The following is a 57,135-nucleotide window of genomic DNA, read 5'->3' as shown; positions in this document are numbered from 1 at the left end:
ATGTCGGCAGGATGGTGGGAACGCTTGAGATCTCCAGCCCGAACATCAGGCACGCCAGGCAGGCGGCAGACAGAACGACGATGCCTCGACGGGTCAGGGCAGTAGGCATGATTCAACCTTTCGATCTGTGGACGGCACCGGCAGGCCCGCAAGGGCGGCTCGCTGGAGCTGATGACCAGGGTAGGCGAGGCTTGATCATTTTGGAATTGCATGGTTGGCTATTTCAGAAACAACAAAACGAGATAGCTGACATGACGCTGGACGTAGATGCGGTAAAAGCTTTCGTCGCCGTCGCCGAGCTGCGCAGTTTTACCCGCGCGGCCGAGGCGCTTGGCAGCACCCAAGGTGCAATCAGCGTCAAGTTGAAGCGACTTGAGGATCGGGTGGGGCAGAAGCTGATCGAGCGGACGCCGCGATTGGTGCGCCTTTCAGGGCGTGGTGCGGTGTTCCTCGAACCGGCGCGCGAGCTGCTCGCCGCGCACGACCGTGCCGTCGCCAGTCTCGCCGCCGTTCGCCGCCGCTTTCGGCTGGGCATTGCCACCCATGTCGGCGGTGCCGAAGTGCCGACCTTGCTGGCGCGCCTCAATGCGCATGATCCGGCCTTGACCATCGAGGTGCGGCTCGACGATACGCGCGAGTTGATCGCTGCGTTCGATCGTGGCGACCTCGATGCCGCGATCGTCCGGCGCGAGGACGACCGCCGCGACGGGGAGGTGCTGGCGCCCGAACATTTCGGCTGGTACGCCACGCCGGATTTCGTCTACCGCGCCGGCGAGCCACTGCGGCTGGCGGCCTCCGCGCCTTCCTGCAGCATCCGCGACGTCATCACCGGCACTCTCGATGCGGTTGGAATACCGTGGACGCAGGTTTTCCTCGGCTGCGGCTCCTTCGCCGTTGCCGAGGCCGTTTTCCGCCGGCCTCGCAGCCGGGGCCTTCTCGTCTCGCCTGGTTCCACCCGGCACCATCGAGGTCAGCCGTAAATTCGGCCTGCCGCCGCTGCCGGCGTCGGAGATCATGCTCTTGTCCACGCTCTCGGACGCTCAATCGCGCGATGCATTGCGCACCCTTGCCATGGCCTTTCGCGAGCATCGTCCGTCGCCGGCGGCCAACGGCGCGAAGCCCCGGTTCCGCAATTCGCGGATGGTCGACAGTCTCGTCTGAGGCTGTCGACCCGGGTTTGCGCGATGACGCCGAATGTCTCAGCGATAGTTTTCGACGGCTGAGCCCAGTTGCGGCGCGGCATCCTCCTCGATCGGCCGCGAAGGATTGCGCGCGCGGCCGATGGCGGCGCCAAGGCCGAGCGATGCGATCGCCACCAGCGGAATGCCGGCGATCCAGGGCAGGCGCGGCGCCAGCGCGTAGAGCGCCGTGCCGATCGAAGGCCCAAGCGAGTCCTTGAGGTCGACCGCCACCGACGAAGCCGCCATGTAGGAGGCGCGTCGAGCGGGCGGCGCCAGCGCATTGACGGCGGTCGGCACCAGTGGCCCTGCCAGCATCTGCGCGATCGAGCACAGGCTGACGGCTCCGATGAGCGCCAGCATCGCCGGCGAGGCGGCAAGCAGCGCAAAGGCGAGGATCGTCGCAAGGCCGGCACCGACTGTCAGCCACAGCGCCGATCGTGCCTCGACCATGCGGCTGACCAGCATCTGCAGGCCGACCGTCAGCGCGGCGGCATAGGCGAACAGCGCGCCGACGCCGGTTGGCGTCAGCGTCCCGGCATCTTGCGCGTAAAGCGGGATCACCGCCTCGATCCAGTTGCCGGCGACCTCGAACAGCACGACCCAGAGCAGGAGCTTGGCCAGCCGGCCGTCGCGGAACGCCGGGAGCAGCGCGGACAGGCCTTCCTCTTCGTCTTCATCGTCGTGGGGATCGTCGCCCGTGGCGCGGCCGGTGCCGATCGTCTCGGTGAGGGCGAAGAACATCACGATGCCGCCCAGCACAAGCATCGTGCCGCCAGCGAGGAAAACGCTGCGCAGCGACATGAGCGCAAGCAGGGCGCCACAAGCCGGTCCCAGGATCTGCCCGGCGCTTGAACTCACGCGCGCCAGGCTGAACCAGCGCGGATGGGCGGATGGCGCGGTCACGTCGGCGATCGCGGTCAGGATCGTCGGATGAAGCACCGACTCGCACATGCCGGTCAGAGGCAGAACGAGCGTGGTAACGGCGACGCCGTGCACGAAGAAGAGGGCCAGGAAGCCGGCGCCGACGCCGAGCGACGAGGCAATCAGCACTGGCCGCCGGCCGACCCGGTCGGCGATGCCGCCGATCAGCGGCGCCGCCAGAAGTTCGCCGCCGGCATAGCAGCCGAACAGCAGGCCGATCGCGCCAACGGGAATGCCCGCCTCGCTGCTCGCCCAGAGCGGAAAGAAAGGCACGAGCGCGCCATCGGCGAAACCGGCGCAGAAGAACAGCAGAAGCCCCAACAGGGCTGGGCGCGGGGCTGCGCGCCAGGAGGAAAGAAGCGTGTTGATCATGACGTCACCTGCGCATGCTGGCCTCGACTGTCGTTGTCGAAGGCCCGGGGTTTGCGCGTTGATTGACGTAAACGCCTACGGCCGCCTGGAGCGACATGGAGATTTGAGCCGCGTGGTTGAATCCCCTGCGGCGATGGAAGCGTTCAGCCGAGCCGCACGGACAATTCGACGTCCTCGCCGAACGGCGTGGACATGTAGCCCGACGCCGGCGAACGCACCCGTTCGAGATATTCGGGCGAGAAATCGGCATTGTCGGCGATGACCAGCGCACCCGGCCTGAGCCGGCTCTCGACCAGGCTTAGGATCTCCGGATAGATCGCCTTGGCGCCGTCGAGCAGCAAAAGGTCGATCGTCTCAGGCAGGTCGGCGCTCAGCGTTTCAAGCGCGTCTCCCTCGCGGATCTCGACCAGGTCGATGAGGCCGCCCTCGGTCAGATTGGCCTTTGCGCGCATCACCTTGGACGGTTCGAATTCGGTGGTGATCAGGCGGCCGCCGCCATTGTCGCGCAGCGCTGCCGCAAGATAGAGCGTCGAGATGCCGAACGAGGTGCCGAACTCCATGATGATGCGCGCGCCGCTGCTGCGCGCCAGCATGTAGAGCAGCGTGCCGGTCTCCGGCGAGATCGCCAGCCAGAGGTCCTTCAGCCGTCCGTAGAAATCGACATATTCGGTCTTGCTGTTGAGCAGGCGGGAGCGCTCTTCGTGCGAGAGTGCCGCCGCCGCAGGACTGGTCGCGGCATTGGCTTCCTCGTACAGACGGGCGAGCAGGGGGGCCAGCGGGGCATTGGTCAGCGTCGTCATGGAAGTCTCCGGTCGAAATGGCTGCGTCTTGTGTTGTGCCGAAAAATACGAATAATCCTTCAGGTTTCCAATTCGCATTGCCGGGCCGAGACATGACCGGACGCTCAAGTCCTTTGATTTCCTCACGAAAACAGCCCAAACAGGCTCGTGCCACGGACCTTGTCGCGGCGATTTTGCACGCGGCTGTTCAGGTTTTGGAGAAGGAAGGAGCGCAGCGTTTCACCACCACGCGCGTTGCGGAAAAGGCCGGGGTCAGCGTCGGCTCGCTCTATCAATATTTCCCCAACAAGGCCGCACTTCTGTTCCGGCTGCAGAGCGACGAATGGCAGCAAACCACCGACCTGCTGTGCCGAATTCTCCAGGAGGTCGAGAAGCCGCCGCTCGAACGGCTGCGTCTCCTGGTGCATGCCTTTCTCCGCTCGGAATGTGAAGAAGCGGCGGTGCGCGGCGCGCTCGACGATGCCGCGCCGCTTTATCGGGACGCACCAGAGGCTCAAGAGGCGAGGGCTTCGGCGGAGCGCACGGTCGAGATATTCATGCGGGAAACACTGCCCGAGGCCCCGGATGCCACCCGGGCCTTGGCTGGCGAACTGATCATGACGATGCTCAGCGCGGCGGGACGGGATTTTTCGGCAAGCCCGCGAATGCCGGCGGAGATCGAGACCTATTCCGACGCGATAGCCGATATGTTCTGCGCCTACCTCAGGAGTCTGGGGCACGGGGCCTGAGATCGCCAGTCGTGGCCGGCCGGTCCGTTGGCGTCACTCCGCCGCCGATGCCAGCGGCCTGACCCTGGCCATCATCGAGCGCAGCACCGCCGGTTTCAGCGGCTTGTTGATCACCGCAATCTCGAGCCCGGCCGCCGCCGCCCGCACCTCGTTGGACCGGTCGGCGGTGACCAGCACGGCGGCCACGTCGTTACCATGGGTCGCCCGCAGCCGGGCGATGATGTCCAGGCCGGTTTCGCCGTCGAGATGGTAGTCGGCAAGCACGATATCCGGGCGGTGTATTGCAGCGTTCTCCAGATCGCGTGAGCCGGACACCGTGTCGACCTTGCATCCCCAGCCTTCGAGCAACAGCCGCATGCCCTCGAGGATGCGGGCGTCATTGTCGATACAGAGCACATGCAGGCCGGCGAGCGAAGCCGCGGCACGGGCTGGAGCCTTGGTTTCGACCTCGCGTCGCGGCTCCTGCACCGCCGCGACGGGCAGGATGACGGAAAAGCGCGTGCCCTTGCCCGGATTGGAGAAGATGCGGATTTCCAGCCGAAGCACCCGGGCGATACGGTCGACGATGGAGAGGCCAAGGCCGAGCCCTTCGGCTTCGCGCGCGCCTTCATCGAGCCGGGTGAACTCATGGAAGACCGTGTTCAGCTTCTCGCCGGCAATGCCGATGCCGGTATCGATCACCTGGATTTCCGCCAGTTCGCCGCGCCGCCGCACGCCGACCAGGATGCGGCCCTGGCGGGTATATTTGATCGCGTTGGAGACGAGGTTCTGGATCAGCCGGCGCAGCAGATTGCGGTCGGTCACCACCGTCAGCGACGATGGCATGATCGTCAGGCCGAGCTTTTTCTCGGCGGCCATTGGCCGAAAATCATTGCCGATCTGGCGCAGCAATCCGTCGAGGTTGAAGGCGGTATCGTCCGGCTTCATCGCGCCGGCATCGAGGCGCGAGATGTCGAGCACGGCGCCCAAAATGGTCTCGACCGATTCCAGCGAGGATTCGATGTTGATGGCCGCCTTGCCGGCCGGTCCCTTGCCGGCCTTCTCGATCAGCGAGGAGCAATAGAGCCGGGCGGCGTTTAAGGGTTGGAGGATGTCGTGGCCGGCGGCGGCGAGGAAGCGCGTCTTGCCGAGATTGGCCTCCTCGGCCAGCATCTGCGCCTGCGCCAGTTCCTCGTTGACCCGGGTCAACTCCTCGTTGACCCTGGTCAGCTCGATGGTGCGGGTTTTCACGCGCTGCTCCAGCGATTCGTTGGCGCGCTTCAGCGCCAGATCCTGTTCGACGCGCCCCGAAATGTCGGCATAGGTGGCGACGATGCCGCCATCCGGCATCGGATTGGAGCGCAGCTCCAGGATGCGGCCGCTGGTCTTCAGTTCCATCTGCCAGGGGCTGACGAAGCTGGTCAGCCGGTTGAGCATCGTCACGCGCTGGTCGGCGGGGATGTCGCCGCGCGCGGCGAGATGGCGCAGGATCTGGTCGAGCGAGACGCCGACCTGACCCATCTCGTCGGGCAGGTCGAACAGCGTCCGGTATTGGCGGTTCCAGCAGATCAGGCGGAAATCCCGGTCGAAGACGGTGATGCCTTGCTCCATCTGGTCAAGCGCGATCTGCAGGAGGTCGCGATTGTGCTGCAGCGCCTCGGTGGCGTCATCGAGCAGGCGGAAGGCATCGCGGGATTCGCGGTCATGGCGCCGGAAGAGCAGCGACAGGATCAGCCGCGCCGAGGAGGAGCCGACGGCGCTGGCCAAAAGCTGCTCGGAGAAGCGGATGACGTCCATGCTCGCCTGTTCCTTGCCGTGCAGCGAGGTGCCGTTGGTCTTCTCGAACGACTGGAAGGAACGCTCGGTGCGCTCGACGCCGAGGTAGCGCGCGATCGCGTCCTTGAGGTCGTTGACGGTGATGGCGGTGCGGAAGCGGCGCAGGCTCGGCATCGGACCGGCATCCCTCGGCACGAAGATCGACGCCTGGATGCGCTCCAGCGGCACCGACGCGCGCGACAGCGAACCAAGGACGAAGAACAGCGTGTTGATCGACAGGCTCCACAACACGCCGTGGTTCAGCGGTTCGGCCACCGTGCCGAACAGGGCTTGCGGGCGCAGCGCCTCGAAGCCGAAGAGCCCGTGCACGACGATGTCGGTGTCGGGCGCGACAAGCGAGGGCAGGAGCAGCGTGTAGCCCCAGACGATGATGCCGGCGACCATGCCGAGCGCGGCACCCCTGCCATTGGCGCCGCGCCAGATCAGCCCGCCGATCAGCGCCGGCGCGAACTGCGCGATGGCCGCGAAGGACATCAGCCCGATCGACGACAGCCGCGCGCTGTTGGTGCTTTGGCGGTAGTAGAGGAAGGCGATGAACAACAGGATGAAGATAGCCCCGCGCCGCACATTGAGGATGAGCGTCGACCAGTCCTCGTTCTCGGAGGTCGAGGTCTTGAGCAGGCGGCGCACGAACAGCGGAATGACGAGGTCGTTGGAGATCATGATCGAGAGCGCCACGCTTTCGACGATCACCATGGCCGTTGCCGCCGACAGGCCGCCGATGAAGGCCGCCATTGCGAGCACGTCGTGGCCGCTGAACAGGGGCAGCGACAGCACGTAGAGATCGCTGCTGGTGCCGGTGCCGACCAGCGACAGGCCGGCAAAGGCGATCGGCAGCACGAACAGGTTGATCGCCACGAGGTAGAGTGGAAACACCCAGGTCGCGGTGCGCAGCTCGGCTTCGCCGCGGTTCTCGACAATGGTGACGTAGAACTGCCGCGGCAGCATGACGATGGCAAAGCCGCTCAAGGTGGTCAGCACCAGCCAGGTGGCGAGCGAGGTGTTGTAGCCCATCGCCTGGCGCACCTGTCCATTCTGCGCCAGCTTGGCGAACATGTCGCCCGGGCCGCCGAAGATCAGGAAGGTGACCATCAGGCCGATCGCCAGGAAGGCGGCGAGCTTGACCACGGTTTCGACCGCCACCGCCAGCACCAGCCCGTCCTGATGCTCGGTGGCGTCGGCGTGGCGGGTGCCGAACAAGACGGCAAACAAGGCCAGCAGCATGGCGACGACCAGCGATATGTCGCTGACGAACGGATCGAAGGAAGGGGGCGATCCCGTATAGTGCTCGACCATCAGGCTGACCGAGCCGGAAATCGCCTTCAGCTGCAGCGCGATATAGGGAACCGCCCCGATGGTGGCGATCAGCGTGGCGATCGCCGCGACGGTGAAGCTTTTGCCGTAGCGCGCGCCGAGGAAGTCGGCGATCGAGGTGATCTTCTCGGTCTTGGCCAGCCGCACGATGCGGTTGAGCAGCGGAAAGCCGAACACGAACACCAGCACCGGGCCGGTATAGATGCCGAGGAATTCGAGGCCGCGTTCGGAGGAGAGGCCGACCGAGCCGAAGAAGGTCCACGAGGTGCAATAGATGGCCAGGCTGAGTGCATAGATGAAGGGTCGCGCACGACCAGGCCCGGAGATGGCCGAGCGGCGGTCGCCCAGGCTGGCGATGGCGAACAGCAACGTCACATAGGCGATCGCGATGAAGACGATGAACAAGCCTTGCACGCCTGGAATTTCCTCCTCTGCCGTCTTTCCATCCGGCTTACTCGAACGCAATCACAGCTTGGGCCTGGAGTCCATTGCGGCTTTGGCAGCATGAGCGGGTGCAAGATTCAGGAGGAAGTTCGTATTGCCGTCACGGAAGGAGAAAGCGGTTGCTTTCTCCTTTTTGCCCATGTTGCAACTTCAGGTTTTTGTTATGTTGTCGCCGGGTCGATGCCGCAAGGACGGAACGGCAGCGCGGCTGGTCATGACAAGGAGGGTCGAATGCTGAAAGAATTCCAGGAATTCATTTCCAAGGGTAATGTGATGGACTTGGCCGTCGGCGTCATCATCGGCGCTGCGTTCGGCAAGATCGTCACTTCGCTGGTCGACGATGTCATCATGCCTTTCATCGGCGCGCTCGGAGGGGTCGATTTCAACAACTACTTCATTGGCCTGTCGCACAATGTGACGGCCACCAATCTGGAAGATGCGCGCAAGCAAGGTGCGGTCTTCGCCTATGGCAGCTTCATCACGGTGGCGTTGAATTTCCTGATCATCGCCTTTGTCATTTTCCTGATGGTCAAGGGGGTGAACAATCTGCGCCGGCGGCTCGAGCGCGAGAAGCCGGCTGCCCCGGCCGCACCGCCCCCCGCCGATGTCGCGCTGCTCACCGAAATCCGCGATCTGCTCGCCAAGCGATAGTTCAGCCAGCCATTGCTGGACCAAAACCCCGGTCGTTCGCGGCTGGGGTTTTCTGTTTTCGTATCTGGTAAAGAGCGGCAAGCCTAGAGCAATTCCAGGAAACGTATGAAACGGTTTTCCGTCCGGAGTTGCGTTAAAACAAAGAGTTGGAGCGGTTTGCGTTTCCGCGAAACGGTAAACTGCTCTAAGGGAAAACGGATCTGTACATGAGCCTGATCGATAGCTTTCGCGCCGAAGCCCGCGCCGCACCGGAAAGCGGCATTGTCGCCGTCGTCAACTACGGCCGCCTGCGCGAGGGGCTGATCCCGCTCTGGGCCGGCGAGGGCGACCTGCCGACACCCGCCTTCATCACCGATGCCGCGTCGAAGGCGCTGGCGGGCGGCGAGACGTTCTACACCTGGCAGAGGGGTATCCCCGATCTCAGGCAGGCGCTGGCACGCTACTATGCCAGGCATTTCGGCAAGACGTTCCCGGAGGAGCAATTCATCGTCACCGGATCCGGCATGCATGCCATCCAGATGTCCCTTACCGCCCTCGCCGGCGCTGGCGATGAGGTGATCTATCTCTCGCCCGCCTGGCCGAATTTCGACGCTGCTGCCGCCCTGTCAGGCGCCGTTCCGGTGCCGGTCACTCTCGATCATTCCGGCAATGGCTGGTCTTGCGACGTCGAGAAGATCGCCGCGGCGATCACGCCGCGCACCAGGGCGTTGTTCATCAACACGCCGTCGAACCCGACCGGCTGGACCGCCGATCACGAGACCTTGCAGGCGATCCTCGACCTGGCGCGCGCCAAGAACGTCTGGATCATCGCCGACGAGATCTATTCGCTGTTCCACTATGGTCATGGCCGTGCGCCATCCTTCCTCGACATCGCCACGGAGGAAGACCGCATCCTGTTCGTCAACTCCTTTTCCAAGAACTGGGCGATGACCGGTTGGCGTGTCGGCTGGATCAAGACGCATCCGAGCCTGCAGCAGGTGTTCGAGAACCTGATCCAATATTCGAATTCCGGCGTAGCCCAGTTCATGCAGCGCGGCGCGGTCGCTGCCCTTGACGAGGGCGATGGCTTCGTCGCCGAACAGGTGGAGCGGGCGAGGAAGGCGCGTGACCTGGTTTGCGGCATTCTCGGCGCCACCGGCCGCGCTCGGTTTACCGTGCCGCAGGGCGCGTTCTATCTGTTCTTCACCGTCGACGGCATCACCGATTCCCGCACCGCGGCCTTCGACATCGTCGACAAGGCCAATGTCGGCCTGGCGCCGGGCACCGCTTTCGGTCCCGGCGGCGAAGCCTTCCTGCGGCTGTGCTTCCACCGCCGCCTCGATCAACTCGAGGAAGCCGCGCACCGCCTGGCGAAATGGATGAAGACTGTCTAGTCGACATACGTCGGCCGACAGTCGAACAGAGTTTCAAACAGGCTTCAGCCGCCTGACTTGGGCACCAGCAGCGGAATGACCCGGTCGCTCTTGGCGACGGCGGGGCGTCCTGCCGAGCCGTAGGGAATGCCGAGCGCATCCCATGTCTCGACCAGCGCATCCTGCAGTTCGGCGATCAGTCGATCGGAATGGAACGGTGTCGGCGTGATGCGCAGCCGCTCGGTGCCGCGCGGCACGGTCGGGTAGTTGATCGGCTGGATGTAGATGCCGTGCACGCCAAGCAGGCGGTCGCTGGCCATCTTGCAGAGTTCCGGATCGCCGACCAGCAGCGGCACGATATGGGTTGGCGACTCCATCACCGGCAGGCCGGCCGCCGACAGGATCTGCTTGGTTCGGCTCGCCTGCTGCTGCTGGGCGTCACGCTCGGCCTGCGAGTGCTTGAGATGGCGGATCGAGGTGGTGGCCGCGGCCGCGATCGCCGGCGGCAGCGCCGTGGTGAAGATGAAGCCCGGCGCATAGGAGCGCACCGCGTCGATGACGGCACTGGTGCCGGTGATGTAGCCGCCCAACGTGCCGAACGCCTTGGCGAGCGTGCCTTCGATGATGTCGATGCGGTCGGCCAGGCCCTCGCGCTCGGTGATGCCGCCGCCGCGCGGTCCGTACATGCCCACCGCATGCACCTCGTCGATATAGGTCATGGCGTTGTAGTGCTCGGCGAGCTCGACGATCTCCCGGATCGGCGCGATGTCGCCGTCCATCGAATAGACGCTCTCGAAGACGATCAGCTTGGCGCGTTCGCGCCCCGCCGCCTGCAGCAGGTTCTCCAGATGCGCGACGTCATTGTGCCGGAAAATCTTCTTCTCTGCGCCGGAGCGCCTAACGCCTTCGATCATCGAGGCGTGGTTCAGTTCGTCCGAGATGATCAGGCAATTGGGCAGAAGCCGGGCAATGGTCGAGATCGAGGCTTCGTTGGAGACGAAGCCGGAGGTGAAGACCAGGGCCGCGTCCTTGCCGTGCAGGTCGGCAAGCTCATGCTCGAGCTCGACCAGCGGGTTGGAGGTGCCGGAAATGTTGCGGGTGCCGCCGGCGCCCGACCCCATCTTGCCGGCCGCGTCCTGGAACGCGGCGATGACGTCTGGATGCTGGCCCATGCCGAGATAGTCGTTGGAGCACCAGACGGTGATTTCCTCGGCGCGGCCGCCTGCGCGCCAGATGGCGCGCGGAAACTTGCCCGCGATACGCTCGAGGTCGGCGAAGACACGATAGCGACGCTCCGCGTGGAGCTGGTCGATCGCTTCTTCGAAGAACCGCTGGTAGTTCATGTCGGCTTCCCAATTTTGCGCGGGATCATAATCATTGGCCTATTGGTCGTCCACCGGGCCGTTTTGGTCAAAATGCCACGCCCCGCACCTGTTCCTAACGATCGCGGATCGTGGCCTATTCCCACCCCACGACACGCTTTGTGGATCACTTTTGTTTCAGCACGATGCCACATTTGGTGAACGCCGGTTACCGAGGGTTCTAATGGCCATATGGCAGGCTTTCCAGTAAGGCGGTGGTTGAGACAGTTTCCGATAAATCTTGAGATGCGAGGATGCGGATGACGGTTTTGGTGACAGGCGGCGCTGGCTATATCGGCAGCCACATGGTCTGGGAATTGCTGGATGCGGGCGAAAGCGTGGTCGTGCTCGACCGCCTTTCCACCGGCTTCGAATGGGCGGTGGCGCCGGAGGCAAAGCTGGTCGTCGGCGATGTCGCCGACAAGGAATTGGTCGGATCGATCATCCGGGAGAACAAGGTCGATGCCATCATCCATTTCGCCGGTTCCATCGTGGTCCCCGAATCGGTCGCCGACCCGCTCGCCTACTACGAGAACAACACCTCAAAGACGCGCACGCTGATTGAAACCGCGGTGCGCGAGGGCGTGCCGCATTTCATCTTTTCCTCGACCGCCGCCGTTTATGGCGGCGCCGGGCTGGAGCCGGTGCGCGAGGATGCCCGCCTGGCGCCGGAATCGCCCTATGGGCTGTCCAAGCTGATGAGCGAGTGGATGTTGCGCGATGCCGGCCTCGCGCACGACATCCGTTACACGGCGCTGCGCTATTTCAACGTCGCCGGCGCCGATCCCAGGGGTCGCACCGGCCAGTCGACGCCGGGCGCCACGCATCTCATCAAGGTTGCCTGCGAGACTGCGCTCGGCAAGCGCCCGTTCATGCAGGTGTTCGGCACCGATTACCCGACGCCGGACGGCACCTGCATGCGCGACTATATCCATGTCAGCGACCTGGCAGCCGCGCATCGCCTGGCGCTGCAGCGACTGCGCGCCGGGGGACAGAGCCTCGTCGCCAATTGCGGCTATAGCCATGGCTATTCGGTGCTTGAGGTCATCGACAGCGTTCGGCGCGCCTTTGGCCGCGATTTCGAGGTGAAGATGGGCGACCGGCGTCCCGGAGATGCCGCTGCGGTGGTCGCCAATTCGGACCTTGCCCGGGCGGAACTCGGCTGGACGCCGCAGCGCGACGATCTCGACCAGATCGTTGCCGACGCACTCGCCTGGGAGCGCATCCTGACCAGCAAGAACTCCGCGCGCGGCTGAGCCACCCCACAGGGCTCGCAAGGCGCGCGGCGACGCGCTATGGAAGGCATGCGCGGCAAGCATGGAGGCACCGCGCCGCCGAGAGCTTTTGGGGGATGGCATGAAGATAACGGTGCTCGGCGCCGGCGTTGTCGGTACGGCAGCGGCCTATTACCTGGCCGCCGACGGCCACGAGGTCACGGTGATCGAGCGCCATGCGGCGCCCGCGCGGGGCACCAGCCAATCCAATGCCGGCTTGGTTTCTCCGGGCGACGCCACCGCCTGGGCCTCGCCGGCCGCCTTGAAGACGTTCCTGCGCGGGCTCTACAATCATGATCTCGGCATCAAGGTGCGGCTGCGCTTCGATCCCTATTTCCTCGCCTGGAGCCTGCGTTTCCTGCGCCAATGCACGGTGGCCCGCCTGCGCGCCAACAGCCAGGTCAAGCTGCGCCTGGCGCTCTATTCGCGCGACTGCATCAACGCCATCTCGGCCGACACCGGCATCCACTATGACGAGCGTAAGAAGGGCATCCTGTATTTCTTCCGCTCGCAGCACAGTCTCGACACCGGCACCGACAATTACCGCTATCTGGCCGAGCATGGCCTGCCGATCGAGATCGTCGGCCGCGACCGGTTGGTCGAGCTCGAGCCGGGCCTTGCAGGGGTGAAGGAAAAGATCGCCGGCGGCGTCTATTCGCCGATCGACCAGACCGGCGATTCCCGGCAGTTCGTGGAAAAGCTTGCCGCCCATGCCGCCGAAAAGCTTGGCGTGAAATTCCTCTACGGCACGACCGTCGAGGGTCTCGATATCGAGGGCGACCGGGTGCGCGCGGTGATGACCTCGGCCGGACCGGTGACGGGCGACGCCGTCGTCATCTCCATGGGGCCGGAAAGCGGCCTGCTCGGCCGCCGCTACGGCATCGACCTGCCGGTCTATCCGGTGAAGGGCTATACGGCGACGATCCCGCTGGAAGATGAGAGCAAGGGTCCGACCATGGGTGGCGCCGACGAAGACCAGCTGATGGCCTATTCGCGGCTCGGCAACCGGCTGCGGCTGGCTTCGACCGCAGAATTCACCGGCTTCGACCGCACCTACAAACCCGGTGACTTTGCCACCATGTTCCGGACCGCCAGGGATCTCTTTCCCGGCGCCTTCGACGAGAAGAAGGCGGAGCTGTGGGCAGGGCTGCGGCCAATGATGCCGGGCTCCGTGCCGGTCATTGGGCAGGCACGCTACAAGAACCTCTATCTCGACACCGGCCACGGCCATGTCGGCTGGACCATGGCCTGCGGCTCGGGAAAATTCCTGGCCGACCTCGTTGCCGGCCGCAAGCCCGAGATCGATACGCAGGGACTGGTCTACGGAGGCTAGGCATGTCGGGACCGCAAGTCGCCATCGACCTTGGCCGTATCGAGCGCAACGCCCGCACCATTGTCGACCGCTGCGCTTTGTCGGGTATCAAGGTGTTCGGCGTCACCAAGGGCACGTGCGGCATGCCGCAAGTGGCGCGCGCCATGCTGCGCGGCGGCGTTGCCGGCATTGCCGAATCGCGTTTCGAAAACATCCGCCGGCTGCGCGACAGCGGCATCAATGCGCCGATCATGCTGCTGCGCAGCCCGCCGATGGCGCGCATCGAGGAGGTGGTGCGCACCGTCGACATCAGCCTGCAGTCGGAGCTCGCCACCATCCGCGAGATATCGCGCATCGCCGAGCGCATGGGCCGCGTCCACGACATCATGCTGATGATCGACCTCGGCGATCTCCGCGAGGGCATCTGGCCGAGCGACCTGATCCCCACCGTCGAGCGGATCCTCGAGTTCAAGGGCGTCCGCGTCGCCGGCATCGGCACCAATCTCGGCTGTTTCGGCGCCATCATGCCGACACCGGAGAATCTCGGCCAGCTCGTCGCCCACGCCTACAAGACCGAGCGCCTGTCGGGCAAAAGCCTCGACTTCATTTCTGGCGGCGCCTCGTCGTCGCTGACGCTGCTGCTCGAAGGCAGGCTCCCGGCCGGCATCAACAATCTCAGGGTCGGCGAGGCGATCCTGCAAGGCGGCGTCGAAACCTTCCGCGATGTCCCATGGGCCGAACTCGAGCCCGATGCCTGCCGCCTGACCAGCGACATCATCGAGGTCAAGCTGAAGCCGTCGCGGCCGATCGGCGAGTCCGGCTACGACGCCTTCGGCAACCAGCCGGTCTTTGCCGACGAAGGCGACAGGCTGCGCGCCATCGCCAATATCGGCCGCGAGGATGTGCTGGTCGAAGGACTGACGCCGATCGCCAAGGGGATCAGGGTGCTCGGCGCGTCCAGCGACCACCTGCTGCTCGACGTGCAGGACGCCGACCCGCGCCCCGCCGTGGGAGATCGCGTCGCCTTCCGTATGAGTTACGGCGCCATGCTGCTGGCGATGACATCGGAATATGTCGAAAAGGCCCCGATGCATGACGTCGCCGACTTTTCGGGCCGCAAGATGGTGTCGATCTCGGCCGAACAGGAAGCCGCCGGCATTCTTGCCCGCGAGGGAGCCGGCGCGCGGCTGGAGGCGATGAATTTCGACGTCGTCGAACTCGCCGATGTCGAGCGGCCGCCCTCGGGCTTGATCCGGTTGAGTGCCGGTGCCGACCGCCGCATCGCCCACAAGGCGCTGACCGCGACGGCGCGCGCGACGCACTCCTTCGGCCTGATCTGGATCGATTCCATCGCCGCCTTGATGCCTGAAGACGAGGAGGGCATAGACCTGCCGGAGGCCTCGGTGCTTGCCCGCACCCTCGGTCTCGACCACAAGGCCGGCGCGCTGCAGCCGCAACTGTCGCCGGAGAATGTCGTCATTGTTGGCCTGCGCCATGCCGATCCGGCCGAAGCGCGGGTGCTGAAGGATTCGCGGGTGTCGGCCTTCACCATGACCGATATCGACGCCATGGGCATGCGCGACCTGATGCATGAGGCGATCCGCATAGCCACTTCGGGCACGCAAGGCTTTCATGTCAGCTATTCGCCGACGGCGACCGAATTCGCCGGCTGGGCGGCCGGTTCCGGCGGGCTGACGGTGCGCGAGACGCATCAGGCGATGGAAGCGATCGCGCTTTCCGGCAGCCTGCTGTCGATGGACGTTTCGGGCTTGACCGGGGGTATGGAGCCCAGGATCGGCATCGACACGGTGAACTTCGTCATGTCGGCCTTCGGAAAGCGGATTCTGTGATCAGCCCCGCGCTTCGACCGCCGCGCGCCACGCGCTGGTATAGTCGGCCCAGGCCGGGTCGGTCGGCGGCTCTGTTCTTTCCCCCTTGCCACGGGCCGTGACCTGATCGGACGCCAGCAGTGCCGCACCGATGCTGGTGCCGGTGGCGGCCTCGGATGCGACGACACCGCGTGCGGTCGCTGCGGCCAGCATGCCGACAAACAGCTGGTTGCGGGCAAAGGGGCCTTCGACCGTGGTTGGGCCATCAGCCCCGATCAGCTCAAGGCAGGTCGCCGTCATTAGCGCCAGATAGAACGAGATGGCGGCAAAGCGCTGGCCATTGTTCATACTGTCGGCATCAAGCCATATCGCGGCCGCATGCGGGAACGGCCCTGATCCCTGCTGCGTCGACGGCAGCAGCAAAGTCTTTCGCGCGAGCACGGCCCGGACATCATCGTTGCTCCAAGTCTCCGGCCGGCTTTCCGTCAGCACGGAAAACTCGCGCCCGCCCATGAAACGGGCCGAGGGGACGGGGTCGCCAAGCGCATTGACATTGACCAGCGTGTCGCGCGCCGGGTCGAGCTTGACCGGTCTGCCGCCGACCGCCATCGACACCACCCAGGTGCCGGTCGAGACGACCGAGAAGGGTGGCGCATCGGAGAGAAGATGTGGCAGCAGCGAGGCGTTGGAATCGTGCAGACCGCAGAACACCAGCGTTTGCGGATCAAGGCCGGTGCGCGCGGCAAGCGCTGGCAGGATTGGACCGAGGCGGTCCCTGGCCGGCCGCACCGGTGCCATCAGGCCGCGCCAATCCAACCGATCGACCAGCGACGAAAAGTCAGCTGTCCACGGGTTCCACAGATCGGTGTGGCAGCCCAGCGAAGTCACCTCGTTCGCGGCGACCCCAGTCAGGCGCAGCGCCCAATATTGCGGGTACATCAGAATGGTGGTCGCATGCGCGAACTCGGCTGGAAAACGCTTCTGCTGCCAGAAGAACTGCGCGCCGAGATTGAGGCCGAGCGGCAGGCGTGGCGTACCGGTCTCGGCGAAAGGCGGGCGGATCGCATCATAGTCCGCCGCCAGCCTGTCGGGGCCGTCGAACTCATAGTCGAGCACCGGCAGCACCAGTTCGCCAGATGAGTCGACCAGTACGCCAGTCGCACCGTGGGTGGTGATCGAGATGGCGTCGATGTGCTGTTCACGGTTGATGTCCCTGAGGCTGGCCAGGATGAAGGCCCAAAGGCGCTCGACATCGTGATGCGGGTAGGGGCCCTCCGTAGCGACGGCATTGGCCATGCGGCGCAGCGCCACCTCGCTCGACGTGGCGAGATCGACCAGCGCCACCTTGGCGTTGGTCTTGCCGATGTCGATGACGGCGATGTGGCGCAGAGCACTCATGCCATATGGAACACGGTTTCCAACGGCACGGCCACTGGCTCATTATCAGGCCTGGTTTCCATGATGTCGGCCATGTGTGCCCACCAGCGCTGCATCACCGGATGCCCAGGCAATTCGGCCATGCCATGATCGTCCCGCCGCCACAGTACGCCGAACAGGATGTCGGTCTCTTCATCGAGATGGATCGAATAGTCGGACACGCCGGCCTGTTTCAACAGCGCGATCAGCGACGGCCAGATCTCGTCATGGCGCTTCCTGTACTCGGCCTTCATGCCCGGTTTCAGCTTCATCTTGAACGCGTATTTCTCAGGCATCAGCTGCTACCACGCAGTCGCCGCCAGACGATAGGCAGCGCGATGACGATGATCAGCAGCAGGCCGATGAAGATCGACATGACGATGCCGGGCACGTTGAGCAGGCCGAGCCCGAACGTCACCAGCCCCATGATGAAGGCGGCGAGCACGACGCCGACAATGCTGCCGGCGCCGCCCAGAATGCTGACGCCGCCAAGCACCACCATGGTGATGACTTCCAGCTCATAGCCTTGCGCGATCGAGGGCCGTGTCGAGCCGAGCCGCGAGGTGATCAGCACCGAGGCTATACCCGACATCAGCCCGGTCAGGCAGAACAGGATGAACTTGATGCGGCCGACGCGCACGCCGGAAAACTGCGCCGCGACCGGATTGTTGCCGATGGCAAAGACGCGGCGGCCGAAGCTCGTGCGGTGCAGGAGGAACCAGTAGACGACCGCCGCGATGAGGAAGAGCACCAGCTCGAACGACACCACCCACCAGACATAGCCCTGGCCGAAGAAGGCGAAGCTTTCAGGATAGCCCTTATAGGCCTGGTCGCCGAGAATGATGAAGGCGATGCCGCGAAACAGGCTCATCGTGCCGATGGTTACGACGATCGACGGCAGGCCGAGCCGTGTCACCAGCAGCCCGTTGAAGGCGCCGCAGCCGAGGCCTACGACGATGCCGATCAGCACCAGCACCGGCGTGCCCGCACCCGCTTGCACCGCCATGCCCATCATGGTCGAAGCCAGTGCGATGATCGCGGCCACCGACAGGTCGATTTCGCCCGAAATGATCAGCAACGCCATGGCAAAGGCGATGAGGCCCTTCTCGGTGAAATTGAAGGTCAGGTCCGACAGCGAATAAGGGTCGAGGAAATAGGGCGAGGCAAAGCTGTTGATTGCAAAGATGGCGATAGCCACCACGACCAGCAGAGCCTCCCAGGAAAAGATCGCCGAGCGAAACGGCTTGTCGAGCCGGTCGGGGATGTGGCGCGGGGCAGGGATGTCGGTCATGCCGCCTCCACCTTTCTCAGGATGATGCGGCCTTGCTGGCGTTCACCGCGCGCGTTGAGCACGACGGCCAGGATGATGGCGCTGCCCGAAATCGCCATCTGCCAGAAGGGCGAGATGTTGATGACCGGCAGCGCGTTGGAGATGATGCCGAGGAACAGGGCGCCGAGCACCGCGCCGCCGACCGAGCCGATGCCGCCGGCGATCGAGATGCCGCCGATGACGCAGGCCGCGATGATGTTGAGCTCATAGCCGTTGGCGACTTCGACCGAGGCGATGACGTAGCGCGAGATCCAGAGATAGCCGGCAAGCCCGCCGATCATGCCCGAGATGCAGAAGACGATGAATTTCGTGCGGCCGACATCGATGCCGGTATAGACCGACGCCGTCGGGTTGACGCCTATGGCGTAGATCGAGCGGCCGAGCGCGGTGCGTGTCATCAGCACGAAGAACAGCGCGATGACCAGGATGGCGATCCATGACAGCACCGGAATGCCGAGGAACGCGGCGCGCTGGAAGCCGATGAAATCCGGGCTCATCTTGTCGGCATTGACCCAGGCGCCGCCGGACAGGACGAAGGTGGCGCCGCGATAGATGGTGAGCGTGCCCAAAGTCACCACGATCGAAGGAATGTTCAGCCGCCACACCAGAAGGCCGTTGATGGCGCCGAGCACCAGCCCGACGGCGAGCGCGATGACGATCAGCAGCGGGATCGGGATCGCCGGATGCGCGGCGTTCAGCATCGCCACCACCATGCCGCTGAAGCAGAGATTGGAGGCCATCGACAGGTCGATCGAGCGGGTCAGGATGACCACCATCTGGCCGAGCGCCAGGATCATCAGGATCGAAGTGTCGTTGAACACCTGGCGCAGATTGCCGGGGTCGGCGAAGGCCGGGAAGCGGGTCGAGATCAGCCCGATCAAGACAATGATCGCCGCGGCCAGCCAGATCTCGCGGTATTTGAGAAAGGCTTTCATGCCGCGATCCCCGCTGCCGTCCGGACCAGCGTCTCGGCGTCCAGCCCCTTATTGTCATAGACCGCCGCGACAAGCCCCTCGCGCATGACCACGACGCGGTCCGACATGCCGAGAATCTCCGGCAGTTCCGACGACACCATGATCACCGACAGGCCCTGCGCCACCAACTCGGCCATGAAGCCGTGTACGGCCGCCTTGGAACCGATGTCGATGCCCTTGGTCGGCTCGTCCAGGATGATCACCTTTGGCGCTGTCGCCAGCCACTTGGCGATGACGATCTTCTGCTGGTTGCCGCCCGACAGCGTGCCGACATCCTGGCTGAGCGAGGAGGCCCTGAGGTCAAGCCGCTCGGTGTAGGAGCGGGCGAGCGAAAATTCCTCAGCCAGCCGCAGAAAGCCTGACTTGGAGGTACGCTTGAGCGAGGGCAGCGAGACGTTCTGGAAAATTGGCAGGCCGATCACCACGCCCTGCTTGCCGCGTTCCTCCGGCACATAGACGATGCCCGCCTCGATCGAATCCGCCGCCGATTTCGGCGCGATCACCTTGCCTTCCAGCGTGATTGTGCCGCCAGAGGTTCGGGTGATGCCCGATATCGCCTGCATCACCTCGCTGCGCCCGGCGCCGACGAGGCCGTAGAAGCCGAGGATTTCGCCCTTGTGCAGCTCGAAGCCGATATCGTTGAATTCGGTTGGGTGCGACAGGCCGGAGACCGACAGCATCGGCGCGCCGATCTCGGCCTTGCGCTGCGGAAAGATATGATCGACCGAGCGACCGACCATCATGCGCACGATCTGGCTCTGGCCGGCATCCTTGATCAGCCCTTCGCCGACCATCTCGCCGTCGCGGAACACCGTGTAGCGGTCGGCGATGCGGTAGATCTCGTCGAACTTGTGGCTGATGAACAGGATCGCCTTGCCTTCCTCCTTGAGGAATTCGATGAGCAAAAACAGCTCCTCGATCTCCTTCATCGAAAGCGCGGCGGTCGGCTCGTCCATGATGACGATCTGCGCGTCGATCGACATGGCGCGCGCCACCGCGACCAGATGCTTGTTGGCGATGCCGAGGTCCTTCAGACGCGCATCGGCGTCGATATGGCCGGCATGCATGGTGTCGAGCACTTCGCGCGCATCTTTCCGCATCGTGCGCCAGTCGATGGTGCCTAGCCGTGTGCGCGGCGCGTGGCCGAGAAAGATATTTTCGGCGACGCTCAGATCATCGAACAGCACCGTTTCCTGATGGATGGCTGTGACGCCATGGCCGAAGGCGGCATGCGCACTGTGCAAGGCGACAGCCTGGCCGTCGATGCTGATAGTGCCCGAATCCGGCTGGTAGATGCCCGTCATGATCTTGACCAGCGTCGACTTGCCGGCGCCGTTCTCGCCGATCAGCGCCGTCACCTGGCCAGGATAGAGCGACAGGCTGACATTGTGCAGCGCGCGCACACCGGGGAAACTCTTGGAGATGCCGGACAGCGTCAGGCGTGGCGTGGAGGCCGCTGGCCCCTCCTTCACCGTGCCGTGCTGGGCTGTCGTGTCCATGGTCGTATCAAGCCCTGAAACAAGGTCCGTTTGAAGCCGCGGCGGGACGTGAGCCCCGCCGCGACAGCTTGAGAGGGTCTGAGATCAATAGATCTTGGAGAACTTCTCGATGTTGGTCTTGTCGAACTGGAAGGGCGGAGCCATCGCGGCCGAGTTGGTATCGTCGAGCGTGACCTTGCCGACACGGCCGATCGACAGCGTCGCACCGGGCTTGGCCTCTTCCTTCTTCACCGCCAGGTCGTGGGCGAGGTAGACGGCCGAGTAGCCGAGGTCGATCGGGTTCCACAGCGCGACCGCCTGGCTGGCCCCGTTGTCGATGAACTTCTTGAACTCGGACGGCAGCGCGAGGCCCGTGACATTGACCTTGCCGATCAGCTTCTCGTCGGTGACGACCTGGGCGGCGGCGACGACGCCGACGGTGGTCGGCGCGATGATCGCCTTGAGGTTCGGATAGGACTTCAGCAGGCCCTTGGCTTCGTCGGTGCTCTTGGCGGAATCGTCATCGCCATAGACGGTGGCGACGAGCTTGATCTTGGGGAATTTCTCCGGCAGCACCTTCTTGGCCGCATCGATCCAGGCGTTCTGGTTGGTCGCGGTCGAGGAGGCCGACAGGATGGCGACATCGCCACCTTCCGGCAGATAGTCGGCGGCGAGCTTGATGATGGTCTCGCCGATCAGGCCGGTGTCGGACGGGTTGAGATGCAGTTGACGGCCTTCCTTGGCGACACCGGAATCCCACGAGATGACGGTGATGCCGCGCTCCATGGCCTTCTTCAGCACCGGCACCAGCGCGTCGGCGTCATTGGCGGAAATGGCGATGGCGTTGACCTTCTGCGCGATCAGCGAATTGACCACTTCGATCTGCGCCTCGGCGGTTGCCTTGGTCGGGCCGGTATAGATGATGTCGACATCACCGAGTTCCTTGGCCGCCTCTTCGGCGCCCTTGTTGGCGGCGTCGAAGAAGCCATTGCCGAGCGACTTCACCACCAGTGCGATCTTGACGTTCTCGGCATAGGCGGCATTCACGAACATGGCGGCCGAGAATGCGGCCGTCACCATCAATTTCTTCAAAAAGCTCATCGTATATCCTCCCTTGAGCGTTGCATTCCATCGCCGCTGCGGGCGTGAGGTGTCTCAGGCCTGCAGTGAAGATTCTTCCTTTGCCGTCTTGCGGGCGACGATCAGCGTCACGCCAGCGGTCTCCAACATCTTGGCTTCGCGATCCTCGATGCCGTCATCGGTGATGACGGTGGCGATGCGCGACAGGCCGCACAGGATCAGGCTGGAGCGCTTACGGAATTTCGAGGAGTCGACCAGCACCACCAGTTCGTCGGCCTGGTCGATCAGCTTCTGCTCGGCCTGGATCAGCAAAGGGTCGCCTTCCATCAGGCCGAGCGGTCCCAGTCCTTGCGCGCCCATGAACATGCGGCGCGCATAGAAATTGCGCGTCACGTCATTGTCGAAGGGCGACAGGATGATGTTCTGCTCGCGATAGATGGTGCCGCCCGACAGCATCACCGTGTTCTTCGAGTGCTTGAGCAGATGCTCGGCGATCGGGAACGAATTGGTGAAGATCGGCATGCGCCGCCCGGTCAGGAAATGCACCATCTGGAAGGTGGTGGTGCCGCCATTGATGATGATCGGCTCGCCATCCCCGCACAATTCGACCGCTTCTCGGGCGATCGCGCGCTTCTGCGAAGCGTTGATCGTTTCGTTGACGGAAAAGGGCCGGCCGGCGAGGCCGATGAACTGCGGCGGCGAGATCGCCTCGGCGCCACCGCGCACCCGGCGCAGGCGCTTCTGCACATGCAGGGCCGCGATGTCGCGCCGGATCGTCGCCTCGGAGGACTCCGTCAGGTCGACCATCTCCTGCACCGTCACCACAGGCTTTTCCTGGACGGCGGACAGAATGATCCTGTGGCGCTCTTTTTCGTGCATGGTTCCTCCCTGCCTGGCCATCTAGGCACTCAAAACGAGCAGTGTCAATCATTTCCGATCATATAATTTCATTGTGCAGTGCAATATGATCGATCTTGATCGTTTATGATTGACAAGCGAGGCGCTTGCGTAGACATTCCGGGCAAAATGGACCGCGGCTTTTTGCGTCCCAGGGAGGATACCTATGCTCGACAAGCGCTCCGGCTCGCGCCTTGCCAATCTGTGGGATGATGCGAAAGCCAAGGGGATGAGCGACCCAGAGCTTCTGGTCTATCGCTCGAACACGCTGGGTTCCGACAAGCGCGTCACCAACTATGGCGGTGGCAACACCTCCTCCAAGATCTGGCAGAAGGATCCGCTCAGCGGCGAGACTGTCGAAGTGCTCTGGGTCAAGGGCTCGGGCGGTGACAGCGCCTCCATCAAGCTCGACGGTTTTGCCACGCTCTACATGGACAAGTTGCGCGCGTTGAAAGGCCTTTATCGCGGCGTCGAGCATGAGGACGAGATGGTGGGATATCTGCCCCACTGCACCTTCAACCTCAATCCGCGCGCGGCCTCGATCGACACGCCGCTGCACGCCTATGTGCCGAAGCCTTTCGTCGACCACATGCATCCCGATGCCATCATCGCGATTGCCGCGGCGAAGGATTCCAAAGCGCTGACCAAGGAGATATTCGGCGAGGCTATCGGCTGGCTGCCGTGGAAGCGGCCAGGCTTCGAGCTTGGCCTGTGGCTGGAGAAGTTCTGCCTCGAACATCCCGCCGCCAAGGGTGTCATCCTCGAAAGCCATGGTCTGTTCACCTGGGGCGACACGCCCAAGGAATGTTACGAGACGACGATTTCGGTGATCAACCAGGCGATCGAGTGGTTCGAGCGCCGCTCCGAGGGCCTGGCGATTTTCGGCGGCGAAGCGGTCAAGTCGCTGGATGCCGCCACCCGCCGCGCCATCGCGGCGAAACTGATGCCGAAAATCCGCGGCCTGATCTCGGAGAAGAGCCACAAGCTCGGCCATTTCGACGATTCCGCCGCCGTGCTCGAATTCGTCAACTCCAGGGATTTGCGCCCGCTGGCGGTACTGGGCACCTCATGCCCCGACCATTTCCTGCGCACCAAGATCCGCCCGCTGGTCATCGAATTCGATCCGGCAAAACCTGATGTCGATGCGGTCATCGCCCGCCTCGCCGACGACATCGCCGAATACCGCGTCGGTTACCAGGCCTATTACGACATCTGCAAGCATCCGGACTCGCCCGCCATCCGCGATCCCAATGCCGTGGTCTATCTGATGCCCGGCGTCGGCATGTTCACCTTCGCCGGCGACAAGGCGACGGCGCGCATCTCGGGCGAGTTCTACGTCAACGCCATCAACGTCATGCGCGGCGCCTCGACGGTGTCGTCCTATGTCGGCCTGCCTGCGCAGGAAGCTTTCGACATCGAATACTGGCTGCTCGAGGATCTGAAGTTGCAGCGCATGCCGAAGCCGAAGTCGCTCGCCGGCCAGATCGCGCTGGTCACAGGCGGCGCCGGCGGCATCGGCCGCGCGACCGCCAACCGCCTGCTGCGCGAAGGCGCCTGCGTGGTGCTGGCCGACATCGATGAGGCTGCGCTGGCCAGCGCCAATGAAGAGCTGGCAAAAGCCTATGGCAAGGATTTCGTCCGTCCGGTTGTAATCAACGTCACCTCGGAAGATCAGGTGGTCTCCGGCTTTGCCGAGACGGCGGTCGAATTCGGCGGCATCGACATTCTGGTCTCCAACGCCGGTCTCGCCTCCTCGGCGCCGATCGAGGAGACGACGCTGGCGCTGTGGAACAAGAACATGGACATCCTGTCGACCGGTTACTTCCTGGTCTCGCGGGAGGCCTTCCGGCTGTTCAGGGTGCAGAAGATCGGCGGCAATGTCGTCTTCGTCGCCTCCAAGAACGGTCTTGCCGCGTCGCCCAATGCCGCCGCCTACTGCACGGCCAAGGCCGCCGAGATCCATCTCGCCCGCTGTCTCGCGCTGGAAGGCGCGGAAGCGCAGATCAGGGTCAATGTCGTCAATCCGGACGCGGTGCTGCGCGGCTCGAAGATCTGGACCGGGGAGTGGAAGGAACAGCGCGCCGCCGCCTACAAGATGTCCACGGACGACCTCGAAGAACATTATCGTTCGCGCTCGATGCTGAAGCGCTCGGTCTTCCCCGAAGACATCGCCGAGGCGATCTATTTCTTCGCTTCCGACATGTCGGCCAAATCGACCGGCAACATCATCAACGTCGACGCCGGCAACGCGCAGAGCTTTACGCGCTGATTTGGAGCGCTTCCCTTCTCCCCGTTCACGGGGAGAAGGTGGCCCGAAGGGCCGGATGAGGGGCGGCGCTGACGGAACGCATTTGGGAGGAACCTGCACTTGTCCGAAACCATCATCTCCGCCGACCTCGTTGGCAGCCACAATGCCGCCCGCAAAGCCGAGCTCGAACGCGACTACGCCTCGCTCGGCGAGCGTCTCGACCGCCGCGGCATAGCCATCGACGCCATCCGCGACAAGGTCGAGAAATTCGCGGTCGCCATTCCCTCCTGGGGCGTCGGCACCGGCGGCACGCGCTTTGCCCGCTTTCCCGGCGCCGGCGAGCCCCGCGACATCTTCGACAAGATCGAGGATTGCGCCGTCATCAGCCAGCTGACGCAGGCGACGCCGACCGTCTCGCTGCACATTCCATGGGACAAGGCCGACCCGAACCGGCTGAAGCAGGCGGCCTCGCGCTTTGGCCTCGGCTTCGACGCGATGAATTCCAACACCTTCTCCGATGCCCGCGACCAGAAACTCTCCTACAAATTCGGCTCGCTGTCGCATGCCGACGCCGGCACGCGCCGGCAAGCGGTCGAGCACAATCTCGAATGCATCGAGATCGGCAAGACGCTCGGCTCCAAGGCGCTGACGGTGTGGATCGGTGACGGCTCGAACTTTCCGGGCCAAGTCAATTTCGCCAAGGCCTTCGAGCGCTACCTCGACGCCATGAAGGCGGTTTATGCCGGGCTGCCCGCCGATTGGAAGCTGTTCACCGAACACAAGATGTACGAGCCGGCCTTCTACTCCACGGTCGTGCAGGATTGGGGCACTAACTACCTCATTTCCAAAGAACTCGGCGACAAGGCGTTCTGCCTGGTCGATCTCGGCCACCATGCACCCAACGTCAACATCGAGATGATCGTGTCTCGGCTGATCCAGTTCAGGAAACTGGGTGGCTTCCACTTCAACGATTCGAAATATGGCGACGACGACCTCGACGCCGGTTCGATCGATCCTTACCGGCTGTTCCTGGTCTTCAACGAACTGGTCGATGCCGAACTGTCCGGCGCCGAGGGTTTCGATCCGGCCCACATGCTCGACCAGAGCCACAACGTCACCGACCCGATCGAAAGCCTGATGCTGTCGGCGGTCGAGGTGCAGCGCGCCTATGCGCAGGCGCTGCTGGTCGATCGCAAGGCGCTGGAAGGTTTTCAGGACGGCAATGACGCGCTGATGGCGACCCAGACGCTGAAGGCGGCCTACCGCACCGATGTCGAGCCGATCCTGGCCATGGCGCGGCTGAAGACCGGGGGCGCCATCGATCCCGTCGCCGCCTACCGGGCGGCGGGCTACCGCGCCAAGGTCGCGGCCGAACGCCCGGCTGTCGCCGGCGGCTCGGGGGGAATTGTCTGACACGCCTGACATCTGAATTGATCCGCCTGGCCCACCGTTGATGGTGGACTCGGCCGCTGCGACGGGTTCTTCTAGGCGTCCCCGCCAGGAGGACCCGCCATGCATCTCACCCGTCGGACACTGATCGCCGCCAGTCTTTCCATCACCTTCGCGCTGGCGCCCTTGACGAGCGTCCTTGCCGCCTCGCCGGCCCCTGCCAAGGGCGAGCATGGCATGGTGGTGACGGCCCAGCACCTGGCGTCGGAAGTCGGCGTCGAGGTCTTGAAGAAGGGCGGCAATGCCGTCGATGCGGCGGTCGCCGTCGGCTATGCGCTGGCTGTCGTCTACCCCAATGCCGGCAATATCGGCGGCGGCGGCTTCATGACCATCCGTTTCGCCGATGGCAAATCGACCTTCCTCGATTTCCGTGAGCGCGCGCCGCTGGCGGCGACCAAGACCATGTATCTCGACAAGGACGGAAATCCGGTGAAGGGCGCCAGCCTCGACGGCTATCTCGCCGTCGGTGTGCCTGGCTCGGTGGCCGGCTTCGAAATGGCGCGCGAAAAATATGGCACATTGTCCAGGCAGAATCTGATGGCGCCGGCGATCGGCTATGCCAAGGACGGGTTCATCCTCAATCAGGGCGATGCCGCCTCGTTCGCCGGTAGCGCGGAAAGGCTGGCGAAGGACCCGGCGGCAGCGGCCGCCTTCCTGAAACCCGACGGCAAGCCCTATGGCATCGGCGAGCGGCTGACCCAGCCAGACCTTGCCGCCTCGCTCTCGGCGATATCCGAGAAAGGTCCCGACGCCTTCTACAAGGGCGCCATCGCCGACGCCATCGTCAAGGCGAGCGGCGCCAAGGGCGGTATACTGGCCAAGCAGGATTTCGAGCAATATGCGGTGCGCGAGCTGAAGCCGGTCACCTGCACCTATCGCGGCTACGAAATCACGTCCTCGCCGCCGCCAAGCTCCGGCGGCATCATCATCTGCGAAATCCTCAACGTGCTGGAGGGCTACCCGCTGTCCTATCTCGGCGCCGGCTCGGCCGAGACAGTGCATGTCATGGTCGAGGCGATGCGCCATGCCTATGTCGACCGCAATTCCGCGCTCGGCGATCCCGATTTCGTCGACAATCCGGTTTCGAAACTGCTGGACAAGGCTTACGCCAAGGGCATCCGCGACAAGATCGACCCATTCCGGGCCGGCGTGTCGCAGGACCTGATGCCGAAAGGCTTTGGCGAGTCGAAGGAGACCACGCACTATTCGATCATCGACAAGGACGGCAACGCGGTCGCGGTCACCTACACGCTGAACGGCTCCTTCGGCGCCGGCGTCGTCGCCGACGGCACCGGCATCCTGCTCAACAACGAGATGGATGATTTCACCCAGAAGCCGGGCGTGCCCAACCTCTATGGGCTGGTCCAGGGCGAGGCCAATGCCATCCAGCCGAAGAAGACGCCGCTGTCATCGATGAGCCCGACCATCGTCGCCAAGGACGGCAAGCCGTTCATGGTCATAGGCAGCCCCGGCGGCTCGCGCATCATCACCATCACGCTGGAAGCGATCGTCAACGTCATCGACCACGGCATGAACATCCAGGAAGCGATCGACGCGCCGCGCATCCACCATCAATGGCTGCCCGATAAGGTCTATGTCGAGCCGTTCGGCCTGTCGCCGGACACCGAAAGGCTGCTGGCCGGCATGGGCTACCACCTTGATCTCGGCGACCAGACCTGGGGCCAGGCGGCCGGCATCCTGGTCGGCGGCAAAAGCCTCGCAGAAATCGGGAAAGGCGGCGGCGCGCGGTACAATGGCGCCATCGACAGCCGGGCGGCCTCTGGCGAGGCGCTCGGATATTGATGCCGGGGTGGACTCTCGGACAGGGTGACGGCCCGGCAAGGACCGTCAGGTAACCAGCGTGATGGTCGATGCGATCAGCATCAGGGCGGCGATGCCTACGAACAGCGCGTAGATGCGCGGCCGGTCAAGCAGAAGCGCGTTTCCGGAGATCCAGGCCGATGTGGCGCCGCCCAGCGCGAAGAGGAACCCGTTGCGATGTCCGAAGGTCATCGACGCGGCCATCAGCCCGCCGATGATCAGGGCGCCGAACACGATGATGACGGCGACCGCGTATTTCTCGAAATCATTGTTGCCGATCCCTGGCCCGATCGCATTCAGATTGGGCAGGTCGTCCGGATCGAAGGGGTTCGCCGACCCATATTCGTCTTGACCGATCGATTCTCGCATCACTCGTTCTCCGCAGACCGGCAACAAACCATCAACACTTGCCGAGTGCAACCCGATGGCGCGTCCCTCTCTGTGCCGACCGTCACCTTCAACACGTTCCGGCGGCGCTTGTCACCGGTTTTCCGGCTGCCTGTCACGAATGCAACACGTGTCCGCGTTCGGATGGCACGCCACCATCCTATTCCATTTGGACCGTGTTCGCGGGGAAAAGATGATGCCGCGCATCGATTCCAGCGCCGCAACGCCCTGCGCGGCTGCGGCGGGGAGTCGCAGCGCCGGGCGTGAGGCGGGCAATTGTTGACTGGGGAAGGCGTTCGCGGTGCGGGAAAGGAATACCGCCCCGAACGCCTGCCTCGGCAGGATGGTGGGCACCTCGCACCCTCATTTCTGTGAAGGGGTGGCGCTCAATCGATGATAGGGGACGCCATCGAAGCTTGCCGTCACAAAATCCGTGACGGACATCTTGCGCTTGCGTCCGTCGCTGCAGGTGTAAACCGGCCAACCGGCATCGCTGCATTCGCTGGCAGCGCAGATACGCACTAGGCAGTTACCGATCGTCAATCGGAAGCCGCCCTTGCCGGCGAAGCCTTGCAACAAGCTGCCGTCCGCCGAGCGCCAGGTCCGCGCACGGAATTCCGGCCGCAAAAGCAATGGTTCGAGAGAGACCGCAAGATTGGTTTCGCCCGCACGTCCTGCGAACTGCAGACGGAAGCGCGCCATTGCAGTCGTGTATGCGGTCACAAGATCCGATTCGCGAAAATAGGAGATCGGCAGGTTGGAGCGGTCAAGCAGATGAGACATGCGCTCGCTTGCCTCTACCGGCGTCAGCAAGGCAACAAACGCAAGAAGGGCGAAGCAAGCTCGCGACATTTTCCAGCAGCCATAACGATCTCGGCCTGCCGGTTTGGCCCCGGTTGCCCCCATTAACATCCCGCCAATCGTCGCCCTGTGCAAGCCGCTTGCTGAGGCAGTCCAAGGCGGCCGAGTGTGCAATTCGCAAGGCCCCCGAGTTAAACGCTTGGAGCCGAAGAGCCACCAGCCAGGGGTCTTTAGCTGGCGCGGGCCGGCGGCAGCTCAAACAGGTTGGCGCCATTCTGCTGGCCGCGCTCGACATAGCCGATAATGCCAAACCATCGGGCGACGTCAGGCCCCTGCAGCCAGCTGCGCGAATGGATGGGAAGGTTGCCGGCGAGCGCCTGGATATGCCTGATATGCCGTTTGCAGAAGCGTACGGTCGAGGCGCGGAAGAAGTCCTCCTGGGCGGCAAACAGCGTATCGGCTGCGTCGCTGTTCTCATGCCAGGCGATGATCGCCACGGCCTTCTCGCCCTCGATCAGCGCGTGCGCCCGGCCTTCCTTCAGGTTCATCATCAGATTGTCGTAGGCGATCTTGCTGTCCTTGCCGGCCGCCGCGTATTCCTCCGACATGCGCTTGGACAGGCCATGAAAGACATCCTCGAGATCCCCGAGCGTCGCTGCGCGTGCTCTCATTTCACCTCCTGCAGCCCCGGCAGGGAGTTTGCCCTAAGGGTGAGGGATCACCAAGCAAATCGAATCCGCTGAATGGCCAATGAGAGCAAAGCTGTTTCGCTGGGCGAGTCGCCTGGTCGCGGGATAAGGCTATGCCCATCGATCGCCATCTCGATACTCTTCACCAAGGTCGGTGGTCACCTCCTCTAGAGATAGACGATCGCTGAAGCTCTGTTCGCAGGAAGGGCGAAGCCTCGTTAGACGAGGGTTGTTGCAATCGTCTGCATCAGGCAATCGCCAGCTTGCGTGCCGACGATGCCCAGATCCCGTACGCTGTTCATGTGGTTCCGATCATTCAGGCGGAGGTCGCGGACATCGTGCCCCTGTGCGCGCAAGAGCGTTACGAAGTCGGTCGCTTGCTGGTGAAAGGGTGGCGTTTCCTGGTCCCCGACGAGAATGGTCACTGCCGTCTTCGGGTCATGCTGTCGCGTCATTGGCGTGAAGGCGGCTGCCTCCTCGTCGGTGATGCCGATCAACGGTTCGAGGAAGGATCTCTGCAGGGGCTTCAGGTCATAGAGGCCACCCAGCAGCAGTGCTGCACGGATGCGTGATGGCATTGGCGTCTTTTCGAACAGGAATGTGGCCAGGTGCGCACCGGCAGAATGGCCGCTGACGCTTATCCGGCCGGGATCGCCGCCATGGTCGACGATGTTGTCCAGCACCCATTGTTTGGCGCGCCGCACCTGTTCCACGATCGCCGCCATCCTGAACTCGGGCATCAGCGCATAGTCGACGATGACCGCGATCGCACCGGCTTTGGTGACTGTGTCCGCCACATAGGAATAGTCGCTCCTGGAAAACATGCGCCAATAGCCGCCGTGGATGAAGATATGAACCGGTAGATTCTTGCGCCCGCCCGGCGGAAAGAACAGGTCGAGCCTCTCGGCCGCGCCGTTGCCATAGGCGATATCGGCCACCATGGGCAACGTCGCCCGGGTAGCAGTGCTGCGCGCCACGATATCGGCCACGATGTCATCGAAGTCGGCGACGTGGTTGCGGGTGCGGAAGGGGTCTTTCTGCATGATCAGAAGGTAACGGCGATATACTTCGCCTCCATGAACTCGGCGATGCCGTGATGCTGGCCGCCCTCGCGGCCCAGGCCGCTCTGCTTGACGCCACCGAAGGGCGCCGCAGGGTCCGACATCAGCCCCCGATTGAGGCCGATCATGCCGGCCTCGATCCTCGATGCCACCCGCAATCCTCGGGCCACATCGCGCGTATAGATGTAGGCGGCAAGGCCGTATTCCGTGTTGTTGGCGTGCATTACGGCCTCGGCCTCGGTCTCGAATCGCGTGATGGGCGCTACCGGCCCGAAGATCTCCTCATGCGCCATGTCAGCGTCGGGCGAAACCTGCGACAGGACCGTCGGCGGATAAAAGAAACCTTCCTCTTCCGGGATCGAGCCGCCGCAAAGCACCTTGGCTCCCCGGCCCACGGCGTCCTTGACCAGGCGGTCGATCTTGTCGACCGCCTTTCTGGTGATCATCGGTCCGCACTCGGTATCCGCACTCATGCCTGGTCCGACCTTAAGAGCTGCCATGCGCTCGCGAAGGCCGTCAGCGAACGCGTCATGGATGCCCGACTGGACATAGATACGGTTGGCGGCCGTACAGGCCTCGCCGGCATTGCGCATCTTCGCGATCATGGCGCCGTCGAGCGCGGCATCGAGGTCGGCATCGTCGAAAACGACGAAGGGTGCATTGCCGCCGAGTTCCATCGAGCAGGAGACCACATGCTTGGCGGCTTCGCCAAGCAAGGTTCGCCCGACGCCTGTCGAACCGGTGAAGGAAAGCTTCCTGACGCGCGGATCGGCCAGCATGGCCGAAGTCAGCGGACCGGGACTTGTCGTGGTGAGCACGTTGACGACGCCAGCCGGCACGCCGGCCTCGCTGTAGAGCGCGGCCAGCGCATAGGCCGTCAGCGGCGTTTCGCTGGCCGGCTTCAGGATCACCGTGCAGCCGGCCGCCAATGCCGGCGCGATCTTTCGCGTCGCCATCGCGGCAGGAAAATTCCAGGGCGTGATCAGCACGCAGATGCCGATCGGCTCATAGTCGACCACGATGCGGTTGGTGCCGGACGGCGCGGTGCCGAACTCGCCAGTGATGCGAACCGCCTCTTCCGCGTTCCAGCGGAAGAACTCGGCGGCGTACGCAACCTCGCCGCGCGCGTCGCGCAGAGCCTTGCCGTTCTCCAGCGAGATCAGCATGGCAAGCGTTTCCGACCGTTCGACCATCAGTTCGAAACAGCGCCGGAGGATTTCCGAGCGCTTGCGTGGCGCCGTCTCCCGCCATGCCGTCGCCGCCTTGGCCGCGGCATCGACCGCGGCCAAGGCGTCGTCGAGCGTCGCGTCGGGAACCGCAGCAATCACGGACCCCGACGAAGGATCGACGACGCCAATGACCCGGCCATCGGAAGATGGTCGCCATCTGCCGTCGATGTAAAGTCCGTGCGAAAAGCCGCGAACGTCATAGTCGTCCTGGTCGATCCACAGCGCATTCGGAGGAAGGTTCATGGTCTTGTTCCGTGGATTACATGGCGCAGGCTGCGAGGTCGCCGTCATGGGCTGCCTGAACCAGGCGTCGCATGGCGGCGAGATCGAAGGGGCGCGGGTTGTTCTTGATCAGGCGGTCGATGCCGAGCGCCTGATCGGCGGTCCAGTCGAGCTTGTCGGCGGGAAGGCCGAGATCGGCCAGCGTCGGCGTAATGCCGATCGCAGTGAATAGCCGCCGGATTTCCTTGATGGTGGCGTCCGCCATCTCCTCGGCGCTCCGTCCCTTGGCCTCAAGCCCAAGCGCGCCGCCGATCTCGGCCATTTCGGCGGCGACCACGCGGCTGTTGTAGGTCATGACGTAGGGCATCATCGTCGCGACGCCCAATCCGTGCGCGGTGTGGGTGAGGGCGCCGGCAGGATATTGCACGGCATGCGCCGCCGCCGTGCCGGCGGTGCCGAATGCGCAGCCCGCCGCAAGCGCGCCCATCATCACATCGGCGCGCGCATCGGCATCGGTGCCGTCGGTGCAGGCTTTCTCCAGGCTGCGGCCCAGCAGTTTTATGGCCAACAGGGCGAAGTGGTCGGTCAGCGCGGTCTTGCCGATGAAGACATGCTGTTGCGGCAGGCTGGGGTCCTCGCCGCGCCACTTCGCGGTGAAGGCCTCGATCGCATGGGTCAGGGCATCGGCGCCGGCTATCGCTGTCAGGGCAGGGGGGCAGGTCATCGTCAGTTCGGGGTCGCACAAGGCAACCGCGGCGATCAGATAGGGGCTCGATATGCCGACCTTGAGCGTCCGGTCAGGGTCGGAGATCACCGCGACGGGCGTCACTTCGGAGCCGGTGCCCGCCGTGGTGGGCACGGCGATCAGCGGCAGCGTCGGGCCGGGTACCTTGAACTCGCCATAGTAGTCCTGGAGCTTGCCGCCATGGCTGAGCAGCAAGTCGGCGCATTTGGCGAAATCGAGGCAGCTGCCGCCGCCGATGCCGATCACCATCTCGGGCTGGAATTTCTCGGCCTCGTCGACGCAAATGCCGACGCTGTCGCGCGGCACGTCGGGAAGCACGCGGTCATGCACCAGCACCTCGAGCGAGGCGGCCTGGAGCGATTTGACGATTTCCGCGAACACCGCCGTGCCGGCGAAACGCTCGTCGGTACAGACCAGGGCGCGTCGGCCGAACCTGCCGGCGACTGTCGGCAGCGCATGGCGCTGGCCTTTCCCGAACAGGATTTCAGGCGGAAGCCGGAGGGCGGCGAAGAGGCTCATGACGATCCTTTGTCCTTTGGCGGCGGCTGAACTGGAAGGGTTGTCGCGACGGATCCGCCATCTGTCAGCAACGGCGCCAGGACATCCTGCAGCACCCCATGTAACGGTTCGAGAAACATATCCGCTTTAAAATCGTATAGGATATAGGATTGCATCCGCCGGAGCATCGTGTTAGCAGTCCGCACTGTCAAGAGGCAAAAGATGCAGGCTGCGAACTCAACCGACACGACCGAAACGACCGCCGCCGGCGGTCGCATCCAGCGCTCCAACAGCCTGGTCGAGGATGTCTACGAAGCGATCTTCGCGCAGCTGATGGCGCTCAAGATCGCGCCGGGTTCGCGCATCACCGTCGACAGCCTGGTCAAGGAATTCAACGTCTCGCACACGCCGATCCGCGAGGCACTCGGCCGCCTCGAAGGCGAAGGCCTTGTGCTCAAGACGCATCTGATCGGCTATCGCGCGGCACCGCAAATCACACGGCGCCGGTTCGACGAATTGTACGAGATGCGTCTTCTGCTTGAGCCGCATGCCGCGGCGAAAGCCGCCGCTGCCATGGACGAAGCCAAGCTCAACATCTTGCTGGAAGCGGCCGGCGTGATGTCACGGCGCGAAGGCAAGGACGAGCGCCTGCGCTATTCGAATTTCGCCCGGCAGGACGCGATCTTCCACGACAAGATCATGGAGTTCTCCGAAAACGAACTCATCCGGCAGACGCTGAGCCACCAGCATACCCACTTCCATATCTTCCGCCTGATGTATCATGCCCGCGTGACCGAGGAAGCGCTCGACGAACACGAGGCGATCCTCGCCGCCTTCGGCGCGGCCGATCCCGACGCCGCCCAAAAGGCGATGCGCGTCCATATCGAGCATTCGCGCGACCGCTTGCTTCCGGCATTCGATTAAGGCCGGAACCAATGTCCCTTGCCGCCAATATCTCTCAAGAGGGAGGAAAACGCTGCCCTCGGGTGACGTGTCCGGCGCCGTCGAACCGGTGCTGCGCGCCGAGCACCCGTTTCCCGGATTCGCCATTCTGATCCGTTTCGATTTCGAAGACAGCCGAGGCGATCCGCGCCTCGCCCAACGCCAACAGGAGGAAGAGCCATGTCAGGCAAGAAAATACTGATGCTGACCGGTGAGTTCACCGAGGAATACGAGATCTTTGTCTACCAGCAGGCGATGGAGGCTGTGGGCCACACGGTTCATGTGGTATGTCCCGACAAGAACGCCGGAGACCTGATCAAGACCTCGCTGCACGACTTCGAGGGCGACCAGACCTATACTGAAAAGCTCGGCCACTATGCGCTGATCAACAAGACGTTCTCGGACGCCGAAAGGCAACTCGACCAGTATCATGCCGTCTACTGCGCGGGCGGCCGCGGGCCGGAATACATTCGTACCGACAAGCGCGTGCAGGCGATCGTGCGCCATTTCCATGAGACCAAGAAGCCCATCTTCACGATCTGCCACGGTGTCCAGATTCTGATCGCCGTCGATGGCGTCGTCCGCGGCAAGAAGGTTGGGGCTCTCGCGGCTTGCGAGCCGGAGGTGACGCTTGCCGGCGGCACTTACATCGACCTGTCTCCCACCGATGCCTATGTCGACGGGACGATGGTTTCCGCCAAGGGCTGGACGGCGCTTGCCGCGTTCATCCGCGAATGCCTGAAGGTACTGGGAACCGAGATCCGCCACGCTTGACGCCAAAACGGCTGGCGCGCGTCAGCGCGCCGGCCGTTTCCAAGGGAAAGCACAGTGCTTTCCCTTGGGAATTTTCAAAACAAAGAGTTGGAGCAGGTGCCGTTTCCCTGAAACGGTGAATGGCTCCAGGATCGGTAACCGCCGCACGGGTGTGACCGTTGGGCTGACCGCCCCGGCCATGATGCCGTCGAGGCTCAAGCATGTCGCCTTGGCACGATCGCGTCGAGGTAATCTGTGCCCAACTGCTCCCGCAACCTGTTGGCGGCCGCACTGAGGAATCCGTCTCGACGCGTAACGATGAAGATCGAGATGGTAAGCGCCAAATCTCTAACATCGATCGTGGCGAGCGTTCCGGCGGCGAGTTCTTCCGCGACACCGCTCTCAGTCATCAAGGCGAGGCCAAATCCGGCTTCGACCAGGCGCTTCTGGGCGGTCAGGCTGTCGACCGGGGTCCAGTCGACTTCGCCCAGTCCAAGCGTTTGAAAGATGCTGAACACATGTGAGGCCCAGATCTCTCGCTGCCCCGGGATCTCCGGGAAAGCTATCCACCTTTCTTCGACCAATTCGGCGAGCGACTCGATCGACCGAGCGGCCAAGGCGTGCTCCGTCGAGCAGACGACCAGCAGCCTTTCCACGCCAAGGCGCTCATACTGCAGGTCAGGGGAGCGGTCGCGGTCATAGCGAATTCCGATGGTGGCTTCGCCACGCCTTACCAGATCGCTGACCTCGGTGCTGCGAACCGTCTGCAATGCCAGGTCCACTGAACGATGACTGGCGGCGAACTTCTTCAGGATGGCTGTAAGCCTGGTGCTCGCCAAAGTGCCCACCACCGCCAGCGACAAGGGCCCGGCATTCTCGGTCTTAAGTGCTCTTACGGCCCTCTCTGCGTCCTGAAGGGCAGCAAGCGCACGCTCTGCATAAGGCAGCAAGACGCGTCCCGCCTGGCTTAGCGCGATGCCATTGGACATGCGCTCGAAGAGTGGCATCCCGAGTTCCTGTTCGAGCAGACTTATACGATGCGAGATGGCCGGCTGCGTGCGGTTCAGAACCCGGGCCGCGTTGGAAAATCCACGCTGCCGGTGGATGGTCAGAAACGTGTTCAGGGCTTCAGCGTCCATTTCGGCCTATAAATAAAATCTATGAGGTCGAAAGATATTAGAAATTGGACGAATGCAGTCAAGGCTAATAGCAGTCTCTTCACCGGTGAATTGCGGAGGACAGACGCGTGGATATGCAGATCGAAAAGGCGAAGGTGTTCAAGGCGCTCCACCTTGCCGAACAAGGCTTCGTCATGCCCAATGCATGGGACGCCGGAAGCGCCGTCATCCTCGCCGATGGAGGCTTGCCGGCAATCGGCACCACCAGTGCCGGGATCGCGTTCTCGCTTGGCAAGCCGGACTTCGACATTCGCGATGCTGGATCTGTGCTGACGCGTGAGGAGATGTTCCAACGGCTTCGGCAGATCGTCGATGCCGTCTCCTTGCCGGTGAATGGCGATCTTGAGGACGGCTACGGCCCCGACGCACAAACGGTTGCCGAAACGATCAGGCTTGCCATGGCGGCTGGCCTGGCTGGCGGCAATATTGAGGACAACAATCCCCGCGCCGAAGGCCTTTACGATGAGGGGCTGGCGGTCGAGCGCATCAGGGCAGCAAAAACCACGATTGAAGCAAGCGGCGGCGCCTTTGTCCTCAACGCCAAGATCGATGCGTTCCTTGTAGGGGTGCCCGATCCGCTGGCGACCGCCATAAGGCGGGCGAACCTGTTTCTCGAGGCCGGGGCCGACAGTGTGTATCCGTGCGGCCCCAACGACCTGGACACGATCAGGACACTGGTCAGCGAAATCAACGGTCCGGTCAACATTGTCATTGGTTGGGGGCCCGTTCCGTTGAGCGTGCCGGTGTTGCTCGACATCGGCGTGAAACGGATCAGCCTCGGTGGCAGCATAGCGCGATCCGCTCTTGGGCTTGTGCGCCGCAGCGTCCGCGAATTGTGCGATCAGGGCACGATCAATTTCGCGGCCGACCAGATCGGCCAGCAGGAGCTGAACGCTCTCTTCTCCAGGTGATCGGATGGCGTCGCGGCGCAGGCTCGCGCAGCCACCGTTTCACTCAAGGCAAGCCAGCACGAACACGAAGATCGGCAGTCCCGATGCTCCGATCGAAGATCCATGGTTCAACGCAAAAAGGGGATGAAATGAGCAAATTGTGGAGACTGGTGCCCGCTGTGTCGCTGCTTGCACTCGCGATGCCCGCGGCTGCGGACACACTCGATAACGTCAAGACCGCCGGCTTCGTCAAATGCGGTGTGAGTACCGGCGTTGCCGGGTTTTCAACTCCCGATAACAAGGGTGAATGGTCCGGTCTCGACGTTGATCTTTGCCGCGCTGTCGCCGCTGCAATTTTCGACGACCCTAATGCGGTCAAGTTTTCGCCCCTGTCGGCCAAGGAGCGGTTTACGGCTATCCAGTCGGGCGAGGTCGATATCCTTCAATACAACACCACGTGGTCTCTCAATCGCGACACTGCCCTTGGTCTGAACTTCAGGGCCGTAAACTACTATGACGGCCAAGGCTTCATGATCAATTCCAAGAGGTTGCCCGGAGTGAAATCGGCCCGGCAATTGGACGGCGCTTCGGTCTGTATCCAGACGGGTACGACCAGCGAGCTGAATGTTGCCGATTACTTCAAGGCCAATAAGATCCGGTACAATCCCGTAGTCTTTGAAAAGCTCGAGGAAATCCAGTCCGCGTACGATTCCGGACGCTGTGATGTCGTCACCATCGACCAGTCGGCACTGTACGGCGTCCGTCTGACACTCGCCAACCCAGCCGACCACATTGTTCTTCCCGAGGTCATTTCCAAGGAGCCGCTTGGGTCGGCGGTCCGCCAAGGCGACGACAGGTGGTTCGATATCGTCAGCTGGACGCACTACGCGATGGTGACTGCGGAGGAACTGGGCATAACCCAGGCCAACGTCGAGGACATGAAGGTCAATGGCAATCCTGAAGTGAAGCGTGTGCTCGGGCAGGAAGCGGACAGCAAGTTGGGCGCGGATCTTGGTCTCGATAGCGACTGGGTTGCTCGCATCGTCAAGCACGTCGGCAACTACGGCGAGGTTTTCGAACGCAATGTCGGAGCCGGAAGCCCGTTGAAGATCGCTCGCGGCATCAACGCTTTGTGGACCAATGGCGGTCTGCAATATGCTCCGCCCCTACGCTGATGCGGCAGGTCACAATTCCAGCCGCGCAGCTTTCGGAAGACCAGATCATGCCTGGAGGACAAAGCCCGACACAGGCGGGCATCAACACGCGGTTGGCGCATATCGGCTATGAGCCGGGCAGCTATTTCGGCTTCGTCAATCCGCCTGTCGTGCATGCATCGACAGTGCTTTTCCCAAACGCTCGAACGATGGCGGCACGTGACCAGAAATACATCTATGCGACACACGGAACGCCAACCACCGAGGCACTTTCCGGCGCCATCGACGAGTTGGAGGGTTCGGCTGGAACGGTCCTGGTTCCGTCGGGCCAAGCGGCTGTCGCTCTGCCTCTGCTGGCCTTTCTGTCCGCCGGCGATCATGCGCTGATCACAGATTCCGTCTATGCGCCGACCCGCCAGTTCGCTGACCTTGTGCTGAGGCGCATGGGGATAGAGGTCGAATATTACGAGCCGCGCATCGGCGCCGGCATCAAACGGCTGCTGCGATCCAACACCAAGGTCGTCTTCACCGAGTCTCCGGCCTCCAACACATTCGAAGTGCAGGATATTTCGGCAATCGCCAGGGTGGCTCACGCTGGCGACGCTGTCGTCATGATGGACAACAGCTGGGCGACACCGCTGTTCTTCCGGCCGCTCGACCATGGCGTGGATATCTCCATCCATGCAGCGACGAAATATCCCGGCGGCCATTCCGACCTGCTGCTTGGCACGGTCTCGACAAACGCTGCCACCTGGCCGCGGCTCTGGGAGATGTTCCTGACGCTCGGAATACCTGCGGCACCCGATGACACCTATCAGGTCCTGCGTGGTCTGCGGACGATGGGCGTGCGGCTCGCCCACCATCAAAAAAGCGCGATCGAGATCGCGTCGTGGCTCGAGCATCAGCCCGGCATCGCGCGTGTGCTCAATCCCGCCCTTCCGAGCCATCCGGACCATGCTGTCTGGATGCGCGATTTCTCCGGAGCAAGCGGGGTCTTCTCGATTGTTCTCGCAGCCGGCAGCCAGTCGCATGCATTTCTCGATGCGCTCGAGATATTCGGCCTCGGCTTTTCGTGGGGCAGCTACGGCAGCCTCGCTATGCAGGTCGATCTCTCGGATCGGACTGTCGCCGATGGCGTTTTCGAGGGGCCGCTGATCCGCCTGCAAATCGGTCTCGAGGACATCGAGGACCTGAAGCGTGACCTGGCGCGTGGATTGAGAGCGACAACACGCGCCGGCCGGCCCGGCTTCGATCAATCGGTTTTATGAGGAGACCCGACGTGGCGAACCCGCAGGACAATGCTGATGCCTCCGAGGCGCCCGACGCGGCAGGCTTGGGTTCGGTCATGCCAGGCGGCACAGGTGAGCCCACTCACGTGCGGGCGGCGGCGGCACACGCCGATCCCTACCCCTTCTATGCTCGTTTGGTGTCGGGCGAGCCGATTTATCGAGAGGAACCGGCCGGGCCGTGGGTCGCCGTCAGCGCGGCAGCGGTAAACGCGGTGCTGACCAGCCCGCTTTGTTTAACGAGGCCGCTGGCAAGCCCGGTTCCCGAGCCGCTGATCGGCTCGCCTGTGGCCGAGATTTTCAGCCGCCTCGTGCGGATGAACGATGGAGAAATTCACTGTCCATTGAAAAGCACGGTGACGAACGCACTCGAAGGCCTGAGCGAACGACGCGTTGCCGATCTCGCAAATGATCTCGCCGGGAATCTCGGGGCAACCATCATGCCGGAGGTTGACGGCGAACGGCTGAACCAATTTGTCTCGGCCTTGCCGTCACAGGTCATTATGAGCTTGCTCGGCGTCCCAGCCGCCAGCTTTTCGGACGTCGCGCGCTGGATGGGCGACTACGGCGCGGCCGCAACGGCCGCGGTCACCGGCGTTCCCTCGCTCACCCCTGCCATCCTGCGAGCCGGCGCCGAAAGCTCGGCCAGGCTTCTCGATCTGTTTCGAGACATGTTGGGAACTGTGCAGGTTGATGACGGTTCGCTGCTTGCCATACTGTCGCGACAAGCGGCGCGCTCCGGCAGGCTGGATGCGGATCAGGTGATCGCCAATGGCATAGGGTTAATGGCACAAGGCTTCGCCGGAACCTCTGCCCTGATCGGCTCGACCCTTGTCGCGTTGGCACGCTATCCCGATGCGCTGGCTGCCGTTCGGGGCGATCCCGCCCTGATTGAGAAGGTTATTCAGGAAGTGTTGCGATTCGACCCGATAACACACAGCACCCTTCGCTTCGTGGCACGCGACGGCGTCGTAGCCGGCCAGGCAATGCGACCGAACGATATAATCATCGTGACCTTGGCCGCCGCTAGCCGCGATCCGGCGCTCAACCCTGATCCGGATCGCTTCGCCTGGTTGAGACGATAACGGGCATCGCCGTGACCACTCTTCTTGCCCGTGGCATCGTGTTCGATGGTCTCGATAAACGGATTTCCTACCGACCATCGGCACATGTCCGCATGCCGGTGTTTGGCCTCTAGATTGGTCGGATTTCCGAGCACGCTTGTCGGGACGCTCTGACGCTGGAAGATACGAGGAATACACCCGTTGAAGCGACAGGCGCGGCTGAGATCCACAAAGCTGCAGGAAATCTGATACGGCGCTCCGACCGCCACCCGAGCTGGGAGCTTATGGCGAGGCGCCCGGCGCAGGGTGGGCGCAGACTTCCATCGATCCGATAGGCGAGGCGCGATAGGCAGGTTCCCGGTGGCTGGATACGCAGCCGCAACCCGCCACCGTCGGATAGTTTCAGAAGCCTGGACGCGAACCGGGCATCGCGGCATTTCACGTCGCGGAGCGCCAACTGTCAGGCGGCCTTCGTGTCGAAACAAATTCAGCCGTTTGCGGAGACGCAAACGAAGGAGCCTTGGCAAAAGCGAGAGGCGGGGAAAGTGATGGTGCCAGAGGCGGATTCGAACTGTTAGCTATCTATTTGAATTTACTTACAAATAGTCAGTGAGGATATTGATCAATACCCACAAAATTACCCAATCAAAAATCATACCGATGGTTTGGTTCCGTTTTCCACAGAAAATTGCTTTGCATGATGCGATAGATGCGATCATTTTGCCACCTCTTGCAATCGGATTTCATCATCTCGCCTCGGCCTCCACGATGCGGGATTCTCAATCCACCGATTGATATCCGACTCCCGCCATCCGGCACCGTTGACACTGATCCTGATCTGAGCCGGAAATGTGCCTTCGGCGATCTTGCGATACATGGTTGAGCGGGACAGGCCGGTCCGGGCAAGGACAGTTCTGCTGCGGATGATACGGTCGGGTTCTGGCATGGCTGGCCTGCCTCCTGCTGGATGCTTCTGATATCTGGTGGGCAGGCATAGTGGGGAACCGCAGCCGCGCAATACGGGTTGCCGCCGTATCGTAAGCTGACGTGTTATCGGCGGCAAATCGGATGAGTCAGATTCCGATGTCGCGCCCCCTTCCGAGTCCCAGGCCGTGACTGAACGCGAGTTCCGCGCCGAGGCGGCGGCCAGAATCGGTTTGAATGCCGAGGTCGCGCTTGCGGTTGGCGAGGAGCGATTCCAGCTGCGGATCGCGTTCAAGGCTTTTGGCCATGTCGGACATGGCCGAGCGCGTTGACTTGTAGCCGGACATGTCGCCGGCCTGATATTGCTCCCGTCCCGTCCGGTCGAGCCTTTGCCAACGCTCCACGAACCGGTCAGCACGGCGGCCGGGATCGAGGTCCATCCCGGTGCGGATTTCCGTTTCAAGCTGGAGCGCGAGCACGATGCGGCTAACGCGGCCGGCCCCCGCCTCGCGGACAAGTTCGGGATTTTTCACATAGGCCGCTTCGGCATCGCGCCAGCCGTGGGGTCGCACCTTCTCGAAAGCGCTACGGGCATCTTTCAGTTCGCGCATCTGGTCGGGACTGCCCCGCCCGTCCGCATTTGCGTTGTGCAACATCGCGTCGATCGCACGCGCGTGGCGCACAAGCGCTTGCGTACGAGCGCCGCGCAACGCAGCTTCTGGATCCAGTGGTGCTTCCGTGTTGCGCTGTGCATCCGGCCTTGGCTTCTCCCTTTCCGGCCTGGCAGCGCCATTTGCGATCTGCGCCCCAACATTCTCCCTTCCCGGCCCAGGTCCACGTTCCTGGCCGGGCTCGCCATCTCCGGGCGAGCGCAACCCGTCCAGCAATCCGCCGATCCTGTCGCGCAGCTTCTCGGGAACGACGCGGCGCACGATCTCGACCAGACGCTCTCGGAACGTGATGCCGCGCCGCTCGGCATAGCTTTGCGCCGGGTCGACTTGCTCGTAATCCGACGCCATGTCCTTGGCGCGGTCCCGTGACAGCGTCTGTACGAGCTGTTCACGGGTTGCGAAGTCGTCACTGGCGTAGTGGAGGTCTGTGCCGTCACGATGCCGGGATAGTGCGACGTAGCTGCCGTGCGCATCCATGCCAGGCGTGGCGAGCACATGGGTCCGGTCGACGGTCATGCCCTGCGCCTTGTGAATAGTCGCTGCATAGCCATGGTCGATGTCGGCATAGTCTTTCAGGTCAAAGCGCACAGACCTGCCGTCATAGGTGCGCACGGTCATGCTCTGTGTGCTGACTTCCTCCACGATGCCCAGCGTGCCGTTCTTGACGCCGAGCCCGCGCTCGTTGCGCAGGAACATGACGCGATCGCCACTGGCGAAGGTCCTTGCACCGCGTTCGACGCTTATCGGAACATCATCTCCGAGATTTCCTGCAATGCGCATGCGCTCGCGCGCTGCCTGGTTCAGCGCCCGCACCTCGTCGTTTGTATGGGTGAGGATTATCCGGCTTGCCTCTGGATGCGCCTGCCTGTCGCGATCCCAGCGCTCGACGAGTTCACCTCGCGCTTCGTCGCGCGTTGCAGCCTGATGCACCATGTCTCGCGCGTCGTAGGCGCTGATCGCGGCGCTGATCCTGCCGGTTGCCAGATCGCGCGTGGCATCGCGCTGCCAGTCCTCGCGCTGCCGGCGCACCTGGCCGATTTCGACGCCGCCATGACGCTCATGGATGGAACGGAATGCAGCACCGGCTTCGATTGCCTGCAACTGCTGCGGGTCGCCGACGAGGACGACTTTTGCGCCAACGTCCGCCGCATGGGAGAGCACGCGCTCCAACTGGCGCGTGCCGACCATGCCGGCCTCATCGATCACCAGGACATCGCGCGAGGTGAGCAGATCCCTGCCCTGTCCCCAGCGATACTCCATACTGGCGATGGTGCGTGACGGGATGCCTGAACCGCCTTCAAGGTTCTCCGCGGCAATGCCGGAAAGCGCCGCGCCTCGGACCTCATAGCCCGCCGCTGCCCATGCCTGGCGGGCAACACCCAGCATGGCGCTCTTACCCGTCCCGGCAAAGCCGACAATGACACCAAGGCTGCGGGCATCCGTGATGTGCGCAAGCGCAGCGGTCTGCTCGCCTGACAGTGCAAGGTCACGCTGCCCGGCCTGCGCCAAACCCATCGCACGATCCCGGTCACTCACCGCATGACGTTCCTCTCCGGCCATGCGTTCTGCTGCGCGGTGGAGGCGCAGTTCCGTCTCGATCATCTGCCTTGTGGTGAAGCGGTCCTCGCCGCGTCCGTCCTTGCCGAGTTCGACCAGATCGGGTGCGTTGCTGATGGCTGCCATCACCGCGTTGAACTGCTCCATTCCATCGCTGTGGCGATGCGCGAACTTCGCGATGTCCTTTCGGGTGAAAGTCGATTGCTGATGCGTGATGGCATCGAGCGCCACGGATGGATCGGCAATAATGCGCGCACCATTGTTGCGCGCGATCTCGCGATGCAGTTCGGCGCGATCTGCTTCAATGTCGCCAGCAGCAAGGCCACTGCCCTCAATGCGTTGAGCCGGCGCACCAATCTGGGTCTGCGGCTCCAACGCTATGCCCTGCGCTTCCAGACTGCGATGATCGATGCGGGCGTCGATGTCGAGTTCGGCCAGACGCGCATTGGCCAGCTCCGCCCATCGCTCGCGCCAGCGCTCGACCAGCTCGGTCTGGTTCCAGTCGCGAACCTTTGGGCCAAAACCATTCTCATCCACGGACCGCATGGTGAGCATGACATGGGCATGCGGTTTGGGACTGCCATCTTCTGCCCTGTCCCAATGCACATTGAGATCGGCCACCATGCCCTTGCTGACAAATTCCACTTTTACAAAGTCGCGCGCCAGTTCGATGCCTTGCGCCTGGCTGAGTTCACGCGGGAGGGCAAACTCAACCTCGCGCGCAAGCTGGGCATCCTTGCGGACCTCGAACGCCTCGACATCGTTCCACAGCCGCTCGCGGTCGCGCCAGGCCTCTGGTGCATCCTCCGGCAGCATCACCTCGGAATGGACGACACCGCGCTTGGTCGAGAAATCATGCGTGCGTTCGATGCGCTCGTCACGCAGCCGCGAAGCCGAGCGGTAGGCGGCCGAAGCCACAGCACTCGACCCAGCCTTGCGGCCAATGACCTTGACATGAAGATGATAGATCGCCATCGCGACCAGATCATTTGCACGTCAAACGGCACGTCGGCACGACGTATAAGCGCGCCCTCCCTCGAAAAAATCTCGGGATGGACCAGCCCGTCCCGCGCTGTCTCGGCAACCCGGGGGCCTTCCGGCAGACGCTCAACTATCATCCAGAGATCGACAATCAATGGAGACGACCATGCGCAAACCACGCGACTTTGACGCCGAACTGAAGGCGCTGGAAGAAAAAGCGCGCGAGCTGAAGACGCGAAAGGTGCAGCAGCTTGGCGAGCTGGTGATCGCCACCGGCGCCGATCAATTGAGCACGGACGAACTGGCTGGCGCGCTGGTCGCAATCACTGAGACGAAAGACACCTCAAAGCGTGAGGCATGGGCCAAGCGTGGAGTGATGTTTTTCGAAAGCCGGTCCCGGCGAACTGCTCCTGCATCTCAGCGCAACCTCCGCGGCGCTCCAGCGCAACCGGGCAGCTCGCAATCGCCTACAGGCGGCGCGGGCTCGCAATGACATGCGCGCGTGGCAGGTCGAGCGCCGCAAGCGCACCCGACATCTGATCGAGCTCGGAGGTCTCGTCGTCAAGGCGGGCATCGTCGACCTGACCAATGACGATCGCGCCACCATCTATGGCGCGCTGCTTACGGGTGACAACGCCACGCTGACATCGGAGCTTCAGACGGCTCAGACCGATCTCGCGGCTTCTCAGGCCCAGGTGGCTGATCTCGTCGCAAAGTCGAACGCGAACAATGACGCGCTTGCTGCGGTGCTGGCGCCGGCCAATCCGCAGCAGTGACGGCGCGAGGAGGGTATGCACACCAGCGAACCCTCATCCGCGACGCCGGAGCGATGCGGGCAATCGCCGCCCGCATTCCCAGAACGTGCGCCTGTCGTTTATTCGAGCTTCGACCAATCAATCTCGATGACCAGCGGACCGGTCGGCTCGATGAGATGGTCGTTGATCTTGATGCCACGCTGCTTCAGTTCTCGAACACGCGGGTTGAGATCATCGGTTCGCAACTGGCCTTTCGCTGGCCGGTTGGGGAAGGTGACCACATCGATAGTGATCCCCGGGGCGTTGTCCGGCTGCAAATTGGCAAGATCATTCCGTTCATTCCAACGCGTTCCAGGCGGAAGGGTGACGATCCTGAAGCTGCTGCCATCAACCAACACGTGGGCCTGGTTCCGGCTGCCACGGTCGATCAGCGCATTAATGAGCTTCTCAAGCACGTCATCGGAGAGCAGCAAGGAGTAGGCCTCCCTGGTCTTCCGCGCATTCTCGGCAATAGCCTGAGACTGCGCGGTTACCGCCGCCGCCATCGATGGCTGATCTGACACCACAGCAGGACGCGTTTTGCTTGGCGTACATCGAAACCGGCAACGCCTCCCAAGCATACCGCACGGCCTTTGACGTGGGTGAAAACACCATGCCCGCAACGTTGTGGAGCGAGGCAAGCCGCCTCACGCGGCTAGACCGCACAGGTGCCAAATGCCCGCAACCGAGTTGACCCCGAAGCAATCGCGCTTCGTCGACGAATTCACTCAGTTCGGCCATTTGATAGTTTCCTCCGTTCTCCAAGGCGCTCTGCCTACGCCTTGGACGGAAGGCGTGGGCGATTCCGATATCGAGAAAATATTTGGCAGCTGGGGGCTGCTTATTGCTGCGGTGGCCCGCAAACGTCCATAAACGCAAGCGCGCCCTTCGCCGAATTATCGCTGGTGCCTGCCAACGCCTCCTTATTCGCGGCTGAGACCTCGTCGATAGCCTTTTGAACCCTGTCCGTGATCGGGGTGACGTTGGGCTTGCCGTCGAGGTGCTGCAGTTGGAAATTCAACGCCACGAGATCTAGCATCGCAAGCTGAGCCCGCCTCAGTCCCTCTTGAGCGGCCCTCGCATTCGATACGCTTATGATAAGTTCGCCGCGGATGAGTTCGCACTGCTCCCGCGAAATTTCCATCGCCCGCGCATCGCCAACAGCGGCTGCCAGAATGGCGGTCAACGCTAGTCGGCTCAACATTCTTTCCTCTCCCGTCTCTCGTTGCGATCAGGTGCTGACTTGGCGCTTCCGAAGCACCTCCATCGCGTCCGCGTGACGTTGTGTGGCCAATCTAATTGCCTGCAGCTCTTGCAGGGCGGATCCTAGAGCGACGCTTAGAATACCCATCCCGAAGAACAAGGCGCCGAGGATTTGATGGATGGCGGAAATTGCCGCACCATAGGCAGCCAAGCCGGCCAAAATCTGCAGGGCTCCGAACACTACGATGACTATTCCCATCTGCAGTTCCCCCGTTCAATATTTGAATGCCGGCGTCGATCCGGCCGCACCGATCTCCATATCGATGCACCCGTCGAGGACTGTGTAAGATCCGCCGCCACCCATTCTGGCCAGGCTATCGCAATAGCTCCGGGTCTTCTCTGGGAGGGAAGTCCATTGCGGTTTGCGTTTGTTGTAGGCGTTTTGCTCCATCTCCATGCAGCCGTTGTAAACGACAGCCGATCCGCCGCCGGTGTCTGATAGTTGACGGCAGTAGGCGGCTGCGTCGTAGCGCGGTATCTGCTGGCTGTGAGCGACCGGAACGGCCGCACATAGCGCTACAACAGTGACGACCGCCAATCGTTTCATGTCCCCTCCATCAATTTCATCGTCTTGCCTTGCGCCAGCCGGCCGCCACGGCTTCTGCTTCACTGCAGAACCACCGTTCTCCATACTGGGGGCTGATCTTCGTCTCCCAGTAATGTTCCTGGCCGGGCACGTGGTAAATCCGCTCCCCCGTGTTGATCGAGATATTTCCTTTGATGTTGCAACCAATGGAAAAAAGCGAGGTGCTAGGAGCCGCGTCGGCGATGCCTTCGGTTTGCATGAGGCTGGGAGCGGCGCCGATGATGCTGGGGTTGTGCGAGAGGATAACGGCGACGGGAACAAGGATCAGAGCGAACAAATACTCGAGCCGCCAAATCCCGCGTCTCCGGCGCTTTCTGGCGTTCTTGCGCCAGCGGTCAGCCTGATCGGCACCGATATTGTGCTGTTGCTGGACTTTGCCCACAGTCCCATTCTCCCCCCGCGGGCAGAATGCTTCCATTAGCGAAAAGAGTCCAGAGAGCTTTAGTTGAGGCTAATGTTACTTCAGCCGGCGATCACCACGGCCGGAACATTCTTCGCCGGGTGAAGTTCTGAATCTGCCTTGGTTTTGATCCCCGTGGGCCAAGGCCGGAGGCTGCCTCCATCAGCTTCCACAGCCCGCCTTGGACGGGGGCAAAACTGTCTGGGGCGGGCTACTTCTAGCGTGAGTCAGCGATGGAATACCTTCGGCGGTGAAGCGAATTCCGGCATTCTCAAATGCTTTGCGAATGGCCGTGATGTTGTGGGGACGGGGTTTCCTGATGCCATTCTCAAGAACGGCGATCGTCATCTCGCTGAGATTGGCTTTTGCGGCAAGGCGCACTCGCGACCAGTTCAGTAGGGCTCGCGCTGCCCTTGCTTGATCTGCTGAGAGTAGGTGTCGGCTGTCCATAGGCACGGAACATTCAACACGGCTAAAATGTTCCCCTGACCCTCTGCGACGGTCAGAGGCGTGGCTTGCCTATAAGTCGCGACTTATGCAACATCCACCACGTTCTTCACAGCAAGGCGCTCGGCATGCTGGCTCGGATCGATCACCATCCCTGCGACATCTACGCCATCGCTCGCACGTGCGGTGTGAAGCTTCATGACAGCGCGGACAATCGCTCGAGCGGCCGCCAGGCGGGGCACTGCTACTGCAAGCCGACCCTTCGGGCGATCGGGCGCCGGCATGGCGAGGCGCACCTGGCCATGGTGCTGAAGGTGATCAACTCGACCGGCAATGGTTTAGAGTTGCGTGCCGCCACGCTGCAGGCCGTTTCCTATCTCATCCTGATCGAAGTCATTCCGATCGGCTCCGCCTTGTTCGAGGCCTTTGACCGGATCGACCTGGGCCACGTCCGACGCATGGCCAGGGCGATGCCTGGGCTTACCTCGAACAACATGGTGGCGCTGCTCTATCCGATGCTCGCCGGCACCGCGATTTTCGAGAAGGTGGCGGCATGACCGAAATCGAGGTCGAGGGCGTTGGCGTCTATCGATTGCCAAACCAGTGGCAAGGCCAGCGGCTGAGGCGCCTCCGCGGCGAGGAGCGTCACACCGCGGTGCTGGCGATCGGCTGCGGGACAAACGGCCTGCGGCATCCAGGGGCGGCACTACAGCTTCCACTGGAATGGGACTCACGTGGATTTCCTGCGCCAGCACGACACCGAACGCGTGGTAGAGGTCACCTGATAGCGCTGCCAAAACCGGCGACCGCGCGGCACACTCGGCTTCGCACAGAGAGGCATATTCAGAGCCAAGCTACCGAGCGCCTCCTATGTTGAAAAGCTTGTGGACGAGCCCGTTTATGTAATGGGAGTCGAGTCCCTCGCTCGAACCGTCCTCTGTGACAATGAGCCGTCCATTCGGTGACGTCTCGGACCACGGAGCAAAGCCATTCGCACGGTATAGCGTCTCCTTCCTAGCCCACCGACTACGATAGGACGGGAGGTCCAGCCTGCCGCAATGCTCCCAATACCAGACCTGCTCGCCAGCCGTGACCCGAAAGTCGGCCCAGCGTCCTCTGGCGTTGTCGGAGAACGGCAGCGGCGGCTCCACCTCGTAGGTCAGCAGCCCGCGCTGCTCGAACCCATACAGAATGTTGGCGATCGCCAACTCCGATTTTGAGCTGACATATTCGCCACGAATGGTGCGATGCTTGAGGTGCTCCTCAAGGAACCCCCGCGTCTGGTGGATGATCCCGGCAGGCAGGCCCATCGGTGGTATCGTTCGCTTGGGATCAGTTTCGCGCAGCAGGTTGGTCGTCCTCGCGCCGACATCGGAGAAGGCGTCGTGGCGGTAGGCGAGCACCCGGTCGAATCCTCCTTGATGTAGTATCCAAATGCGGCCGGTCTGCCGAGTCAGCGCCGTGTAGATCATCTCGCGCGACAGCAATCGGCTGTTTGCTGGAAGTACCAAGATGACAACGCCGAACTGGCTGCCCTGCGCCTTATGAACTGTGACAGCGTAGGCCAACTCTAGATAGGGCTGGCCGTCATCCCGAAATGCCGAGCGTGAAAAACCAAATGAGCGGTCGCTTCGTCCGGCGAATTCTACATTCACAAATTTAGGGTTCGCGTGACCATAGGCAGTCTGCCCCGTAACAAGTCCGATCTCGCCGTTCGCAATGTATTCTTTCTCTTTGGGATTATCGCCCGGCTGATACTGATAGCCTTCCCGCTTGTGATTTCTGACGCAGATCACCTTGTCCCCGTAGGTTATCTGTTCTGGTCCCTGCGGCTTGACAGTTCGGAACCACTTCTTTCTCCAAGATACCTGGTTGGACCTGATTGCGCCGGCCAACCGTTCGGCCCTATATCGGTCCTTGATGAGCCGGTTAAGATAGATCGATCCACCGGCTTGCGCGCGGTTGACGGATAGAATCTGCCAAGCCTCGGCCTTCGCGGAACAGCCGGAATCGAAGTTGAGATAGCCCTTGGCGTTCTTGGCGGCGCCGAGCGAGGTTTCGATATTCGCAATGACGTCTCCACCCTCGTTGGCCGCGAACTCTGTCTCGAAGATCGACTGAACCAGCCCGGGCAACTCCGCCACGGATTCCCATTGCCTCAGGCGAAGGTGATGGTCATCGAATCCATCGAGCGTCATGGCAGCGACTTCGTCCTCGCCCGGCTCCAGATGGCGTCCCGAAAAGATTGCCGCAAGCTGCGCATCGCTTCGGTCGCCCCGCTGACGCATCGACACGGTGAGTTCGGCGACGCATTGAGGGTGGTGGCGCCGAACGTAGGCGATGATGTCGACGAACGGGCACCCCGCGCCGATCGGCGGCAACTGGTAAGGATCGCCTACCAGGATGATCCGGCATGTGGGTGGCAGCGCGTCGAGCACGGCCGCGAGCATGTCCTCCGTCAACATCGACGCTTCGTCGATGATGCAGCAGGTCGCCCCGTCCTTGGCCGCGCCGGGATTGGGAGCGTAGCGGTTGGTTTGGATTTCGTATCGGTCGAAGCCGAGCAGGAACTGCGCTATGGTGCGCGCCTCTCCCGGACGGTTGGTCTCGGTCCCCAATCTCACGCGGGCTTTGCCCGTTGGAGCGAGAAGCAATACGCGCGAGCCGACGATTTCCGGCCGTTGCAGCAGCAGTTCGAGAACCGTCGTCTTGCCCGTTCCGGCCGGGCCGACTAGCATCGCAATCCGCGAACCCGCGAGCCGCGCCAATGCCGTCTCTTTTTCCTCGCGCGCTCTCGCTTCGGTTTCGACGTCGCCAGGCGATGAACCGAATTTCTCCTTCAACAGTGCGGACCAATCCACTGTTGTGGCGGCCGTGGATACGGCGGCTCGTTCTTTGACAGCCTTCTCCAGCAGCTTGCGGTAGGCGACATATCGGTCGAGCTGCGCAGTTGGATTCTTGTCGCCCGGCCCGACCTCTACCAGCGGGAAAAACTCGTCGCGGAAGAGGTCCAGAAGGTCGGCGTCTAATGGAAGCGGGCGGGTCAGCGTCAGCGCGGCTGCTTCCTCTGCCAGCCGGTCGGCGGCGACGACCGTGTTGCCCCTTCCAGCCGCTTCTTCGAGCAGCTGCGCGGTCGCTGCTCGCAAGCGGAAGGGATTGTCGTATTCACCGAGATCCTTCGAGCACCCACCCGGCAGGGGGTGAGCCTCGGCGACAACGGAACCCGGCAACAAGCCGCGATCGACGGTGGCGAATGCGACAGGGTCCTGTTGATCGCGGTCGTCTTCGAACAGCCTATAGGGATTCTTTAACAGGTCCGACGACTCTATCCGGCTGATCGCGCGAGCGGCTTGATCCTTAGTCAGCTCGAAACGGGCAAGGAGTTGGAGAGTGTCGTAGCGCGCGGCGTCGCCCCTGACCTTGGCCCATCTCCTTTGCAGCGTGGATGTGATCGCCGGCGATCCTGGCGGAGCGTTGCGGCGGCCGGACAGAATCTCATCCGCCACTGGCCAAGGGTCCTCGTTCGGTTTCAAAATGCCGCTAAGCGCGATCGCGAACAGCGTGCCGTTGAAGCCGCTGTGCAACGTTGACAAGGCAACGCCTAGGCCGGGCGCCGGTCCTTGAAGTCGCCACAGGTTGGAAAGTTGCTCGTCGATCCATTCGATCTGCTCGGTCCAGGGACCGTCCAGCACCGTCGCGATCTTCTCGAAGGCGGCGCGGGCGGCGAGCAAGGCTGCGGCCGCAGCTCCATGGCCGACGTGTTCGCTGCCGTAGGAGAACTGGACTCGTGCGTCCTCCGGGGCGAACGCGACATAGTCGGCGGGATCGAGCGTTTCGTCGGCTGCGGCCGCGCGCAGGATGTCGTGGTAAGGCAGGACGAAGCCTCCGCCGTATCCTGCCAGATCGCTGTCGCCCTTCAATGGACGCAGGCTATGTTGGACAGACCGCTCCCACACCATCGCCCTCAACCGGTTGTCGGGCGTAGTCTCGGCAGGATCGTAATCGTATTCGAAGATGCGGTGCTTCTTCTCCAGGATCGCCGCACCAAGCAGGACGCGCCGTTCGTCGTCGCAGAGCGGCGTTCGCGTTGCGTAAAACAGCACCAGGCTCTGATGCTCGACCAAAGGTTCGGCGAACGCGTCCAGCAGCGTCTTCTGGTGATCGTGATGCTGGACCCACGCCGTGTTCTGGAGGAACGGGGGTTCGGACGGCTCGCGCTCGGGGTCGATCGCAAGCTCCAGGTCTGCGGCAAGCGCAAAACCGCTCTCGCGCAGCATCCAGCGGTAGGGGATCAGCTGGGCGCCGAAGGCGGGCAAGTGCAGCGTCTTGGGCCGCATATGGCGGTGATCCTCGCTCCACGTCGAATAGCTCATCACGCTCTGGATGGTGTGGTTGCGGGGGGCAAGGAAAGCGGCGCTAGCCTTGATGCATGGCGGGATCTGGGCATCTGTCAGGTCATCGAAGGCTTCCCCGGCAAGCTGAACTTCCATAGGGTCGTTGCGGCCCTCGGCTATCAGTCGGAGCGCCAGGCACGACGCGTTGCCTAGGGGGTCGTCACAGACGTGGCCATCCCACGCCCGATCATGCCAAGGCACACGGACCGAGACATGACGAACTGCTGAACTCATGCGTTCTCTCCCCAAGCTTTCGTGAAACGGACAGACTCCGCGCATTGTAAGCGCAGCCCAGCTAGATAAAATGGATCAATCTGGCCGATTGAGTAGCCATGAGTGGGTTCCGCCGTCAGTCGTACGCGTCCTTGCTATCAAGGTAATCGGCAACGCGGTTTGGTCTGACCGGAAGTGGCTCCGCGTCGGCGAACTGGCTCGGCAAGCGAACTTCCGGTCCCTCACCGAAGGGAATCGACAACCCGTAGCTTATCGCAAACCGTCGAAAATCGCTGGAAGCCAACCCTGTCATGTCCAAGTCCTTAGGTGCCGCAACTTCCAATAGCTGGTACGGCGGAACGCCGGCCCCAAAGTGCCCAAACTTGTCATAAGTCGAACTGATCGCGGTCTGGTACCAAGCGGAAGGAGCGCCGCCGCCGCCCAAGAAAACGACGAGTGGCGTCATTCTCGTTCTATCGAGACCGCCAAGACTGCGAATGTTCTTTCGTGTGGTCTGATGGTCTTGAATTGCGTCTTCTTGCCAATTTCGGCCATCCTTTTGCTTGGCCGTGATAACGACCTTCCCGACCAACTGTCTCACGCGATGTTCGAAATCTGCAAGGACTTCAACGTTTCCATTGCTGACTAGTCGCTTGAGTTTCTTGTCGTCGATATCGCGTGGTGAGCCTGACCCGAGCGCCGAAGCCAAGGCCGAAATTCCGAGAGGCGATACCTTACCGGAATAGAAATTGACTCGGCGCTCGCCATGATGATTCAGAAACTTGAAGGCTACGCCATCAACCGTTCCGCCACCGATATCGAAATAGACATAGATTCCTGCGACCGCCTCCCGCGACATCACGAAGGATTGGACTGCAGCCGCTATCTCGGGAACCGCATGAAAATCCGAAACCTCGCCCTCGAGACGATCAACATCCCGCCGATAGGCGGAAACAGCTTCCCCCACGGTTTTTGGGAGCCTGGCGTTCGCATCCCAAATCCACGAAATACCTAGCACCCTGCGAAAGGTGTCGATGGCTACCGAATCGTAGTGTTCCACCGGAACGCCGATATTTGCCGACCAGACAGGAACTCTGTTCCTTAGCCTGTCACGTTCGTGCTTGCGTATCCATTCCTGACTGCGTGAGAGCACCCTGGCAAGAAACCAACTGGCGAGCGCACAAGTGGCTTCCCTGCTGCCAAGGTCGACGCCATCGACAACAGGTAAGTCTTCGCCAATAGGCGACCCGGCGAGCCTCATCTTGAGATATGGCACCAGCACCGCTCCGCGCGGAGCCTGATCGGCGGTATATAGCGTGCCCTTCTTATCCACCGCCACGATGGAGGGCAACAAGGCGTCATGCGCCGAGGTAGCATCGAAGGTCACAAGGAATGAGTCTTCCGTCCCAACGTCCCGGAAGCAAACCTTGGTGAAGCTCGTGCCGAAGTCGATTCCGAGATTCAGGAAGACCTGGTCTCGTCCCGTGGGCCGCGCGCTAGGTTGTCCTAACCCATCCCCGGAGCGCTTCTCATTGTGTTCAGCAACTAGACGTTTGGCGGCGCGGCCGGCACCAACGACCAGCCGTTTGACTTTGGCTGCCGGAGTCGGTTTCTGCGCCGATCTCCGCCCATTCTTTGGCTTGGAATCGACCGTTTTCTCCTTCCAGGTCGCCTTGCTCTTCTTGGAGACCGGATTGTAGAGCTGATCAGGTACTTGCGCCGACGTTAGTGAAACCGTTGGCGGAACTTCGGTCGGCAACGGCGTCGGGCCTGGAGGAGCCACTTCTTCGATCGGGACCTCTATCTCGTCGAGGGGATCCGCCGCGCTGGGCTCGCCAAACAGCCGATCGCGAAGTGCAAGCAGTCTTTGTCGCCAATCACCAAGCATCATTCCACCCTGATTACCCCGATCGCCAACGGAACCATCGTTTCCTCGACGTGACGCCTTCTGGTTACCCGCTCGATCTTTGTCTTGAGTTGCTCTTCCTCTTTGCGGATGAGACCTTCCGTCATCGGAATGGGCTTGAGATTACCCGCAACCTTGAATCGCTGGATGCGCCCGCCGAGTTCATCCAGTCGACGTCGCGCGAATTTTTTGGCGCTGGTTTCCTGCTGTTCGCAACGGACAGCGTTTTCCGCCTCAAAGTTCGAAAGCCGTTCGCCGAACATGTCCGCCAGATGCTGTTCGCAGGCCGAAGCGGCTTCGAGCACCGATTTTATGTCTCCGATGACGTTCTGGGCGTTGGGAAAAAGGCCAGCGGAGCCGGCTGCAATCGCAATGAGTTCTTCGGAACTGGAATTGCTCAGGGGTTCCACATCGCCCATACGTAATGCGCTAAACGCCAGCGTCTCATTGGATCTGACACCCGCGAATGACCACCGATGCGCGGAAAAAACATAATCACCAGGCGGGAAGCTGGTCGCTCCTGACGGCAACTTGAGCGCTGCCACGCGATGAAGCTGACTTCGATCTGACTCATAAGCGTTTCGTATCCATTGTACCAATGGATGGCTCGGCTCGATGAATTCCACGTCAGGACTGACGTCGTCGGTTTGGCGAGGATCGAACAGGCACAATATGGGCTTGTAGCTCTGGTGCATCCTTGTACGCGTTGCCGGCCGTGCCTCAGCGACGAAATAGCCGAGGTCCCTGCGGGCTTCCTCCGAAAGCGTAATCCGCGCTGAATTGTCTATCCGCGAGTTCGGTTCGATCTTGGTGCCAGGATACTTCCTGGCGAAGAAATCCTCCACGAGCAGTCTGAGTTCGGACGCGCTCAACCAGCGTCCCTTACTACGACTGTCTGTAATATGTTCAAGGATATAGTCGGAGAATCCGATCAGGTTGACGGCCTGCTGCTCCAGTTCATGCTGCTGCTTCTGTGTATTGTGTATCGCAAGCTCGGCCACCTTGGCTCTCCTGTCGCGTTCATCGTCAGACAGACGAGGGTTGAGGAGATCGAGCATGATCTGCTCGGTCATCTCGCCCAAAATCTCCTCCATGTCTCCGATGCTCTCGCTGAACACCTTGATGCGGTCGTAAAGCCGCATCAGGATTCGATCTTCGATGGTGTTGGTCACCACTAGATTGATGATCGAGATCCGCTCCGCCTTCTGACCGAGGCGATCGAGACGCCCGATGCGCTGCTCGATCCGCATCGGATTCCAGGGAAGATCGTAATTGACGACGAAGCGGCAGAATTGGAGGTCGATGCCTTCGCTGCCGACTTCGGACGAAAGAAGCACCGAGGGTCCTTCCGACAGCGCAAAATCCTGGATCACCGCGTCCTTGGACGAGCCCATGTCGCCCATGATCAGTCCCGCCCTAATCCCGTCGGCCTTTAGCCGCCTGGCGAGGTACTTCAGCGTTCCGCGATAGAAAGCGAATATGACGAACTTCTCTGCTGGATCTTTCGCCAGTTCGCCCGCGAGGAACTCTCTCAGTGCACGGTATTTTGCATCATTTTTTTCCAGTTCCGCGAGGTCAAAGCCAAAACCGTATGCAACCGGAGCCTCGCTCGCGCTTTCGGGCTGGTCTTCGCCGTTCTGCCGGTCATTGCGGCTCGTCCCTTCGATCAGGCCGGTCGACAGACCGAAGTCTTCCCAAAGCAGCTCGTCGATCAGTTCCTTTTCTTTCCAGCTCTCCAGTGCCCCCACGATAGAACTTGCCATTTGGCGCTGGCGGGCAAGCAGCGAAAACAGCGATACCCCGGTCTTGCCGACGGATTGGTCGCGAATCCTCTTGGTGACGTGACCGTAAATGGCTGCTTCAGCCTTGCTGAAGACGACGTTCAGGACCTGTGGCGCCCGCACGACGTGGGTCGGCAGTACCTCCCTCTTGCGGCTTCTCGTCATGTATTGCGAAAGCAGAGATCGTGATTCGAGCAGGCGTAGCAACTCGACACGTTTCTCGGAATCCTGTGCGGCCTTATCGATTTCGGATCTTATTCGACGAAGCACCG

General features: G+C 62.5%; 49 protein-coding genes and 2 pseudogenes (2 of these 51 running past the window's edge). 21 read left to right on the top strand and 30 right to left on the bottom strand.

The window, feature by feature from the left end; genetic code table 11:
- Positions 1-109, bottom strand: a pseudogene (locus QQK95_RS13880) (MFS transporter) (it extends 1,351 nt beyond the left edge of the window).
- A gap of 142 nt (positions 110-251) precedes the next feature.
- Here QQK95_RS13880 and QQK95_RS13875 point away from each other — a divergent pair.
- Positions 252-1,161, top strand: a pseudogene (locus tag QQK95_RS13875) (LysR family transcriptional regulator).
- 38 nt (positions 1,162-1,199) lie between these two features.
- Here QQK95_RS13875 and QQK95_RS13870 read toward each other — a convergent pair.
- Both QQK95_RS13870 and QQK95_RS13865 read right to left on the bottom strand, forming a co-directional pair.
- The gene (locus QQK95_RS13870; RefSeq protein ID WP_284273258.1) at positions 1,200-2,474 is read right to left on the bottom strand and encodes an MDR family MFS transporter; all 1,275 of its coding nucleotides are present in this window, start codon (positions 2,472-2,474) and stop codon (positions 1,200-1,202) included.
- A gap of 143 nt (positions 2,475-2,617) precedes the next feature.
- Complete coding sequence (locus tag QQK95_RS13865) at positions 2,618-3,274, bottom strand: O-methyltransferase (protein ID WP_284273229.1); 657 nt, start codon at positions 3,272-3,274, stop codon at positions 2,618-2,620.
- Positions 3,275-3,366: 92 nt separating this feature from the next.
- On the opposite strand from QQK95_RS13865, the gene QQK95_RS13860 reads away from it, so the two are divergent.
- A complete protein-coding gene (locus QQK95_RS13860) occupies positions 3,367-4,002 on the top strand; it encodes a TetR family transcriptional regulator (protein WP_284273228.1) in 636 nt (211 codons plus the stop codon).
- A gap of 33 nt (positions 4,003-4,035) precedes the next feature.
- Here the strand turns inward: QQK95_RS13860 and QQK95_RS13855 are convergent, their stop codons facing one another.
- Positions 4,036-7,545: a PAS domain-containing hybrid sensor histidine kinase/response regulator gene (locus QQK95_RS13855; protein ID WP_284273226.1), complete on the bottom strand. Its 3,510-nt coding sequence runs from the start codon at positions 7,543-7,545 to the stop codon at positions 4,036-4,038.
- Positions 7,546-7,806: 261 nt separating this feature from the next.
- Between QQK95_RS13855 and mscL the strand changes: the two genes are divergently transcribed.
- Both mscL and QQK95_RS13845 read left to right on the top strand, forming a co-directional pair.
- Positions 7,807-8,226 carry a large conductance mechanosensitive channel protein MscL gene (gene mscL / locus QQK95_RS13850; protein ID WP_027047745.1) on the top strand — a complete coding sequence of 140 codons (420 nt, stop codon included), beginning with the start codon at positions 7,807-7,809 and terminating at the stop codon, positions 8,224-8,226.
- A gap of 206 nt (positions 8,227-8,432) precedes the next feature.
- Entirely contained in the window at positions 8,433-9,599 is a 1,167-nt protein-coding gene (locus QQK95_RS13845) for a pyridoxal phosphate-dependent aminotransferase (protein ID WP_284273224.1), read from the top strand.
- Between the two features lie 44 nt (positions 9,600-9,643).
- Here QQK95_RS13845 and hemA read toward each other — a convergent pair whose 3' ends face one another.
- Complete coding sequence (hemA, locus tag QQK95_RS13840) at positions 9,644-10,921, bottom strand: 5-aminolevulinate synthase (RefSeq protein WP_284273222.1); 1,278 nt, start codon at positions 10,919-10,921, stop codon at positions 9,644-9,646.
- A gap of 278 nt (positions 10,922-11,199) precedes the next feature.
- Between hemA and galE the strand changes: the two genes are divergently transcribed.
- The 3 genes from galE (at position 11,200) to QQK95_RS13825 (ending at position 15,375) form a co-directional block, all read left to right on the top strand.
- Positions 11,200-12,195 carry a UDP-glucose 4-epimerase GalE gene (gene galE / locus QQK95_RS13835; RefSeq protein WP_284273219.1) on the top strand — a complete coding sequence of 332 codons (996 nt, stop codon included), beginning with the start codon at positions 11,200-11,202 and terminating at the stop codon, positions 12,193-12,195.
- Between the two features lie 100 nt (positions 12,196-12,295).
- The gene (locus QQK95_RS13830) at positions 12,296-13,546 is read left to right on the top strand and encodes a D-amino acid dehydrogenase (RefSeq protein WP_284273217.1); all 1,251 of its coding nucleotides are present in this window, start codon (positions 12,296-12,298) and stop codon (positions 13,544-13,546) included.
- 2 nt (positions 13,547-13,548) lie between these two features.
- Positions 13,549-15,375, top strand: coding sequence for an alanine racemase (locus QQK95_RS13825; RefSeq protein WP_284273215.1), 1,827 nt, complete (start codon positions 13,549-13,551; stop codon positions 15,373-15,375).
- Here the strand turns inward: QQK95_RS13825 and QQK95_RS13820 are convergent, their stop codons facing one another.
- From QQK95_RS13820 to QQK95_RS13790, 7 genes are all read right to left on the bottom strand, one after another.
- The gene (locus QQK95_RS13820) at positions 15,376-16,752 is read right to left on the bottom strand and encodes an FGGY-family carbohydrate kinase (protein WP_284273213.1); all 1,377 of its coding nucleotides are present in this window, start codon (positions 16,750-16,752) and stop codon (positions 15,376-15,378) included. It abuts the gene before it with no gap.
- Entirely contained in the window at positions 16,749-17,066 is a 318-nt protein-coding gene (gene rhaM, locus QQK95_RS13815; protein ID WP_284273211.1) for an L-rhamnose mutarotase, read from the bottom strand. Before rhaM ends, QQK95_RS13820 begins: the two co-directional genes overlap by 4 nt.
- Positions 17,066-18,061: an ABC transporter permease gene (locus QQK95_RS13810; RefSeq protein WP_284273209.1), complete on the bottom strand. Its 996-nt coding sequence runs from the start codon at positions 18,059-18,061 to the stop codon at positions 17,066-17,068. Before QQK95_RS13810 ends, rhaM begins: the two co-directional genes overlap by 1 nt.
- Positions 18,058-19,035: an ABC transporter permease gene (locus QQK95_RS13805; protein ID WP_284273207.1), complete on the bottom strand. Its 978-nt coding sequence runs from the start codon at positions 19,033-19,035 to the stop codon at positions 18,058-18,060. Before QQK95_RS13805 ends, QQK95_RS13810 begins: the two co-directional genes overlap by 4 nt.
- Positions 19,032-20,573, bottom strand: a complete 1,542-nt coding sequence (locus QQK95_RS13800) for a sugar ABC transporter ATP-binding protein (protein ID WP_284273205.1) — start codon at positions 20,571-20,573, stop codon at positions 19,032-19,034. Before QQK95_RS13800 ends, QQK95_RS13805 begins: the two co-directional genes overlap by 4 nt.
- A gap of 84 nt (positions 20,574-20,657) precedes the next feature.
- Positions 20,658-21,653 (bottom strand): rhamnose ABC transporter substrate-binding protein, encoded by a 996-nt coding sequence (rhaS, locus tag QQK95_RS13795; protein ID WP_095775218.1) that lies wholly within the window; start codon positions 21,651-21,653, stop codon positions 20,658-20,660.
- Between the two features lie 54 nt (positions 21,654-21,707).
- A complete protein-coding gene (locus QQK95_RS13790) occupies positions 21,708-22,511 on the bottom strand; it encodes a DeoR/GlpR family DNA-binding transcription regulator (protein WP_010913443.1) in 804 nt (267 codons plus the stop codon).
- 184 nt (positions 22,512-22,695) lie between these two features.
- Here QQK95_RS13790 and QQK95_RS13785 point away from each other — a divergent pair, with 184 nt between their 5' ends.
- From QQK95_RS13785 to ggt, 3 genes are all read left to right on the top strand, one after another.
- Positions 22,696-24,798 (top strand): bifunctional rhamnulose-1-phosphate aldolase/short-chain dehydrogenase, encoded by a 2,103-nt coding sequence (locus QQK95_RS13785; RefSeq protein WP_284273198.1) that lies wholly within the window; start codon positions 22,696-22,698, stop codon positions 24,796-24,798.
- Positions 24,799-24,897: 99 nt separating this feature from the next.
- The gene (gene rhaI / locus QQK95_RS13780; protein WP_284273196.1) at positions 24,898-26,190 is read left to right on the top strand and encodes an L-rhamnose catabolism isomerase; all 1,293 of its coding nucleotides are present in this window, start codon (positions 24,898-24,900) and stop codon (positions 26,188-26,190) included.
- Positions 26,191-26,289: 99 nt separating this feature from the next.
- Complete coding sequence (gene ggt / locus QQK95_RS13775) at positions 26,290-28,029, top strand: gamma-glutamyltransferase (protein ID WP_284273194.1); 1,740 nt, start codon at positions 26,290-26,292, stop codon at positions 28,027-28,029.
- A 45-nt stretch (positions 28,030-28,074) separates the two neighbouring features.
- On the opposite strand, the gene QQK95_RS13770 is transcribed toward ggt, so the two are convergent.
- The 6 genes from QQK95_RS13770 to QQK95_RS13745 form a co-directional block, all read right to left on the bottom strand.
- Positions 28,075-28,416, bottom strand: coding sequence for a hypothetical protein (locus QQK95_RS13770; RefSeq protein ID WP_080511918.1), 342 nt, complete (start codon positions 28,414-28,416; stop codon positions 28,075-28,077).
- Between the two features lie 381 nt (positions 28,417-28,797).
- Entirely contained in the window at positions 28,798-29,217 is a 420-nt protein-coding gene (locus QQK95_RS13765; RefSeq protein ID WP_284273187.1) for a hypothetical protein, read from the bottom strand.
- Between the two features lie 248 nt (positions 29,218-29,465).
- Positions 29,466-29,906 (bottom strand): hypothetical protein, encoded by a 441-nt coding sequence (locus QQK95_RS13760; protein ID WP_284273185.1) that lies wholly within the window; start codon positions 29,904-29,906, stop codon positions 29,466-29,468.
- A gap of 236 nt (positions 29,907-30,142) precedes the next feature.
- Positions 30,143-30,967, bottom strand: coding sequence for an alpha/beta hydrolase (locus tag QQK95_RS13755; RefSeq protein WP_284273183.1), 825 nt, complete (start codon positions 30,965-30,967; stop codon positions 30,143-30,145).
- 2 nt (positions 30,968-30,969) lie between these two features.
- A complete protein-coding gene (locus tag QQK95_RS13750) occupies positions 30,970-32,457 on the bottom strand; it encodes an NAD-dependent succinate-semialdehyde dehydrogenase (RefSeq protein ID WP_284273181.1) in 1,488 nt (495 codons plus the stop codon).
- Positions 32,458-32,473: 16 nt separating this feature from the next.
- Positions 32,474-33,700 carry an iron-containing alcohol dehydrogenase gene (locus QQK95_RS13745; protein WP_284273179.1) on the bottom strand — a complete coding sequence of 409 codons (1,227 nt, stop codon included), beginning with the start codon at positions 33,698-33,700 and terminating at the stop codon, positions 32,474-32,476.
- A 201-nt stretch (positions 33,701-33,901) separates the two neighbouring features.
- Here QQK95_RS13745 and QQK95_RS13740 point away from each other — a divergent pair, with 201 nt between their 5' ends.
- The 3 genes from QQK95_RS13740 (at position 33,902) to QQK95_RS13730 (ending at position 35,395) form a co-directional block, all read left to right on the top strand.
- Positions 33,902-34,603 (top strand): GntR family transcriptional regulator, encoded by a 702-nt coding sequence (locus QQK95_RS13740; RefSeq protein WP_284273177.1) that lies wholly within the window; start codon positions 33,902-33,904, stop codon positions 34,601-34,603.
- Positions 34,604-34,670: 67 nt separating this feature from the next.
- Positions 34,671-34,823: a hypothetical protein gene (locus QQK95_RS13735; RefSeq protein ID WP_284273175.1), complete on the top strand. Its 153-nt coding sequence runs from the start codon at positions 34,671-34,673 to the stop codon at positions 34,821-34,823.
- Complete coding sequence (locus QQK95_RS13730; RefSeq protein ID WP_284273173.1) at positions 34,802-35,395, top strand: DJ-1/PfpI family protein; 594 nt, start codon at positions 34,802-34,804, stop codon at positions 35,393-35,395. The genes QQK95_RS13735 and QQK95_RS13730 overlap by 22 nt, the downstream gene beginning before the upstream one ends.
- A gap of 194 nt (positions 35,396-35,589) precedes the next feature.
- On the opposite strand, the gene QQK95_RS13725 is transcribed toward QQK95_RS13730, so the two are convergent.
- Positions 35,590-36,513: a LysR family transcriptional regulator gene (locus tag QQK95_RS13725; protein ID WP_284273171.1), complete on the bottom strand. Its 924-nt coding sequence runs from the start codon at positions 36,511-36,513 to the stop codon at positions 35,590-35,592.
- 113 nt (positions 36,514-36,626) lie between these two features.
- On the opposite strand from QQK95_RS13725, the gene QQK95_RS13720 reads away from it, so the two are divergent.
- The 4 genes from QQK95_RS13720 to QQK95_RS13705 all read left to right on the top strand — a co-directional run bounded on the left by QQK95_RS13720 (position 36,627) and on the right by QQK95_RS13705 (position 40,967).
- Entirely contained in the window at positions 36,627-37,463 is an 837-nt protein-coding gene (locus QQK95_RS13720) for an isocitrate lyase/PEP mutase family protein (RefSeq protein ID WP_284273327.1), read from the top strand.
- A 128-nt stretch (positions 37,464-37,591) separates the two neighbouring features.
- The gene (locus tag QQK95_RS13715) at positions 37,592-38,617 is read left to right on the top strand and encodes an amino acid ABC transporter substrate-binding protein (RefSeq protein WP_284273170.1); all 1,026 of its coding nucleotides are present in this window, start codon (positions 37,592-37,594) and stop codon (positions 38,615-38,617) included.
- Between the two features lie 47 nt (positions 38,618-38,664).
- Entirely contained in the window at positions 38,665-39,864 is a 1,200-nt protein-coding gene (locus QQK95_RS13710; RefSeq protein WP_284273168.1) for a cystathionine beta-lyase, read from the top strand.
- Positions 39,865-39,875: 11 nt separating this feature from the next.
- Positions 39,876-40,967 (top strand): cytochrome P450, encoded by a 1,092-nt coding sequence (locus QQK95_RS13705; protein ID WP_284273166.1) that lies wholly within the window; start codon positions 39,876-39,878, stop codon positions 40,965-40,967.
- Positions 40,968-41,661: 694 nt separating this feature from the next.
- Here QQK95_RS13705 and QQK95_RS13700 read toward each other — a convergent pair.
- The gene (locus QQK95_RS13700) at positions 41,662-41,892 is read right to left on the bottom strand and encodes a helix-turn-helix transcriptional regulator (protein ID WP_202360867.1); all 231 of its coding nucleotides are present in this window, start codon (positions 41,890-41,892) and stop codon (positions 41,662-41,664) included.
- A gap of 127 nt (positions 41,893-42,019) precedes the next feature.
- A complete protein-coding gene (traA, locus tag QQK95_RS13695) occupies positions 42,020-45,073 on the bottom strand; it encodes a Ti-type conjugative transfer relaxase TraA (protein WP_284273162.1) in 3,054 nt (1,017 codons plus the stop codon).
- Between the two features lie 172 nt (positions 45,074-45,245).
- On the opposite strand from traA, the gene QQK95_RS13690 reads away from it, so the two are divergent.
- Both QQK95_RS13690 and QQK95_RS13685 read left to right on the top strand, forming a co-directional pair.
- Positions 45,246-45,572, top strand: a complete 327-nt coding sequence (locus QQK95_RS13690; protein WP_284273160.1) for a conjugal transfer protein TraD — start codon at positions 45,246-45,248, stop codon at positions 45,570-45,572.
- 1 nt (position 45,573) lies between these two features.
- On the top strand, positions 45,574-45,855 hold the full coding sequence (locus QQK95_RS13685) for a conjugal transfer protein TraD (protein WP_284273158.1): 282 nt from the start codon (positions 45,574-45,576) through the stop codon (positions 45,853-45,855).
- Between the two features lie 98 nt (positions 45,856-45,953).
- On the opposite strand, the gene QQK95_RS13680 is transcribed toward QQK95_RS13685, so the two are convergent.
- On the bottom strand, positions 45,954-46,379 hold the full coding sequence (locus QQK95_RS13680; RefSeq protein WP_284273156.1) for a hypothetical protein: 426 nt from the start codon (positions 46,377-46,379) through the stop codon (positions 45,954-45,956).
- Between the two features lie 2 nt (positions 46,380-46,381).
- On the opposite strand from QQK95_RS13680, the gene QQK95_RS33485 reads away from it, so the two are divergent.
- The gene (locus tag QQK95_RS33485) at positions 46,382-46,567 is read left to right on the top strand and encodes a terminase small subunit (RefSeq protein WP_202360863.1); all 186 of its coding nucleotides are present in this window, start codon (positions 46,382-46,384) and stop codon (positions 46,565-46,567) included.
- 147 nt (positions 46,568-46,714) lie between these two features.
- Here QQK95_RS33485 and QQK95_RS13675 read toward each other — a convergent pair whose 3' ends face one another.
- From QQK95_RS13675 to QQK95_RS13655, 5 genes are all read right to left on the bottom strand, one after another.
- Positions 46,715-47,077 carry a hypothetical protein gene (locus QQK95_RS13675; RefSeq protein WP_284273155.1) on the bottom strand — a complete coding sequence of 121 codons (363 nt, stop codon included), beginning with the start codon at positions 47,075-47,077 and terminating at the stop codon, positions 46,715-46,717.
- A gap of 27 nt (positions 47,078-47,104) precedes the next feature.
- Positions 47,105-47,335 carry a hypothetical protein gene (locus QQK95_RS13670; RefSeq protein ID WP_284273153.1) on the bottom strand — a complete coding sequence of 77 codons (231 nt, stop codon included), beginning with the start codon at positions 47,333-47,335 and terminating at the stop codon, positions 47,105-47,107.
- A 15-nt stretch (positions 47,336-47,350) separates the two neighbouring features.
- The gene (locus QQK95_RS13665) at positions 47,351-47,683 is read right to left on the bottom strand and encodes a hypothetical protein (RefSeq protein ID WP_284273151.1); all 333 of its coding nucleotides are present in this window, start codon (positions 47,681-47,683) and stop codon (positions 47,351-47,353) included.
- A 16-nt stretch (positions 47,684-47,699) separates the two neighbouring features.
- On the bottom strand, positions 47,700-48,104 hold the full coding sequence (locus tag QQK95_RS13660; protein ID WP_202360859.1) for a sunset domain-containing protein: 405 nt from the start codon (positions 48,102-48,104) through the stop codon (positions 47,700-47,702).
- A gap of 180 nt (positions 48,105-48,284) precedes the next feature.
- Positions 48,285-48,572, bottom strand: coding sequence for a helix-turn-helix domain-containing protein (locus tag QQK95_RS13655; protein ID WP_284273326.1), 288 nt, complete (start codon positions 48,570-48,572; stop codon positions 48,285-48,287).
- Positions 48,573-48,697: 125 nt separating this feature from the next.
- Between QQK95_RS13655 and QQK95_RS13650 the strand changes: the two genes are divergently transcribed.
- A complete protein-coding gene (locus tag QQK95_RS13650) occupies positions 48,698-49,126 on the top strand; it encodes a hypothetical protein (RefSeq protein WP_284273149.1) in 429 nt (142 codons plus the stop codon).
- Positions 49,127-49,423: 297 nt separating this feature from the next.
- Here QQK95_RS13650 and QQK95_RS13640 read toward each other — a convergent pair whose 3' ends face one another.
- The 3 genes from QQK95_RS13640 to QQK95_RS13630 all read right to left on the bottom strand — a co-directional run.
- Positions 49,424-53,197: an AAA family ATPase gene (locus QQK95_RS13640; RefSeq protein WP_284273147.1), complete on the bottom strand. Its 3,774-nt coding sequence runs from the start codon at positions 53,195-53,197 to the stop codon at positions 49,424-49,426.
- 115 nt (positions 53,198-53,312) lie between these two features.
- Positions 53,313-55,067, bottom strand: a complete 1,755-nt coding sequence (locus QQK95_RS13635; protein WP_284273145.1) for an acetate and sugar kinases/Hsc70/actin family protein — start codon at positions 55,065-55,067, stop codon at positions 53,313-53,315.
- Positions 55,064-57,135 carry the 3' portion of an SNF2-related protein gene (locus QQK95_RS13630; protein ID WP_284273144.1) on the bottom strand. 1,087 nt of this gene lie beyond the right edge of the window, so only the last 2,072 of its 3,159 coding nucleotides appear in the window; its start codon lies beyond the right edge, outside the window; its stop codon occupies positions 55,064-55,066. The genes QQK95_RS13635 and QQK95_RS13630 overlap by 4 nt, the downstream gene beginning before the upstream one ends.

Source organism: Mesorhizobium huakuii, from assembly GCF_030160235.1.
Taxonomy (GTDB): Bacteria; Pseudomonadota; Alphaproteobacteria; order Rhizobiales; family Rhizobiaceae; genus Mesorhizobium; species Mesorhizobium huakuii.
Note: the sequence above shows the minus strand (reverse complement) of the source record. Positions and strands in the feature narration are given on the sequence as shown.

Coding starts and splice junctions, on each gene's coding strand:
- QQK95_RS13680 (WP_284273156.1), bottom strand. CDS start 46,379: ATGGCGGCGGCGGTAACCGCGCAGTCTCAGGCTATTGCCGAGAATGCG.
- ggt (WP_284273194.1), top strand. CDS start 26,290: ATGCATCTCACCCGTCGGACACTGATCGCCGCCAGTCTTTCCATCACC.
- QQK95_RS13730 (WP_284273173.1), top strand. CDS start 34,802: ATGTCAGGCAAGAAAATACTGATGCTGACCGGTGAGTTCACCGAGGAA.
- QQK95_RS13845 (WP_284273224.1), top strand. CDS start 8,433: ATGAGCCTGATCGATAGCTTTCGCGCCGAAGCCCGCGCCGCACCGGAA.
- QQK95_RS13635 (WP_284273145.1), bottom strand. CDS start 55,067: ATGATGCTTGGTGATTGGCGACAAAGACTGCTTGCACTTCGCGATCGG.
- QQK95_RS13720 (WP_284273327.1), top strand. CDS start 36,627: ATGCAGATCGAAAAGGCGAAGGTGTTCAAGGCGCTCCACCTTGCCGAA.
- QQK95_RS13830 (WP_284273217.1), top strand. CDS start 12,296: ATGAAGATAACGGTGCTCGGCGCCGGCGTTGTCGGTACGGCAGCGGCC.
- QQK95_RS13710 (WP_284273168.1), top strand. CDS start 38,665: ATGCCTGGAGGACAAAGCCCGACACAGGCGGGCATCAACACGCGGTTG.
- QQK95_RS13755 (WP_284273183.1), bottom strand. CDS start 30,967: ATGCAGAAAGACCCCTTCCGCACCCGCAACCACGTCGCCGACTTCGAT.
- QQK95_RS13700 (WP_202360867.1), bottom strand. CDS start 41,892: ATGCCAGAACCCGACCGTATCATCCGCAGCAGAACTGTCCTTGCCCGG.
- QQK95_RS13810 (WP_284273209.1), bottom strand. CDS start 18,061: ATGACCGACATCCCTGCCCCGCGCCACATCCCCGACCGGCTCGACAAG.
- QQK95_RS33485 (WP_202360863.1), top strand. CDS start 46,382: ATGGCTGATCTGACACCACAGCAGGACGCGTTTTGCTTGGCGTACATC.
- QQK95_RS13860 (WP_284273228.1), top strand. CDS start 3,367: ATGACCGGACGCTCAAGTCCTTTGATTTCCTCACGAAAACAGCCCAAA.
- QQK95_RS13765 (WP_284273187.1), bottom strand. CDS start 29,217: ATGTCTCATCTGCTTGACCGCTCCAACCTGCCGATCTCCTATTTTCGC.
- QQK95_RS13740 (WP_284273177.1), top strand. CDS start 33,902: ATGCAGGCTGCGAACTCAACCGACACGACCGAAACGACCGCCGCCGGC.
- QQK95_RS13825 (WP_284273215.1), top strand. CDS start 13,549: ATGTCGGGACCGCAAGTCGCCATCGACCTTGGCCGTATCGAGCGCAAC.
- QQK95_RS13650 (WP_284273149.1), top strand. CDS start 48,698: ATGCTGGCTCGGATCGATCACCATCCCTGCGACATCTACGCCATCGCT.
- mscL (WP_027047745.1), top strand. CDS start 7,807: ATGCTGAAAGAATTCCAGGAATTCATTTCCAAGGGTAATGTGATGGAC.
- QQK95_RS13790 (WP_010913443.1), bottom strand. CDS start 22,511: ATGCACGAAAAAGAGCGCCACAGGATCATTCTGTCCGCCGTCCAGGAA.
- QQK95_RS13665 (WP_284273151.1), bottom strand. CDS start 47,683: ATGAAACGATTGGCGGTCGTCACTGTTGTAGCGCTATGTGCGGCCGTT.
- QQK95_RS13865 (WP_284273229.1), bottom strand. CDS start 3,274: ATGACGACGCTGACCAATGCCCCGCTGGCCCCCCTGCTCGCCCGTCTG.
- QQK95_RS13725 (WP_284273171.1), bottom strand. CDS start 36,513: ATGGACGCTGAAGCCCTGAACACGTTTCTGACCATCCACCGGCAGCGT.
- QQK95_RS13640 (WP_284273147.1), bottom strand. CDS start 53,197: ATGAGTTCAGCAGTTCGTCATGTCTCGGTCCGTGTGCCTTGGCATGAT.
- traA (WP_284273162.1), bottom strand. CDS start 45,073: ATGGCGATCTATCATCTTCATGTCAAGGTCATTGGCCGCAAGGCTGGG.
- QQK95_RS13745 (WP_284273179.1), bottom strand. CDS start 33,700: ATGAGCCTCTTCGCCGCCCTCCGGCTTCCGCCTGAAATCCTGTTCGGG.
- QQK95_RS13670 (WP_284273153.1), bottom strand. CDS start 47,335: ATGGGAATAGTCATCGTAGTGTTCGGAGCCCTGCAGATTTTGGCCGGC.
- QQK95_RS13690 (WP_284273160.1), top strand. CDS start 45,246: ATGCGCAAACCACGCGACTTTGACGCCGAACTGAAGGCGCTGGAAGAA.
- QQK95_RS13820 (WP_284273213.1), bottom strand. CDS start 16,752: ATGAGTGCTCTGCGCCACATCGCCGTCATCGACATCGGCAAGACCAAC.
- QQK95_RS13750 (WP_284273181.1), bottom strand. CDS start 32,457: ATGAACCTTCCTCCGAATGCGCTGTGGATCGACCAGGACGACTATGAC.
- hemA (WP_284273222.1), bottom strand. CDS start 10,921: ATGAACTACCAGCGGTTCTTCGAAGAAGCGATCGACCAGCTCCACGCG.
- QQK95_RS13870 (WP_284273258.1), bottom strand. CDS start 2,474: ATGATCAACACGCTTCTTTCCTCCTGGCGCGCAGCCCCGCGCCCAGCC.
- galE (WP_284273219.1), top strand. CDS start 11,200: ATGACGGTTTTGGTGACAGGCGGCGCTGGCTATATCGGCAGCCACATG.
- QQK95_RS13805 (WP_284273207.1), bottom strand. CDS start 19,035: ATGAAAGCCTTTCTCAAATACCGCGAGATCTGGCTGGCCGCGGCGATC.
- QQK95_RS13675 (WP_284273155.1), bottom strand. CDS start 47,077: ATGTTGAGCCGACTAGCGTTGACCGCCATTCTGGCAGCCGCTGTTGGC.
- QQK95_RS13655 (WP_284273326.1), bottom strand. CDS start 48,572: ATGGACAGCCGACACCTACTCTCAGCAGATCAAGCAAGGGCAGCGCGA.
- QQK95_RS13760 (WP_284273185.1), bottom strand. CDS start 29,906: ATGAGAGCACGCGCAGCGACGCTCGGGGATCTCGAGGATGTCTTTCAT.
- QQK95_RS13715 (WP_284273170.1), top strand. CDS start 37,592: ATGAGCAAATTGTGGAGACTGGTGCCCGCTGTGTCGCTGCTTGCACTC.
- QQK95_RS13685 (WP_284273158.1), top strand. CDS start 45,574: ATGCGCGCGTGGCAGGTCGAGCGCCGCAAGCGCACCCGACATCTGATC.
- QQK95_RS13770 (WP_080511918.1), bottom strand. CDS start 28,416: ATGCGAGAATCGATCGGTCAAGACGAATATGGGTCGGCGAACCCCTTC.
- rhaS (WP_095775218.1), bottom strand. CDS start 21,653: ATGAGCTTTTTGAAGAAATTGATGGTGACGGCCGCATTCTCGGCCGCC.
- rhaM (WP_284273211.1), bottom strand. CDS start 17,066: ATGCCTGAGAAATACGCGTTCAAGATGAAGCTGAAACCGGGCATGAAG.
- QQK95_RS13785 (WP_284273198.1), top strand. CDS start 22,696: ATGCTCGACAAGCGCTCCGGCTCGCGCCTTGCCAATCTGTGGGATGAT.
- QQK95_RS13800 (WP_284273205.1), bottom strand. CDS start 20,573: ATGGACACGACAGCCCAGCACGGCACGGTGAAGGAGGGGCCAGCGGCC.